This is a genomic window from Halorubrum tropicale (assembly GCF_001280455.1).
GTDB classification, from domain to species: Archaea; Halobacteriota; Halobacteria; order Halobacteriales; family Haloferacaceae; genus Halorubrum; species Halorubrum tropicale.
This window is the reverse complement of the sequence record NZ_LIST01000004.1, coordinates 1-55,969: the sequence shown is the minus strand read 5'-3', so window position 1 is coordinate 55,969 and position 55,969 is coordinate 1. Positions and strand designations below refer to the sequence as shown.

The 55,969-nt window shown below is 62.7% G+C and carries 55 protein-coding genes, 2 tRNA genes and 2 pseudogenes; 29 read left to right on the top strand and 30 right to left on the bottom strand.

From position 1 onward, the window contains the following. The first annotated feature begins 201 nt into the window (after positions 1-201). The gene (locus AMR74_RS10505) at positions 202-1,203 is read left to right on the top strand and encodes a DUF7544 domain-containing protein (RefSeq protein ID WP_053772019.1); all 1,002 of its coding nucleotides are present in this window, start codon (positions 202-204) and stop codon (positions 1,201-1,203) included. A gap of 42 nt (positions 1,204-1,245) precedes the next feature. Here the strand turns inward: AMR74_RS10505 and aroC are convergent, their stop codons facing one another. Both aroC and AMR74_RS10495 read right to left on the bottom strand, forming a co-directional pair. After that, positions 1,246-2,433: a chorismate synthase gene (gene aroC / locus AMR74_RS10500; RefSeq protein ID WP_053772018.1), complete on the bottom strand. Its 1,188-nt coding sequence runs from the start codon at positions 2,431-2,433 to the stop codon at positions 1,246-1,248. A gap of 133 nt (positions 2,434-2,566) precedes the next feature. Next, the gene (locus tag AMR74_RS10495) at positions 2,567-3,688 is read right to left on the bottom strand and encodes a S1C family serine protease (RefSeq protein ID WP_053772017.1); all 1,122 of its coding nucleotides are present in this window, start codon (positions 3,686-3,688) and stop codon (positions 2,567-2,569) included. Positions 3,689-3,814: 126 nt separating this feature from the next. On the opposite strand from AMR74_RS10495, the gene AMR74_RS10490 reads away from it, so the two are divergent. The 4 genes from AMR74_RS10490 to AMR74_RS10475 all read left to right on the top strand — a co-directional run bounded on the left by AMR74_RS10490 (position 3,815) and on the right by AMR74_RS10475 (position 6,728). Beyond that, entirely contained in the window at positions 3,815-4,036 is a 222-nt protein-coding gene (locus tag AMR74_RS10490; protein WP_053772016.1) for a hypothetical protein, read from the top strand. A gap of 87 nt (positions 4,037-4,123) precedes the next feature. Next, positions 4,124-4,900 carry an enoyl-CoA hydratase/isomerase family protein gene (locus AMR74_RS10485; RefSeq protein WP_053772015.1) on the top strand — a complete coding sequence of 259 codons (777 nt, stop codon included), beginning with the start codon at positions 4,124-4,126 and terminating at the stop codon, positions 4,898-4,900. A gap of 150 nt (positions 4,901-5,050) precedes the next feature. Continuing rightward, positions 5,051-5,620, top strand: coding sequence for a hypoxanthine/guanine phosphoribosyltransferase (hpt, locus tag AMR74_RS10480; protein WP_049982181.1), 570 nt, complete (start codon positions 5,051-5,053; stop codon positions 5,618-5,620). Positions 5,621-6,050: 430 nt separating this feature from the next. Beyond that, entirely contained in the window at positions 6,051-6,728 is a 678-nt protein-coding gene (locus tag AMR74_RS10475) for a DJ-1/PfpI family protein (RefSeq protein ID WP_053772014.1), read from the top strand. 15 nt (positions 6,729-6,743) lie between these two features. On the opposite strand, the gene AMR74_RS10470 is transcribed toward AMR74_RS10475, so the two are convergent. After that, on the bottom strand, positions 6,744-7,043 hold the full coding sequence (locus AMR74_RS10470; protein WP_053772013.1) for a transcriptional regulator: 300 nt from the start codon (positions 7,041-7,043) through the stop codon (positions 6,744-6,746). Positions 7,044-7,195: 152 nt separating this feature from the next. Between AMR74_RS10470 and AMR74_RS10465 the strand changes: the two genes are divergently transcribed. Beyond that, positions 7,196-8,170 carry a sugar phosphate nucleotidyltransferase gene (locus tag AMR74_RS10465; protein WP_053772012.1) on the top strand — a complete coding sequence of 325 codons (975 nt, stop codon included), beginning with the start codon at positions 7,196-7,198 and terminating at the stop codon, positions 8,168-8,170. Positions 8,171-8,280: 110 nt separating this feature from the next. Here the strand turns inward: AMR74_RS10465 and AMR74_RS10460 are convergent, their stop codons facing one another. After that, on the bottom strand, positions 8,281-8,490 hold the full coding sequence (locus AMR74_RS10460) for a hypothetical protein (protein ID WP_053772011.1): 210 nt from the start codon (positions 8,488-8,490) through the stop codon (positions 8,281-8,283). A gap of 83 nt (positions 8,491-8,573) precedes the next feature. Further along, positions 8,574-10,040 (bottom strand): DHH family phosphoesterase, encoded by a 1,467-nt coding sequence (locus tag AMR74_RS10455; protein WP_053772010.1) that lies wholly within the window; start codon positions 10,038-10,040, stop codon positions 8,574-8,576. Between the two features lie 253 nt (positions 10,041-10,293). On the opposite strand from AMR74_RS10455, the gene AMR74_RS10450 reads away from it, so the two are divergent. The 3 genes and pseudogenes from AMR74_RS10450 (at position 10,294) to AMR74_RS10440 (ending at position 12,041) form a co-directional block, all read left to right on the top strand. Beyond that, positions 10,294-10,367: transfer RNA gene (locus tag AMR74_RS10450), tRNA-Lys, on the top strand. A gap of 94 nt (positions 10,368-10,461) precedes the next feature. Beyond that, a pseudogene (locus AMR74_RS10445) lies at positions 10,462-10,677 on the top strand (SDR family oxidoreductase); the annotation flags it as partial. 65 nt (positions 10,678-10,742) lie between these two features. After that, a complete protein-coding gene (locus AMR74_RS10440) occupies positions 10,743-12,041 on the top strand; it encodes an MFS transporter (protein WP_053772008.1) in 1,299 nt (432 codons plus the stop codon). A gap of 36 nt (positions 12,042-12,077) precedes the next feature. Here the strand turns inward: AMR74_RS10440 and AMR74_RS10435 are convergent, their stop codons facing one another. Next, positions 12,078-12,797: a class I SAM-dependent methyltransferase gene (locus tag AMR74_RS10435; RefSeq protein WP_053772007.1), complete on the bottom strand. Its 720-nt coding sequence runs from the start codon at positions 12,795-12,797 to the stop codon at positions 12,078-12,080. 157 nt (positions 12,798-12,954) lie between these two features. Beyond that, entirely contained in the window at positions 12,955-14,127 is a 1,173-nt protein-coding gene (locus tag AMR74_RS10430) for a pyridoxal-phosphate-dependent aminotransferase family protein (protein ID WP_053772006.1), read from the bottom strand. Between the two features lie 174 nt (positions 14,128-14,301). Between AMR74_RS10430 and AMR74_RS10425 the strand changes: the two genes are divergently transcribed. Continuing rightward, positions 14,302-15,837, top strand: coding sequence for a PAS domain-containing sensor histidine kinase (locus AMR74_RS10425; protein ID WP_053772005.1), 1,536 nt, complete (start codon positions 14,302-14,304; stop codon positions 15,835-15,837). A 63-nt stretch (positions 15,838-15,900) separates the two neighbouring features. Here the strand turns inward: AMR74_RS10425 and thrS are convergent, their stop codons facing one another. Next, positions 15,901-17,850 (bottom strand): threonine--tRNA ligase, encoded by a 1,950-nt coding sequence (gene thrS / locus AMR74_RS10420; protein ID WP_053772004.1) that lies wholly within the window; start codon positions 17,848-17,850, stop codon positions 15,901-15,903. A gap of 192 nt (positions 17,851-18,042) precedes the next feature. Between thrS and AMR74_RS10415 the strand changes: the two genes are divergently transcribed. Then, entirely contained in the window at positions 18,043-19,023 is a 981-nt protein-coding gene (locus tag AMR74_RS10415) for a PLP-dependent cysteine synthase family protein (RefSeq protein ID WP_053772003.1), read from the top strand. A gap of 60 nt (positions 19,024-19,083) precedes the next feature. On the opposite strand, the gene AMR74_RS10410 is transcribed toward AMR74_RS10415, so the two are convergent. Both AMR74_RS10410 and AMR74_RS10405 read right to left on the bottom strand, forming a co-directional pair. Continuing rightward, positions 19,084-19,506: a CoA-binding protein gene (locus AMR74_RS10410; RefSeq protein WP_053772002.1), complete on the bottom strand. Its 423-nt coding sequence runs from the start codon at positions 19,504-19,506 to the stop codon at positions 19,084-19,086. 84 nt (positions 19,507-19,590) lie between these two features. After that, positions 19,591-20,190 (bottom strand): RAD55 family ATPase, encoded by a 600-nt coding sequence (locus AMR74_RS10405; protein ID WP_053772001.1) that lies wholly within the window; start codon positions 20,188-20,190, stop codon positions 19,591-19,593. Between the two features lie 334 nt (positions 20,191-20,524). Between AMR74_RS10405 and AMR74_RS10400 the strand changes: the two genes are divergently transcribed. The 8 genes from AMR74_RS10400 to AMR74_RS17260 all read left to right on the top strand — a co-directional run bounded on the left by AMR74_RS10400 (position 20,525) and on the right by AMR74_RS17260 (position 28,578). Then, positions 20,525-20,599: transfer RNA gene (locus tag AMR74_RS10400), tRNA-Arg, on the top strand. 180 nt (positions 20,600-20,779) lie between these two features. After that, positions 20,780-21,022: a DUF7563 family protein gene (locus AMR74_RS10395; protein ID WP_053772360.1), complete on the top strand. Its 243-nt coding sequence runs from the start codon at positions 20,780-20,782 to the stop codon at positions 21,020-21,022. A gap of 112 nt (positions 21,023-21,134) precedes the next feature. Further along, positions 21,135-21,446, top strand: coding sequence for a hypothetical protein (locus AMR74_RS10390; protein WP_053772000.1), 312 nt, complete (start codon positions 21,135-21,137; stop codon positions 21,444-21,446). Positions 21,447-21,552: 106 nt separating this feature from the next. Continuing rightward, a complete protein-coding gene (locus tag AMR74_RS10385; RefSeq protein WP_053771999.1) occupies positions 21,553-23,169 on the top strand; it encodes a DUF7845 domain-containing protein in 1,617 nt (538 codons plus the stop codon). 291 nt (positions 23,170-23,460) lie between these two features. Next, positions 23,461-23,676, top strand: coding sequence for a hypothetical protein (locus tag AMR74_RS18510; RefSeq protein WP_139042996.1), 216 nt, complete (start codon positions 23,461-23,463; stop codon positions 23,674-23,676). 405 nt (positions 23,677-24,081) lie between these two features. Further along, on the top strand, positions 24,082-25,248 hold the full coding sequence (locus AMR74_RS10380) for an ISH3 family transposase (RefSeq protein WP_053771998.1): 1,167 nt from the start codon (positions 24,082-24,084) through the stop codon (positions 25,246-25,248). Positions 25,249-26,032: 784 nt separating this feature from the next. Beyond that, a complete protein-coding gene (locus AMR74_RS17265) occupies positions 26,033-26,833 on the top strand; it encodes a UbiA family prenyltransferase (protein ID WP_240471156.1) in 801 nt (266 codons plus the stop codon). An 83-nt stretch (positions 26,834-26,916) separates the two neighbouring features. Then, positions 26,917-28,578 (top strand): histidine kinase N-terminal 7TM domain-containing protein, encoded by a 1,662-nt coding sequence (locus tag AMR74_RS17260; protein WP_240471155.1) that lies wholly within the window; start codon positions 26,917-26,919, stop codon positions 28,576-28,578. Between the two features lie 52 nt (positions 28,579-28,630). On the opposite strand, the gene AMR74_RS10365 is transcribed toward AMR74_RS17260, so the two are convergent. Further along, positions 28,631-29,950: a methyl-accepting chemotaxis protein gene (locus AMR74_RS10365; RefSeq protein ID WP_053771996.1), complete on the bottom strand. Its 1,320-nt coding sequence runs from the start codon at positions 29,948-29,950 to the stop codon at positions 28,631-28,633. Between the two features lie 144 nt (positions 29,951-30,094). Further along, a complete protein-coding gene (locus AMR74_RS17255) occupies positions 30,095-30,292 on the bottom strand; it encodes a hypothetical protein (RefSeq protein ID WP_077152297.1) in 198 nt (65 codons plus the stop codon). 228 nt (positions 30,293-30,520) lie between these two features. Between AMR74_RS17255 and AMR74_RS17250 the strand changes: the two genes are divergently transcribed. Next, positions 30,521-30,952, top strand: coding sequence for a TRAM domain-containing protein (locus AMR74_RS17250; protein ID WP_077152296.1), 432 nt, complete (start codon positions 30,521-30,523; stop codon positions 30,950-30,952). Positions 30,953-30,990: 38 nt separating this feature from the next. Here AMR74_RS17250 and AMR74_RS17245 read toward each other — a convergent pair whose 3' ends face one another. The 16 genes and pseudogenes from AMR74_RS17245 to AMR74_RS17220 form a co-directional block, all read right to left on the bottom strand. Beyond that, positions 30,991-31,365, bottom strand: a complete 375-nt coding sequence (locus AMR74_RS17245) for a DUF6788 family protein (protein ID WP_077152295.1) — start codon at positions 31,363-31,365, stop codon at positions 30,991-30,993. Between the two features lie 87 nt (positions 31,366-31,452). Next, positions 31,453-31,731: pseudogene (locus AMR74_RS20045) on the bottom strand (DUF7837 family putative zinc-binding protein); the annotation flags it as partial. Positions 31,732-31,827: 96 nt separating this feature from the next. Continuing rightward, a complete protein-coding gene (locus tag AMR74_RS10355) occupies positions 31,828-33,009 on the bottom strand; it encodes an ABC transporter ATP-binding protein (RefSeq protein WP_053771994.1) in 1,182 nt (393 codons plus the stop codon). A gap of 2 nt (positions 33,010-33,011) precedes the next feature. Beyond that, entirely contained in the window at positions 33,012-33,896 is an 885-nt protein-coding gene (locus AMR74_RS10350; protein ID WP_053771993.1) for a carbohydrate ABC transporter permease, read from the bottom strand. 1 nt (position 33,897) lies between these two features. Then, the gene (locus AMR74_RS10345; protein WP_053771992.1) at positions 33,898-34,782 is read right to left on the bottom strand and encodes a carbohydrate ABC transporter permease; all 885 of its coding nucleotides are present in this window, start codon (positions 34,780-34,782) and stop codon (positions 33,898-33,900) included. Positions 34,783-34,856: 74 nt separating this feature from the next. Beyond that, on the bottom strand, positions 34,857-36,044 hold the full coding sequence (locus AMR74_RS10340) for an ABC transporter substrate-binding protein (protein WP_053772358.1): 1,188 nt from the start codon (positions 36,042-36,044) through the stop codon (positions 34,857-34,859). 322 nt (positions 36,045-36,366) lie between these two features. Next, on the bottom strand, positions 36,367-37,455 hold the full coding sequence (locus tag AMR74_RS10335) for a glycerophosphodiester phosphodiesterase (RefSeq protein WP_240471153.1): 1,089 nt from the start codon (positions 37,453-37,455) through the stop codon (positions 36,367-36,369). 233 nt (positions 37,456-37,688) lie between these two features. Continuing rightward, positions 37,689-38,033 (bottom strand): DUF7521 family protein, encoded by a 345-nt coding sequence (locus AMR74_RS20040; protein WP_077152293.1) that lies wholly within the window; start codon positions 38,031-38,033, stop codon positions 37,689-37,691. Then, positions 38,033-38,380 carry a winged helix-turn-helix domain-containing protein gene (locus tag AMR74_RS17230; RefSeq protein WP_077152292.1) on the bottom strand — a complete coding sequence of 116 codons (348 nt, stop codon included), beginning with the start codon at positions 38,378-38,380 and terminating at the stop codon, positions 38,033-38,035. The genes AMR74_RS20040 and AMR74_RS17230 overlap by 1 nt, the downstream gene beginning before the upstream one ends. Positions 38,381-38,502: 122 nt before the next feature. Beyond that, positions 38,503-38,898, bottom strand: coding sequence for a hypothetical protein (locus tag AMR74_RS17225; protein ID WP_077152291.1), 396 nt, complete (start codon positions 38,896-38,898; stop codon positions 38,503-38,505). A gap of 119 nt (positions 38,899-39,017) precedes the next feature. After that, complete coding sequence (gene rdfA / locus AMR74_RS18500) at positions 39,018-39,614, bottom strand: rod-determining factor RdfA (protein WP_137704831.1); 597 nt, start codon at positions 39,612-39,614, stop codon at positions 39,018-39,020. A gap of 162 nt (positions 39,615-39,776) precedes the next feature. Continuing rightward, positions 39,777-42,716: a plasmid replication protein RepH gene (locus tag AMR74_RS19570; RefSeq protein ID WP_240471152.1), complete on the bottom strand. Its 2,940-nt coding sequence runs from the start codon at positions 42,714-42,716 to the stop codon at positions 39,777-39,779. Beyond that, positions 42,716-42,895 (bottom strand): hypothetical protein, encoded by a 180-nt coding sequence (locus AMR74_RS10315; protein WP_053771988.1) that lies wholly within the window; start codon positions 42,893-42,895, stop codon positions 42,716-42,718. The genes AMR74_RS19570 and AMR74_RS10315 overlap by 1 nt, the downstream gene beginning before the upstream one ends. A gap of 161 nt (positions 42,896-43,056) precedes the next feature. After that, positions 43,057-43,560, bottom strand: coding sequence for a hypothetical protein (locus AMR74_RS10310; protein WP_053771987.1), 504 nt, complete (start codon positions 43,558-43,560; stop codon positions 43,057-43,059). A gap of 219 nt (positions 43,561-43,779) precedes the next feature. Continuing rightward, entirely contained in the window at positions 43,780-44,085 is a 306-nt protein-coding gene (locus AMR74_RS10305) for a helix-turn-helix transcriptional regulator (protein ID WP_053771986.1), read from the bottom strand. Beyond that, positions 44,082-44,423, bottom strand: coding sequence for a hypothetical protein (locus AMR74_RS17220; RefSeq protein ID WP_077152290.1), 342 nt, complete (start codon positions 44,421-44,423; stop codon positions 44,082-44,084). The genes AMR74_RS10305 and AMR74_RS17220 overlap by 4 nt, the downstream gene beginning before the upstream one ends. A gap of 234 nt (positions 44,424-44,657) precedes the next feature. On the opposite strand from AMR74_RS17220, the gene AMR74_RS17215 reads away from it, so the two are divergent. The 4 genes from AMR74_RS17215 (at position 44,658) to AMR74_RS10290 (ending at position 49,267) form a co-directional block, all read left to right on the top strand. Then, positions 44,658-44,915, top strand: a complete 258-nt coding sequence (locus tag AMR74_RS17215; protein ID WP_077152289.1) for a winged helix-turn-helix domain-containing protein — start codon at positions 44,658-44,660, stop codon at positions 44,913-44,915. Positions 44,916-45,557: 642 nt separating this feature from the next. Further along, positions 45,558-46,601, top strand: a complete 1,044-nt coding sequence (gene tcmP, locus AMR74_RS10300; RefSeq protein WP_053771985.1) for a three-Cys-motif partner protein TcmP — start codon at positions 45,558-45,560, stop codon at positions 46,599-46,601. An 83-nt stretch (positions 46,602-46,684) separates the two neighbouring features. Then, positions 46,685-47,896 (top strand): SPL family radical SAM protein, encoded by a 1,212-nt coding sequence (locus tag AMR74_RS10295; RefSeq protein WP_240471151.1) that lies wholly within the window; start codon positions 46,685-46,687, stop codon positions 47,894-47,896. 81 nt (positions 47,897-47,977) lie between these two features. Continuing rightward, positions 47,978-49,267 (top strand): SPL family radical SAM protein, encoded by a 1,290-nt coding sequence (locus tag AMR74_RS10290; RefSeq protein ID WP_053771984.1) that lies wholly within the window; start codon positions 47,978-47,980, stop codon positions 49,265-49,267. Positions 49,268-49,413: 146 nt separating this feature from the next. Here the strand turns inward: AMR74_RS10290 and AMR74_RS17210 are convergent, their stop codons facing one another. Both AMR74_RS17210 and AMR74_RS18495 read right to left on the bottom strand, forming a co-directional pair. Next, a complete protein-coding gene (locus AMR74_RS17210; RefSeq protein ID WP_077152288.1) occupies positions 49,414-50,298 on the bottom strand; it encodes an IS1595 family transposase in 885 nt (294 codons plus the stop codon). Positions 50,299-50,375: 77 nt separating this feature from the next. Further along, entirely contained in the window at positions 50,376-51,260 is an 885-nt protein-coding gene (locus AMR74_RS18495; RefSeq protein ID WP_139042994.1) for a hypothetical protein, read from the bottom strand. 160 nt (positions 51,261-51,420) lie between these two features. Here AMR74_RS18495 and AMR74_RS10280 point away from each other — a divergent pair, with 160 nt between their 5' ends. From AMR74_RS10280 to AMR74_RS10260, 5 genes are all read left to right on the top strand, one after another. Next, positions 51,421-51,690, top strand: coding sequence for a hypothetical protein (locus tag AMR74_RS10280; RefSeq protein WP_240471150.1), 270 nt, complete (start codon positions 51,421-51,423; stop codon positions 51,688-51,690). Positions 51,691-52,120: 430 nt separating this feature from the next. Beyond that, the gene (locus AMR74_RS10275; protein WP_053771983.1) at positions 52,121-52,819 is read left to right on the top strand and encodes a hypothetical protein; all 699 of its coding nucleotides are present in this window, start codon (positions 52,121-52,123) and stop codon (positions 52,817-52,819) included. Next, positions 52,819-53,076 (top strand): hypothetical protein, encoded by a 258-nt coding sequence (locus AMR74_RS10270; protein ID WP_053771982.1) that lies wholly within the window; start codon positions 52,819-52,821, stop codon positions 53,074-53,076. Before AMR74_RS10275 ends, AMR74_RS10270 begins: the two co-directional genes overlap by 1 nt. Position 53,077: 1 nt before the next feature. Then, the gene (locus AMR74_RS10265; protein ID WP_053771981.1) at positions 53,078-55,264 is read left to right on the top strand and encodes a type B DNA-directed DNA polymerase; all 2,187 of its coding nucleotides are present in this window, start codon (positions 53,078-53,080) and stop codon (positions 55,262-55,264) included. A gap of 381 nt (positions 55,265-55,645) precedes the next feature. Then, positions 55,646-55,969: IS110 family transposase (locus tag AMR74_RS10260; RefSeq protein ID WP_139042993.1), on the top strand; the 324-nt coding region annotated here is incomplete at its 3' end.

Below are 55,969 nucleotides of genomic sequence, written 5' to 3'. Positions count from 1 at the left end.
CATCGGTCTCGACCGCGGTCGCGTTCCGCGTGGTAGAGCGCGCGTCGAGGCGGGTTTCCCGCAAGGATTAATCGACTCGACCGCGTCGAGGGGCGCGATGACACGAACCCGGTTCCCGCCCTCAGCCTCCGACGGCGACCGCCCCCGACCGAACCGGCGCGGACGTACTCGCGGACCGGGCGAGGCGTGCGAGGGGGGACGGTGACGCTGTACGCCGTCGATGCGATCGACGATGCGATCGACGCGACGCGGTCGCTGCTCTGGCCGTTCGACGTGGGACGGTGGCTCCGGCTGATGCTCGTCGTCTTTTTCGTCGGCGGCGCCGGGGGCTCCACGACGTCGCAGTTCGGGGGGAGCGCCTCCACCGGCTCCGGCCCCCAGCCGGGGTCGCTCCCACAGCCGTACCCACCGGAAACGGTCCTCCCCGGCGGCGCCGAGCTACTCGTGATCGGGGCCGTCCTGGCGGCCGTCGCCGCGGTCGTCCTCGGACTCCTGTTCGTCGGGTCGGTGATGGAGTTCGTCTTCGTCGAGTCGCTCCGCCGAGAGGCGGTCTCGATCCGGCGGTACTGGCGCGACCGCTGGCGGGCCGGCGTGCGGCTCTTCGGCTTCCGACTCCTCCTCGGCGCCATCACGCTGACGCTCGCCGGCGCGGTGCTCACGCCAGCGCTGTTGCCGGCGCTCTCCGGCGAGGGGTCCGTCGCCGTCGGACTGCTGCTTCTCGCGGCACCGGTGTTGCTCGGACTCACCGTCGTCAGCGGCCTCGTTGGGGGGTTCACGACGAACTTCGTCGTGCCCGTGATGCTGGTCGAGGAGCGGTCGGTGGTATCCGCGTGGCGCCGGTTCTGGCCCGTGCTGACCGGGCAGTGGAAGCAGTACGCCGCGTACGTCGCCCTCGCGTTCGTGCTCCGGACCGCGGCCGGAGTCCTTTCGGCCGTCGCGGTCGTTTTCGGCGTGATCGCGGCCGCAATCCCGTTCGGAATCACCGGGGCCGTTGGGCTCGCGCTCCTCTCGGTCGCCACCCCGGTCGGCGCGGCCCTGATCGCCGTCTCGGTCGTGCTGTTCGTGCTCGCGGTCGTCGCCGTCGCCCTGTTCGTTTCGGTGCCCGTACAGACGTACCTCCGGTACTACGCGCTGTTCGTGTTGGGGGACACCGACGCCGAGTTCGACCTCATCGCCGAGCGGCGACGCGCGGTCAGGGAGTGATTCCGCGAAGTCCCTGGCCCGGAGACCGGCCGGTGGCTCCGACTACTCGTTCTCCGGGCTGCTCGGATGGTAGTCGGTGTCGTACTGTCCCGGGTTCCCGTCCACGCGGTCGGGGTTGATCCGACCGCCGAGCAGCATGAAGTCGAGGACGGTACAGTACAGCATCGCCTCGACGACGGGGACCGCCCGCGGCGGGAGGACCGGGTCGTGGCGGCCGACGACCTGGATCTCCTTCTCCTCGCCCGTCTCCCAGTCGGCGGAGCGCTGCTTCTTCGGGATCGAGGTGGGCGCGTGCCACGTCGCCTCGCCGTAGATCGGCTCGCCGGTCGTGATCCCGCCCTGGAGGCCGCCGTGGTCGTTCCCCTCGGGGACGGGGTCGCCCTCGTCGCTCTCGACGTGATCGAACGACTCGCCGTCGTCGAACGTCCAGTCCTCGTTGCGCTCGCTGCCGGCGACGTGGTTCGCGTCCTTCCCGAGCCCGTACTCGACGCCGGTCGTGGCGGGAATGGAGAACATCGCCTGCCCGAGCCGCGCGGGGAAGCTGTCGAACCGCGGGGCGCCGAGCCCGCGCGGGACGCCGCGACACTCGAAGTAGATCGACCCGCCGATCGAGTCGCCCTGCTCTTGGTACTCCTCGATCAGCTCCTGCATCTCGGCGGCCGCCTCGGGGTCGGCACAGCGCACGTCGTTCTCCTCGCTGCGTTCGAGCAGCTGTTCGAAGCTCACCGGGTCGGCCTCCACGTCGCCGATGCGGTTGACGTGGGCCTTGATCTCCACGTCGTGCTCCGAGGCGTCGAGGACCTGCTCCGCGACGGCGCCGGCCGCGACCCAGTTCACCGTCTCCCGGGCCGAGGAACGCCCGCCGCCGCCCCAGTTGCGCGTGCCGAACTTCGCCGAGTAGGTGTAGTCGCCGTGCGAGGGCCGGGGGGCCGTGACGTACGGCTCGTACTTCCCCGAGCGCGCGTCCTTGTTCTGGATCACCATGCCGATCGGCGTGCCGGTCGTGTACCCGTCCTGAACGCCGGAGTTGACGACGACCTCGTCGGGCTCGCCGCGCGAGGTGGTGATCATCGACTGACCCGGCTTGCGCCGGTCGAGCTGCGCCTGGATGGCCTCCTCGTCGAGTTCGACGCCCGCCGGCACGCCGGAGACGGTGACGCCCATCGCGTCGCCGTGGCTCTCGCCGTAGGTCGTCAGCTGGAAGAGTCGACCGAACCGGTTCCCGTTCATACCGGTACGTGTGGCCGGGGGCATATAGGGGTTGCAATCCGCGCAACGGGTGACGACCGGGCGCACGCACCCAAATTCAGCTTTCCGCTGAGGTTGCTCGCCGAGCGTCACGGCTCGGGCCGCTCGCCGAGCGTCACGGCTCGGGCCGCTCGCCGAGCGTCACGTCGAGGGTCTCCTCGCTACCGTCGCGCACCACGGTGACGGCGACCGTGTCGCCGGGGTCCGTCTCCAGGGCGAGGTACCGCGAGAGGTCGGGGTTGTCCGCGATCTCGGTCCCGTCGAGCGCGACGATCACGTCGCCGCCGGTCGGCACCGTCGCGCCGTCGACAGTCGCCTCCCCGTCCGTGCCGCGGAGGACGCCGTCGGCGGGGCCGTCGTCGACGACGCCGGCGACGTAGACGCCGCTGGCGTCCGGGAGGTCGTTGCCGGCCGCGAGCAGCGGATCGACCCGAACGACGCTCACGCCCATGAACGAGTGGTCGTAGCTCCCGGTCTCGATGAGCGCCGGGACCACCTCGTTCACGAGCCGCGCGGAGACGCCGAAGCCGATGTTGTCGCCCCGCGTCGCGGTCGCGACGCCGACGACCGTGCCGTCGAGGGTGACGATCGGCCCCCCGCTGTTGCCGGGGTTCAGCGCCGCGTCGGTCTGGATCGCGTCCGCGATCGAGAAGCGGCCGGGCGCCGTCGACGCCGGAATCGTCCGGTTACGCCCGCTGACGATTCCCTGGGTCGCCGACCCCGACAGGCCGAGCGGCGCGCCGACGACGAGGACCCGGGTGCCGACCGGCGGGAGGTCGGTCGCGACCGGGAGCGGGTCCCCGGGGAGCCCCGCGTCGAGTTCGACGACCGCGAGGTCGCTGTACGGGTCGCGACCGACGACGGTCGCGTTCACCCACGTCTCGTCGGTCGCCTGAACGCGGATCGTGTCGGGATCGCCGATCACGTGGTCGTTCGTCACCAGGTGCGTCTCGTCGTAGAGAAACCCGGAGCCCTGTCCCGCGGCGCCGCCCTCCCCCGGCCCGAAGACGGTCTCCCGGCTCTCGACGTACGTCTGGACGCGCGCGACCGACGGGACGACGGCCTCGTACACGTCGACGTAGTCGGGGTCGTCGGCGGTCACCGGCGGCTCGATCTGCTGTTTCCCTCGCGGAGCGTCGTCGTCGGTCGCCCCGCCGATCGCGCCGAGACAGCCGGCGGTCGACGCGCCGGCGATCGCCGCCCCGACCCCGAGGACCTCGCGTCGGGTTCGTTTCATACCATCCGATAGGAGCCGCGCTCGATTAAGCGATCGGCCGCCGAGGCCTCGACGCCGCGACCGAGTCCCCCCGCGGTCCGGTCCGGGACCGATGGGGGTATGTAACGGGATCCCGTTGGTGAAAGCGTGCGCGACCGCCTCACCTCCGACCTCGGCGTGTACGCCCTCTCCGGGCTGTTCTCGCTCGTCGTCTTCGTGCTCGCGCTCGGCGTCCTCTCGCGGACGCTCCCCGGCGGGCTCGCGAGCCGCCAGCTCGGCGGCCTGATCCTCGGTTACCTCCTGTTCGTCGGCGTGTACACGACGGCGTGGTTCATCTACACCGGGATCGACAGCCGCGAAGAGGTCTAACGGGGGGTCGTCGCTCGCAAACGCCGGTTCCGGAACCGCGGATCCGGCTGCCGAACCGTTTTCACGCCGCCCCGCGACGGGGGCCGTATGAGCCGGGACACCATCTCCTTCGACGTCGACGACCGCGGGGTCGCGACGGTCACCGTCGACCGACCGGAACAGCTCAACGCGCTCACCGTCGAGACGCTCGAAGCGATCGAGGACGCGCTGGACGAGGCGGCCGACCGCGACGCGCGCGCCCTCGTGATCGCCGGCGCGGGCGACGAGGCGTTCGTCGCGGGCGCCGACATCTCCTACATGGTCGAGATGTCGACGCCGGAGGCGCAGGCGTACGCCGAGCTCGGCCACCGCGTCGCGGACGCGATCGAGTCGTTCCCGGCGCCGACGGTCGCCGCGGTCGACGGATACGCCTTCGGCGGCGGCTGCGAGCTCGCGCTTGCCTGCGACCTCCGGGTCGCGGCCGAGAGCGCGGTCCTCGGGCAGACGGAGATCGACCTCGGGATCATCCCGGGCTGGGGCGGCACGCAGCGCCTCCCGGCCCTCGTCGGCGACGAGGTCGCGCGGCGGCTGATCTTCCTCGGCGAGCGCATCGACGCGGCCGAGGCGGCCGAGGTCGGCTTCGTCGGCGAGGTCGTCGCCGACGAGGACTTCGACGACCGGATCGACGAGCTGACCGGCGAGCTGGCGGCGAAGCCCGCGACCGCGCTGCGCGCCGCGAAGGAGGCGCTGAACGCGGCCGGGGACGGCGCCGCGGCGACCGGCCACGCCCTCGAACGCCGGGCGTGGGCCGGCCTGTTCGGCACCCACGACCAGCGCGAGGGGATGCGGGCGTTCTTAGAGAAACGGGAGCCGGAGTTCGAGTAGACAGTTCCGGCGGACGCGAGTCTGTTGCGGCGACGTTCATGTCGATCGACAGTTCGCGTACGAACGTTCGGGCGCCGCACTCCGTGCCATCGTCTCCCACCGCGATCCCGTAACCGCCACGCTTTATTAATCCGCCCGAGTACCCGCGACATGGACCAGTTGCGGCAGTCGCTCCTCGACGCGCCGATCATCGAGAAAGGCGAGTACCAGTACTTCGTCCACCCGATCAGCGACGGCGTCCCGATGCTCGAACCGGAGCTGCTCCGGGAGATCGTCATCCGGATCATCCGGAAGGCTGAGCTCGAGAACGTCGACAAGATCGTCACCCCCGCGGCGATGGGGATCCACATCTCGACCGCGCTCTCGCTGATGACCGACATCCCCCTCGTGGTCATCCGGAAGCGCCAGTACGGCCTCGACGGCGAGGTCCCGCTGTTCCAGGAGACCGGCTACTCCGAGTCGGAGATGTACATCAACGACGTCGAGGAGGGCGACCGCGTGCTCGTGCTCGACGACGTGCTCTCGACGGGCGGCACGATGAAGGCCATCCTCGACGCGCTCACCGACGAGGTCGGCGCCGACGTCGTCGACGTGGTCGCCGTGATCAAGAAGGCCGGCGAGAACGAACTCGACGACACCGACTACAACGTGAAGACGCTGATCAACGTGACCGTCGAGGACGGCGAGGTCGTGATCGTCGACGCGCAGGGCGACGAATAGGCCGTCCGCAGCGGAACCGCGGTGAAACCCGCGAATTTTCTGGTTAGCCGCTTATAGGTAGTCGACTACGCAGCGGCGACGAACTCCTCTAAAGCCCCAGCCGTGAGGACTCGCGCGGCTCGTTGCGCGCCTCGCTCGGTCGCTCGCGTTGCTCGCTCCGTCGCTGCGGTGCTTACTGCGCCGTGCTTCGTCCTCACGGCTGCCCCTTTGAGTCCCGCCCCGTACCGCACCCTCACGCCTCCCCAGCCTCGCGGCTCCCGTCGCTTCGCTCCGGTCGCCGCGTCCCTCGCACGCGCACCTCGCGCCCTGCCGGGCGCTCGGCGGCGCGCGCCGACCGCATCGCTGAGTCAATTTATAAACCCGGCGCCGTCCTTCATCGCTGCCGGCCGCGGGCGCCTTTTGTGTCGGGGGCGTGAATGGGGGCGTACACATGACCAGCGCGCTGTTCGTCGTGAGCGAAGAAGGGTACTGGGCCGAGGAGTGTATCGAACCGCTGACCACGCTCGAAAGCGAGGGCGTCGACGTGACGGTCGCGACGCCGTCCGGATCGCCGCCGGTCGTCGACGAGCGGTCGCTCGACCCGGAGGCCGCTGGCGGCGAGGAACGCGTCGCGGAGCTTCGCGAGGTCGACGAGAGCCACCCCGAACTCAACGATCCGGAGCCGATCGCGACGGTCGAGGCCGACGGCTACGACGCGGTCGTCTTCCCCGGCGGGCACGGCACCGTCTGGGACGTGAACCAGGACCGCCACGCCCGCCAGCTCCTGCTCGACGCGGTCGCGGGCGACGACGGCGTCGCCCTCGTCGTCTGTCACGCGGTCGGCATCCTCGGGTTCACCCGCGAGGCCGACGGGACGCCGCTCGTCGAGGGGCGCTCGGTGACCGGCTTCCCGAACGCGTGGGAGGAGGACATCGTCGACGAGGCCGACGTGCTGCCGGACGGCCGGAAGCTCCCGTACTGGGTCGAAGACGAGGTCGTCCTCGCCGGCGCCGACTGGGACGCCGAACTCGACGCCGACGCGAGCGTCACGGTCGACGGCGACCTGATCACCGCGCGCGGCCCGGGCTCCTCGGCCGACGCGGCGACGACGCTGCTGGACGAGCTGTAAGCCGCGCGAGCCTCCCTACCGGATCACGAACGCCGGTTCCTCGATCCGCTCGCTCCTACACTCGGGACACCGCGACGGCTCGTTCACCGGGTCGTCGAAGCCGTCGAACCCGCACTCGCTACAGGTCGGCGGCGCGACGAGGAACTCCTCGTCCGCGTCGCCCCCGCCGGCGTTCCCCTCTCGGACCGACCGCGAGACGTGGTCGAGGTGTTCGTACACGGTCGGCGTCGGCAGCGACAGCGTCTCGGCGAGGTCGCTCGCCGTCCGCGGCTCCTCCCGGAGCGCGTCGGCGATCCGCTGGCGGGTCGTCTCCATGGGCGAACGTCGAGGGCGACGCGCAAAACGGTCCGGGATCGGAGCGCGAGCGCTCGGAGGCGAGTCAGCGGGCGCACGGCGTCGACACCCCCGGGCGAATCGGAGACGACTCGGGCACAAGAGGTATGTCACCGGGGTGAGACGGAGCGGGTATGAAAGCCGTCGTACTCGCGGGTGGCTACGCGACCAGGCTCTGGCCGATCACCGAACACCGGCCGAAGATGTTCCTGCCGGTGGGCGAGAACACCGTCATCGACGAGATATTCGAGGACTTGGAGGCCGACGATAGGGTCGACGAGGTGTTTGTCTCGACCAACGAGCGCTTCGCCGACACCTTCGCCGAGTACCTCGCCGACAGCCCGTTCGAGAAGCCGACGCTGTCGGTCGAAGAGACCGTCGAGGAGGACGAGAAGTTCGGCGTGGTGGGGGCGCTCGAACAGCTCGTCGACCGCGAGGGCGTCGACGACGACCTGATCGTCGTCGCCGGCGACAACATGATCAGCTTCGACATCGCCGACTTCGCCGACTTCTTCGAGGACAAGGGGACGCCGACGCTCGCGGCCTACGACGTGGGCGACCGCGAGCGCGCGAAGTCGTACGGGCTCGTCCAGCTGGACGGCGACGAGGTGGTCGACTTCCAGGAGAAGCCAGCGGACCCGCAGTCGACGCTGGTCTCCATCGCCTGCTACGCGTTCCCCGCGGAGACGCTCCCGAAGCTCACCACCTACCTCGACGACGACAACAACCCGGACGAGCCGGGGTGGTTCCTCCAGTGGCTCCAGCGGCGCGGCGCGGTCCACGCGTTCACCTTCGACGGCGCGTGGTTCGACATCGGCACCGCCGACTCCTACCTCGACGCGGTCGAGTACGCGCTCGACGGCGGAACGCTCGTCGCCGACGACGCGACCGTCGAGGGGAGCGACCTCGGCGGCGTGGTCCACGTCATGTCGGGCGCGACGGTGACCGACTCGACGCTCGACCGCGCGGTCGTCTTCGAGGACGCGACGATCGCCGACTCCGAGGTCCGCAACTCCGTGATCGACACGGGCGCCACCCTGGAGGGCGTCGCCCTCTCGGGCGCGCTGATCGGTTCATACACCTCGATCACCGAAGGCGACGACTTCTGAGCGCGTCGCGACCGCCGGGGCGCCCTGCGCCCTCGCGGTCAGTCGCCGTCAGCCGGTGTCAGCCGCCGTTTGTTCCCCTCTCAGCTAGCCACCGCCCTGCTCACTCGCGGTCAATCGCCGTCCGTCCCGGCCTGCGCGTGCGTGTGGTGATAGCAGTCGAACGCGGGCTCGTCGCCGTCGGTCGCGGGGTAGAAACAAACCCGCTGGTAGCGCTCGTTGTCGAGCAGGTTCGCCACGAACCCGCCGGTGTGACGGGAGACCGAGTCGTACTGATCGCCGCAGGCGGGACAGTCCGGCGGCGGGTCCTCGGGAACGTACATGCGGCGTAGCGTTCGTAGGTACGGGGCCGAGCCGGAAAACGACCCCGCCGAGGCGCGGGTGCGATCCGCCCCGAGTCGGCAGGTCAGGACCCGTTCGAGCCGTCGCCGCTGCCGCCCTCGACGCCGAGCGCGTCGAACAGCTTCCGGCGGACCGCCTCCTCGGTGAGGTGGAGGAGCGTGTCGCGGTTCTCGCCGCTCGCCTCGATGCCGGTGAAGATGCCGAGCGGGATCTCTAACGAGCCCTGCGTCGAGTGGCCCGCTGCGTCGCCCATCTCCGAGAACGCCTCGTCGAGGACGTTGCCGATGTTCAGCCGGATGTCCTTCGAGCGGGCCGCGAGGTAGATCTTCTCGTCGGCGATGCCCAGCACGGCCGTCGTCGTGATCCCCTCCAAGTTGAGGAGGTGCTGGGCCGCCTGCGCGAGCGCCTCGCGGTCGCGGATGAACCCGGCCGTCGAGAAGAGGTGGCTCCCCTGGACCTCGCGGTTCTGGATCGCCTCCGCGAGCACGTCCAGCGTCTCCGGGCTCATCGACGGCGACTCCACCTGTTCGAGGGTGTCGTGGTTCGCGAACGGGTGGAGGTACGCGGCCGCGGTCAGGTCGGCCGGCGTCGTGTCGCGCTTGAAGTCGAGCGTCTCGGCGCGGATCCCGTACAGCAGCGCGGTCGCGACCGCCTCCGAGGGCGACTGGTCGAACTCCTGGAGGTACTTCGTGAGGATCGTCGACGTCGAGGAGACGTTGGTGCGCACGTCGACGAACCGCGCGTCGAACGGCACCTCCGACTCCAGGTGGTCGAGGTAGATGTCGACGGACACGTCGAGGTCGAGGTCCTCGGCCGCGGCCTTCGCGAGGTCGACGGCCGCGACGGTCGCGTACTCCGAGAGCGCCGGCGCCTCGCCGCGGGCGAGCAGGTCGATGCCGAGGAGGTTGACGAACGCGCGGTTCTCCTGGTGGCCCACGTCGCCGGAGTAGATGATGTCGGCGTCGACGCCGAACGCCTCGGCGACGGCTTGGAGCGCGGTGGCGGACGCGATCGAGTCCGGCTCGGGGTTGTCGTGGGTGAGGATCGCCATGCGGTCGCCCCCGTCCTCGATGATCTCCGCGAGCTGACGCGCCATGTACTCCAGCTCGCCGGTCTCCAGCGACTGGAGCGCGCTGTCGGCGATCACCGTCGAGGGGTTGATCACCACGTCCGCGCCGCGCTCGCGCAGCTCGTCCTCGCTGACGGGGTCCGACGCCCGGACGACGACGTAGTGGTCGCCGCCGGTCTCCCTGACCGCGGAGACCGCGGCCTTGTTCGCCTCCACGTCGCTCGCGAGGACCAGGACGATGTCCCGGTCGCCGAGCTCGTCGACGACGTCCGGCTCGACGATGTCTTGGACGCGCGCGTTGAGGTCCTGATCGCGGAGCGCCTCGACGCGGCTCTCGTCGCGGTCGAGGATGAGGACGTCCTTCCCGCGCTCGGTCAGTTCCTCAGCGACTGCGTGACCGACGCTTCCACAGCCGAGGATGGCGTATCGGGTCCGCGCGGATCCGGATGCCCCACTACTCATTGGAGGGATTTCCGCGGCACGACACTTAACGAGTGCGCTCTCACCGTCCGCGCGGGGTTCGTCTGTGCGCCCCGAACGTGTGACCGACCGGGCTCCCCGCGCCGTCGTCTCCGTCGAGTCGACCGCCCTCGGCATTCCGATCGGTCGGCCCGAGCGCACGCGGGTCGACGCCGCTCTCGCCTTCCGGATCCGAGCCGTCCGACCGTCGTCGAATGAAAAGGTCTTTTAACTCGACAGCGGTACAATTTGGTGAGGGCCGGTAGCTCAGTTAGGGAGAGCGACGGACTCTTAATCCGTCGGTCGCGTGTTCAAATCGCGCCCGGCCCGTATCCTGAACCGCAGAGCGACGGCGACGCGGTGACTCGCCTCGACGCGGCGTTGTATGTCCGCGCTCTCCGATCGCAGACCCATGACGGACCTTGACGGCGCGGCGGCGGTCTCGGTGGTCAACCCCTCCGCGGTGCGGACCGAGTTCGGCAGCGAGGAGGGCGAGCCGTTCGAAGAGCGCTTCGAGCCCGGCAGCGTCACCGAACCCGAGGAGGCCGCGGAGGCCATCGCGTTCGCGGCGTCGCGCCCGGGCTCGTCGGCCCACGAGATCGACCTCTACCGCCGGGACAAGTACGCCGACACGATGTGAGCGGGGCGGGTCGGCGCGGCGTTTCGAATCGTAACCCCTTTTGAACCGGTCGGCGCGGATCCGGTGTGAGCAACGCGGGCGCGACCGACGGGGCGAAGCGATCGCAGTTCTGGGCGCTCTACCTCACCCGGTTCGCCGAGGGGTTCGGGTTCATCACGCTGCTGACGCTGCTGCCGACGTACATCAACGCCCTGGACCCGCAGGCGACGACGGTGTTGGGGGTCACGCTCTCCGCCGGCTTCGTCATCGGGATGTACACCACCGGGTTCACGCTCGCGCAGACGGTCGCCGTGGTTCCGCTCGCGTGGGCGGGCGACCGGTTCGACAAGCGGCTCGTGCTGCTCGGCGTCCTCGGCGTCGGCGCGGGCGTGTACGCCCTCTTCCCGCTCGTCGACACCTCGGGCACGTTCATCCTCGTCCGCGCGCTCCAGGGGCTCGTCGTCACCGGCGCGGGGCTGATGACGCTCTCGCTCGTCGGCCAGATCGCCGGCGCCGGGACGCGGGCCGACAAGATCGGCAAGGCGAACGCCGCCTCGTTCGGGGCCTCGATACTGGGGTCGCTCGGTGCGGGCGCCGTCTACGACGCCGTCGGCTTCGGGCCGGTGTTCGCGATCATCGCGGCGCTGATGGTCGCCGCGTGGCTCGTCACGTGGGGGGTCCTCGACCCGGACCCCACGCGGGTCGGGGGGTTCCCGTTCAGCGACCTCGCGGTGAACCGGCGGATCCTGACCATCTCGACGTTCCGCGCGCAGTACGCCTTCGCCGTGACGATGGTGCGGACGTGGGTGCCGATCTACGCCGGGACCGAACTGGCTGCCGGGGGGCTCGCGGTCGGCGCGACCGCGGTCGCGGTGACGGTCACCGCCGAGAAGGCGACCAACATGGTCGGCCAGCTGTTCACCGGCCGGCTCTCCGACGCCTACGGGCGGTCGCTGTTCGTCTTCGCCGGCGGCGGGGCCTACGGCGCGGTCGCGGTCGCGATCCCCTTCTCCGCGGCCGTCGGGAGCGCGCTCGGCGCGGGCGTGACGGTGCCGATCCTCGGCGAGCTTCCGCCGGCGTACCTCCCGCTGGTCGCCTTCTCCGGGCTGCTCGGCGTCGCGGACTCCTTCCGCGAGCCCGCCAGCATGGCGCTGTTCGCCGACGAGGGGACCGACGACGGCGGCGTCGCCTCCAGCTTCGGCATCCGCGAACTGGTGTGGCGGCCGGGCTCCGTGGCCGGGCCGCTCATCGCCGGCTGGCTGATGGTCGAGGTGAGCATGGGGTCGGTCTTCTACGTCGGCGGCGCCTTCGCGATCACCGGCGTCGTAGCGTTCCTCGGGATCCTCGCCGCCGATCACGGCCGCGCGGCGTTGACCGCGTGGTAGCGGCCGCGCTCGCGAGGCGAGCGCGACGCCGGTCGACTACCGCTTCCGGAGCGCGGCGCGATAGCGGGGCCCCTCGCCCGATCCCGAGCGGTCGACCGCCTCGACCTTCCACCCGGTCCCGCTCGCCGCCTCGCGGAGTCGGTCCGGCGAGAAGAGGGTGAAGCGGAGCGTCGGGTCCCGCTCGCCGTCGTACGCGAACCACATGACGCGGCCCGCGAGCCCGGGCGTCGGGTCCTCGCGGTAGCCGAGGAGGTCGGCGGCGCCCGGGTGGTCGGGGTCGTAGCAGTCGACGACCGCGGTCGCGTCCGGCGTCGTCACGAACGCGAGGTCGCCGAGGAACGCGGAGAGCCCGCGCATCGACCCCGCCAGTCCGATCTGTGTCCCTATCGCGATCGCCGAGGCGAACCGGTCGCGCTCGAACGCCTCCCGGAGGGCGAACATGTCGGCCTCGCGGGCGTCGACGACGCCGCGCTCGCGCATCGTCTCGACGAGCGCCGGGCTGGACTCGACGGCGACGGTCTCGAACCGCTCCTGAAACCGCAGCGCGTGGCGGCCCGCCCCGGCGCCGAGGTCGACCAGCGGCCCGCTGAGCCGCGACGCGAGCCACGGCCCCGCGTCGCTCTCCCGGTCGAACCCGGTGAGGTAGAACGCCTCGATCGGGTGCTCGCGCGTCTCCTCGCCGTCTCCCTGCCGGAGCGGCTCAGTCCGCTCGCCTCGGTGGTGGTCCCGGATCGCGCGTCCGAAGGCGTCGGTCACGGCGGCACGGTCGGCTCCCCGGAAAAAAAAGCGAGCGGGAACGGCGGTATCGGTTCGCACGGGGGCGACCGGGTCCGTCTCGACTGGGTCGGCCGCTCGCCCAGATTCGTCCCGACGGGGTCGGCTGCGCGGCCGGGCCGCGCACCCGGACCGCGGTTCAGGCCTCGTGTCCCCGCGCCGCCAGCGCGTCCTCTAACGCGGCGAGGACGTACTCGACGTTCTTCGGGCGAGCGGAGTAGCCCATACAGCCGATCCGCCAGATGTCGCCCTCCAAGTCGCCGAGGCCCGAGGCGATCTCCAGGTCGTACTCGTCGAGGAGGTGGTCGATGACCGCACCGTCGTCGACGCCGTCCGGCACCCGCACCGCGTTGAGGCTCGGGAGCCAGTACTCCTCGGGGGCGTTCATCTCCAGGCCGAGGTCCTGGAGGCCCGCCTTCAGGTCGCCGGCGACCTCGCGGTGGCGGGCCCACCGCGACTCGATCCCCTCCTCGGCGACGAGGCGCAGCGCCTCGCGGAGCGCGTACACGTTCGTGATCGGCGCGGTGTGGTGGTACGAGCGGTCGTCGCCCCAGTACCCCTCCAGGAGGGAGAGGTCGAGGTACCACGAGCGAGGGCGCTCGTCGCGGTCGAGCACCTTGTCCATCGCGCGGTCGTTGAGCGTGAGCGGGCTCGCGCCGGGCGGACACGAGAGGCACTTCTGCGGCCCGGAGTAGGCCGCGTCGACGCCCCACTCGTCGACGCGCATCTCCACGCCGCCGAGCGACGTGACGCAGTCGGCGATCACCAGGGCGTCGTGGGCGTGCGCGATGTCGGTCAGCTCGGGGACGCTCGGCTGGAGGACGCCCGTCGAGGTCTCCGCGTGGACGAAGCCGAACACGTCCGGCTGGTGCTCGTCGAACGCGCGCTCGACGTCGACGGGGTCGAGCGGCTCGCCCCAGGGAGCCGACACCTCGACGACCTCGCCGCCCGCGCGCTCGGCCATCGACTTCATCCGGCCGCCGAAGTAGCCGTTGGTCGGGACGAGCATGGTGTCGCCCGGCTCGACGAGGTTGCCGACCGCGGCCTCCATCGACGCCGACCCCGTCCCCGAGACGGGGATCGTCCACTGGTTGTCCGTCCGGAACGTGTAGCGCAACAGCTCCTGGACCTCGTCCATTATCTCGACGAACGAGGGGTCGAGGTGGCCGACCAGCGGCGTGCTCATGGCGTTCAGAACGCGCGGGTGGACGTCGCTCGGTCCGGGCCCCATCAGCGTGCGGTCCGGCGGCGTCAGCTCTCCGACTTCGGGCGCTCGGTCGTCGACGCCGGGCTCGGCTTGCTGGTTCGACATACGTCACCTCCGGACGAGCGAACGCAAAAAGCCGACGGAAGGGGCGACCCCGTGCCTCGTCACACGCTCTGTGCGCCGCCGCGCGCCGCCGAGTCGACGGGTCGGAACGGCGCCCAGCCGCGTCCTGTCCGGAATCCACCCTAACTTAACCGTCCGCGACACGTGCGCCGTGACATGAGCGACGGCGCGGGCGAGTCGGCGTCGAACAAGGACCTCCGGACGGTCCTCGACCGGATGTCGGACGGGTTCTTCACCCTCGACGGCGACTGGCGGATCGTGTTCGCGAACGGCCGGGGCAGGGAGGTCCTCCGGTCCGCGATGAGCGACGACGCCGTCGGCCCGGACGGCTCCGTCGAGGGCGCGCACCTCTGGGACTCGATCCCCGAGTCGAGGGAGACCGTGTTCTACGACCAGTACCGCCGCGCCATGGAGACACAGGAGCCGGTCTCGTTCGACTCCTACTACGAGCCGCTCGACACGTGGTTCAACGCGCGTGCGTTCCCGTCGGACGAGGGGCTCTCCGTCTACCTCCACGACGTCACCGAGCGACGCGAACTGGAGCGGCGCCAGGAGGAGAGCCTCCGCGCGATGCAGCGGCTGTACGCGGTGTCCTCCGACCAGGACCGCACGTTCGAGGAGAAGGTCGCGGAGATACTGACGATCGGCCGCGAGTACCTCGACGTGCCGAACGGCTTTCTCACGCGTATCGAGGACGACACCCAGCACGTCGAAGTCTCGCACGCCACTCACCCCCTGTTACAGCCCGGCGAGACGTGTCCGCTCGACGAGGCGTACTGTAAGCGGACGCTCGAACGCGACCGGCTCCTGACGATCGTCGACGCCTCGGCGGAGGGATGGGCCGGCGACCCCGCGTACGAAACGTTCGGGCTGGAGACGTACGTCGGCGGCCGCGTCGAGGTCGAGAACGAGCGGTTCGGCACGCTCTGCTTCGCCGACACGAACGCGCGCGAAGAGCCGTTCACCGACTCCCAGCGGACGTTCGTGGAGCTGCTGACGCGGTGGGTGAGCTACGAGCTGGAGCGGCGGCGCGCGGCCGAGCGGCTGGCGAGCGAGCGCGACCGGCTCGACGAGTTCGCGAGCGTCGTGAGCCACGACCTGCGGAACCCGCTGACGACCGCCCGCGGGCGGATGGAGCTCCTCGCCGACGACTGCGAGAGCGAACACGTCGAGCCCGTTCGGCGCGCCCTCTCGCGGATGGACACGCTCATCGAGAACGTCCTCACCCTGTCGCGCGAGGGCGGCGGCGTCGACGAGCTGACCCGCGTGGACCTCGCCGCCCTCGCCGCGGACGCCTGGGAGACGGCCGACACCCGGGGCGGGACGCTCCGCGTCGCGAGCGACGGCTACGCCCTCCGCGCCGACGAGCAGCGGCTCAGGCAACTCCTCGAGAACCTGTTTCGGAACGCCGCGGAACACGGGGCCGCGGCGCGGGAGTCCGGCGCTGTCGCGGTCGAGGTCGGCCCCCTCTCCGACGGCGACGGGTTCTACGTGGCCGACGACGGCCCGGGGATCCCGGCGGGGGACCGGGACCGCGTGTTCGAGTCCGGATACACGACGACGAGCGACGGCACCGGGTTCGGGCTCGACATCGTCTCGCAGATCGCGGACGGACACGGCTGGACGGTCAGCGTGACCGAGTCGGCCGACGGCGGGGCGCGGTTCGAGTTCGCCGGCGTCGACCTGATCTGACGGTCGGCGCGCCGCGAGGGGCGCGCGGCGTCGCCCGTCACCGACCGACGCTCGGCTCCGCCGTCACTCGTCGTCGACGAAGTCGGGTTCCGTCCGCTTCTCGTCGCGCTCGGCGACGAGGTGGTCGACGAAGTCGTCGAGGTCGACGTCGCCGCGCTGATTCTCGAAGCGGTCGCGCACCGACACCGTCCCCGCCTCTCGCTCGTCGTCGCCGACGATGACCATGTACGGGAGCCGGTCGTCGTGGCCCGCGCGGATCTTCCGGCCGACCGTCCAGTCGCGGTCCTCGACCTCGACGCGGAAGCCGGCGTCCTCCAGCTCGTTCTTCACGCGGTGGGCGTAGCCGAGCGTCTCGTCGGAGACGGGGAGGATCCGGACCTGCTCGGGCGCCAGCCACAGCGGGAAGTTCCCGTCGAAGTGCTCGATGAGGACCATGAAGAAGCGCTCGTAGCTGCCGTACAGCGCGCGGTGGATCATCACGGGCTGGTGGTCCTCGTTGTCTTCGCCCGTGTAGGTGAGGTCGAAGCGGTCGGGCATGTTGAAGTCGAGCTGGACGGTCGGGCCGTCCCAGACGCGGCCAAGGGCGTCCTCGAAGCCGAAGTCGATCTTCGGGCCGTAGAAGGCGCCGTCGCCGGGCTCGACGTCGTAGTCGTACCCGCCCGATTCGAGCACGTCGCGGAGCTGCTCCTCGGCGGACTCCCAGATATCGTCGCCGCCGACCGACTTGTCGGGGCGGGTCGCCAGCGCGACCTCGACCTCCAGGTCGAGCGTCTCGACGACCTCGAAGATCATCTCGATCACCGACTCGATCTCCCCCCGGATCTGGTCCGGCCGGACGAACAGGTGGCCGTCGTCGATGGTGAACGACCAGACCCGCGAGAGCCCCGACAGCTCGCCGCGCTGCTCTTTCCGATACACCTTCCCGTTCTCGAAGTAGCGCTGCGGGAGGTCGCGGTACGACCAGTTCTGCTGGTCGAAGATGGTCGCGTGGCCCGGGCAGTTCATCGGCTTCAGGCCGTACTCCTCGTCGTTGACGTCGAGGAGGAACATGTCGTCCTTGTAGTTCTCGTAGTGGCCCGACTGCTTCCACAGCTCCGTCCGGAACACGTGCGGGGTCTCGACCTCCTCGTAGCCGTGGTCGCGGTTGAGCTCGTTCGCGAAGTCCGACAGCTCGCGGAGCACGGTCTTCCCCGGCGGGTGGTACAGCGGGAGGCCCGGCCCGGTCACCGTCGGGATCGAGAAGAGGTTCATCTCCTGGCCGATCTTCCGGTGGTCGCGCTCCTGAGCCTGCTCGCGGAGCTCGAGGTACTCCTCGAGGTCGGACTCGCTCGCGAAGGCGGTGCCGTACACGCGCGTGAGCGAGTCGTTCTCCTCGTCGCCGCGCCAGTAGGCCGCCGACACCTCCAACAGCGTCGCGGCGCCGATCTCGCCGGTCGACTCGACGTGGGGGCCCTGACAGAGGTCCTCCCAGTCGTCCTGGACGTAGAAGGTGACCTCCTCGCCGTCGGCCTCCTCGTCTAAGATCTGTCGCTTGTACTCGTTGTCGGCGTAGGTCTCCTTCGCCGCCTCGCGCGACCGGACCTCGCGTTCGATGTCGTAGTCCGCCGCGATTATCTCCTCCATCTCCTCTTCGATGGCGGCCAGGTCGTCCTCGTCGACGTCGACGTCGGTCACGTCGTAGTAGAAGCCGTCGTCGGTCGGCGGGCCGATCGTCAGCGTCGCCTCCGGGTGGAGCCGCTGGAGCGCCTGCGCGAACACGTGGGCCGCGGAGTGGCGCAACACCGTGAGGTACTCGTCCGACTGGTCGGTGACGATCTCGATCCGCGCGCCGTCGTGGACCTCCGCGTACTTTTCGACGAGTTCGCCGTCGATCTTCCCCGCGACGGTGTCGCGACCGAGCCCGGGGCCGATCTCGAAGGCGACGTCCTCGACTGTCGACCCCGCCGGAACGGTCAGCTCTGATCCGTCCGGCAGGACGACCGTCACCTCGGCCTCCGCATCGGTCTCGCTCATACAGGTCGGAGCCGGACGACCGGCATAAGTGTGTTCGATCCGCGGCGGGGCGTCGCACGGTCGCGGGCCGCGACGCGCGAACCCGTTCGGTCGCGCCGCGCCGCTCTCGGCAAAGACTGCCCTCGCCGCGGAGCCCCGGAACCGGACGGACCGATGGCAACACACAAATCCCGCGGCAACGTTTGCCGGGCTATGACGGACCATCGGGAGCCCCTGTCGTCGGTGCTGGAGACGATCGGGGAGACGCCGCTCGTCGACGTCCAGGACGCGCCGGACGCGGTGCCGGTGTACGCCAAGCTGGAGTCGTTCAACCCCGGCGCGAGCGTCAAGGACCGCATCGGGAAGTACATGCTCGAACGCATGCTGGAGCGCGGCGACGTGGGCGAGGGCGGCACCGTCGTCGAGCCGACCGCCGGCAACACCGGCATCGGGCTCGCCGTCGCGGCCGGACAGCTCGACCTGAACGCCGTCTTCGTCGTCCCCGAGCGCTTCTCGGTCGAGAAGCAGCAGCTCATGCGCGCGCTCGGCGCCGAGGTCGTGAACACGCCGAGCGAGGAGGGCATGGGCCTGGCGATCGACCGCGCCCACCAGATCGCCGAGGAGCTCGACGACGCCGTCGTCCCCCAGCAGTTCTCGAACCCGCTCAACGTCGAGGCCCACTACGAGACGACCGCGCCGGAGATCGACGCGGCGCTCGACGGCGAGGTCGGCGCCGTCGTCGCCGGCTGCGGCACCGGCGGGACGCTGATGGGCCTCGCCGAGTACTTCCGCGAGCGCGACCCGGACACCTACGTCGTCGCCGTCGAGCCCGCCGGGTCCGCCTACCGCGAGTTCCTCGGCGAAGACGTGGAACACGAGGAGTACAAGACCGAGGGGATCGGCACCCACGACATCGACCGCAACGAGCTGTTCGACCCGGAGATCGTCGACGACATCGTCGCGGTCCCCGACCGCGAGGTCCACGAGGAGATGGCCCGGCTCGCGGCCGAGGAGGGACAGCTCGTCGCCTCGTCGGCCGCCGCGAACGCGATCGCGGCGAAGCGGGTCGCCCGCGACATCCGCGACGGCGCGATCGACGCCCCGCACGACGCGGTCGCCACGATATTCTGCGACTCCTCCGAACGCTACCTCTCGAAGGGCGTCTACCGGTCGTTCGAGGAGTGGGAGGGGTGAGCGGCGCGGCGCCGCCCGCGCGACGCGCTCCGGAGGCAGAGGCTATCCGCGCAGGCGCCCCTATCCGCGCAGGCGGCCGTGTTCGACCTTGAGACACCGGTCCTGGACCACGTCGATCCCGTCCGACTCGGCGGCCGCGGCCGCTTCGTCGTGGCTGATCCCGAGTTGGAGCCACAGCGCGCCGGCGTCGCCGCGGCCCGCGTGGCGTTCGCGGACGGCCTCGACGATGTCCGGCACCTCCTCGCTCGGGCGGAACACGTCCACGAGGTCGATCGACTCCTCGACCTCGCCGACCGCGTCGTACGCGCGCTCGCCGAGCACCTCGTCGGCGAACGGGTTCACTGGGATCACCTCGTACCCCTGCCGCTGGAGGTACGCCGGCACGTCGTGGGCTGCCTTCCCGGGCGTCGTCGAGCAGCCGACGACCGCTATCGTCTCGGCGTCGAGCAGGCGGTCGAGTCCCGCGTCGTCGGTGATGGGCATGGCTCGCCGTTGGGTCGCAACGCGATTAAGCGGATCCCTCGGTCGGCGCGTCGGGGCGGGGGAGGCGGCCGGCGCCGACCCCGCTCAGGGCAGCCGGATGTCGGGCTCGCCGTCCTCGGGGACGGTGATGATCCCGTCGAACAGCTGTTTGAGCGTGTTCATCGCCTGGTCGTCGTGGGCCGTCGAGTCGATGCTGAACAGCCCGAACCCGTCGACGCTCTGGACCCGCCCCGTGAACACGTGGAGGAAGCGGAACACCGTCTGGAGGTCGGAGTACATCAGCAGCGTCGACAGCGAGTGGACCATCACGCGGTTCCGCTCGATGCCGCGGTCGCCGAACGCCTGGAGGAACTCGGAGAGCTTGATCCCGATCCCGGTCATGTCCACCGGTGAGGAGGCGTACTTGATCCGGTCGGACTCGCGGGTCTCGCCGCCCTGCTGGCGGGTGACGCAGTCGACGACCGCGACCGGCTTCCCCTCGTAGGGCGTCCGCTTCTCGTAGTCGCGGAGCACGCGGTCGGCGCCGTCCTTCGTGGTGACGACGATCGCGCCCTCGTCGCGGTCGGTCCCCGCGGCGAGAATGTCCATCATTATCGACCGCTTCCCGCTGAGCGGCGGGCCGGTCAACAGGATGTTGGTCCCGGGCTCGACCTCGGCGTCGAAATGCGGCGTCAGCTCATACATGGACGCACCTCGGAGGCGACGTCGACGGCGCGAGCCACTCGTTCGGCCGGGAGGCCGTACGACCAGGACACATCTACTACCGAAACATGCCCGCTCCGAATAATATTCTTTTTGATCGCCCCTTGCCAGGCGCCGCCCGACTTCGACGCCGCGGTACACCCCGTTCGATCGCGGAATTCGCGGCCGAGCGCGGATCCGCACGCGGCCGGATCGCGGGAACGTATCACGGAGCCGAATCGATTTCTCGGTCGGCGAGACCCGCGGACCGACCGACTGCGCGGCGGCGCGTTCGGATCGCGGGACTTAACACGCTCTCGGCGGTAACTCGGAATGAGGGCGCTTAGCTCAGTTTGGACAGAGTGCTTGGCTTCGGACCAAGTTGCCACGGGTTCAAATCCTGTAGCGCCCACTTCTTCACCGACCGTTTCGCGACTAATGCCAATTCCACCGTAGCGGCTCGCTACGCTACGGAATCGGCCGAAGCGGTTCCTTCCGAACCCGTCGCCGAAATCGGGTTGAATACGTCACCGATCGCGACCCCGTCACGTCGTGCGATCGACCCGACCAACGTCGGGGTGATCTCCGGATGATGGTGCTCCGGGTCGAGCCCGACGAGTCCGGAGTCTGCCTGGAGTGCGGGTCGCACCTCCCGCCGCGGTTCGGTCGGGTTCACGGCGACGACGACGATCGCGCGCACCGCTGTCCCGAGTGCGACTCGTGGGTGCGGATCTGCGAGGGGAGCGCGGCCGGGAAAGACGTTGACACCCCGGACCCGCAGCACCACCCCGCCCGCAACGGTGGCAAGCCGTGGAACGGAGGACTATCGGGATGACGCCGTTCGTCCGCGCAAGCCGTCTCTACGATCCCGCACAGGGTCCGCGGCCGCACGTCCGCGACGCCGCCCGGCTCCGCTGGGAACGCGACGCCCAACAGGGGCGATCGGCGTGAGTTCTGACCGCTCCCGAGCGGGGGAGACTGCGGCGATCTTCACGTCGCACGGCGTCCTCGACGCGGCGACGACGATCCTCGCGGCCCGGACGGTCGGTCCGAGCGCTGAGGCGAACCCGATCGTCCGCGAGTTGCTCGGGATGGGCGAGCTGCCCGCGGCGGTCGCGATGCTCGCGGCCGTCGGCTTGTGTTGCGGTGCGTGGCCGGTCGCAGCCGACGCCCTGGAGACGCCCGAGTGGGTCGGACTCGGCATCGCGACGATCGGCGCCGCGGTCGCGGCGGTGAACTTGGTGGTGGTGTTCGCGTGAGACGCCGCTGCGAGACGTGCGGCTGCGAGCGCCCGTCAGTCCGTGTCCGGATCGACAGCCGGACCGAGTGCGCCGGCTGCTACCTCAACCGGACGGGGCGGTCGCGATGAAGGCCGTCGAGACGGCCCCGCACGAGTACATGGCGAACTACGTGTACTCGGGGCTCGGGGCCTGGTTCGGTGCGGCGCGGCTCGTCGACGCGACCGGAAGCCGCCGCGGAAGCTTCACGCTCGACGGCGAGAAGTGGCGGGTGACTCTCTCCTATCAGGAGTCCGGGCTCGCTCCGCCGGACGGCGGGGAGACGCCGGACGGGACGCGCGTCGACTTTGACACGCTCCGGGAGTTCCGACTGAACGCGGTCGCCGACGACGACGTCGGCGAGCGGAAAGTGAAGGCACTGATTCAGCCGCGGTGGCGCGGGCTCGAATCCACCGAGGGGAAATCGGTCGCGCGGCCGATGTGGGACCTCGGCGACGCGGTGAACGTCCGGGTGAACGCGTCGAACGTCGAGTTCGATCAGGTGGAGTCGGTCATCCAGCGCGCGGCGGGTGCGGTGACGCTCGATCCGATGTACTTCAAGAGCCGGAACGACGAGTACAGCGTCGTGATCGACGCGGCGCGGTACGTCCGGATCGACCGAGACGTGTGCGGGGCGATCCACTCCCGCGAGGGTCCGCTCGCGCGGATGGGCCACCTGCTCGAAAGCGACCGGTCCGGGTACCGGAAGCTCGTTCAGGACGACACCGAGCGCGCAGGGTACTACCACACGGTGACGCTCGGGCCGAAGCGGATCCGCGAGGCGTTTCCGGACCACCGGATCCCGAAGGAGTTCAAGCACTACTACGCGCGGAACGCCGAGTCGCTCCCCGACGATCACCCCCTCGCGCACCCGAAGGTCGAGGCGTCGTATCAGTCGAGCCGGTGGAACGAGACGCTCCGGCCGGTCGACCACGCGGAGATCGCGGACGAACTCGAAGAGGCGATCCTCGCGACGCTCAACGAGGCGGGGCTTCCCACGCAACCGCTCGACGACGACGGTCCGGGCGGCGGTCGCACGTTCGTCGAAGACGCGTACTTCGAGGCGGAGACCGTCGACCGCTCGCGCGTGCTCCCGTTGAACCTCGAACGCGTCGAGAGCGACCAGCGGAACGTGGTCGTGCGCCAGCTCGCGGACGGACTCTCGCCGGTCGAGTGGGACTCGTTGAAGACGCTCGTCGCGGACGGCGGGGACGTGTCGCCGGCGGAGATCGCGGACGAACACGACTGGCACCCGGATAGCGTCCGGCGGGGACTCCGCCGGATCGAGGAGATGGTCGTTCGCGAGCAGGGGTCGGTGGCGTTGCGGTCGCACCACGTCGCGGAGCAGGTCGTGGAGGCGCTCGACGCGGCGCGTGAGGGCGTCCGGAACGCGATGAGTACCGCGGCGAACGCGGTGCAAAACGCCGAGCGCGCGTCCCTCGACGAGCGCACGGACGAACTGATAGCGTTCTGCCAAGCGAACGGGATCCACATCGATGAGCGCGAGGCGCACCTTCGAGTGCGGATGGGGAACCTTGCGGACGAGTCCTGGTCGGAGCTGGTGACGCGGCTCAAGCGGTACTGGGTCGGTGCGGGTCGCGATCCGGAGCGGCTGAAAGAAGCGGTGTCGCACTATCGGGACGCGTCGGGGCCGAAGATCCGGCCGGTGCGTAGCGCGTGGGGGAAGGGTCAGACGCTCCGGTAGCGCGGCCCCTCGTGAGTGGCAACACTATCCAGATCCTCTTTTCGCGGCGGTTTTCGCTACGATCGACCTTCTCGACCGGGAGGTTCGCGACGATCTCGACCGCAACACAAGCGCGGATCCGGACTCGACGAGCTGCTCGTCGGCGCCGAACCGACACCGGGGGTCGGTTGGCGGTTAGCGGTGTGGCTAAGGCCACAGATTCTAAGGTACCCCACCGTCCCCGCGAATTCAGTGCTCTCATTAAGAAGGGGTGCGCGAAATTCTTTTCATCCATGTATAACTATCATACGTATGTACAATCAAGCGAAGCAGATCGGGGGAAGTGCTGTAATCACACTTACAGTCATAGTCGCACTTTCGCTGGTCTACGATATTCAGGCTCAACTCGGGATGTATGGTCCGTTTGATCCGGTATTAGAGCTACTCAGTACGGTACCACTCACAGTATTCGGTCTCTTAGGAATTGCCTCATTGCTTGCCGTGTATGAACACGTAACTGGTTTTTAGAGTCACTAGATACTATTTAAATGGTCGACGTATTACGTGCTGGAGCCAAAGCTGGTGAAGCCGTTCTAGCGGGGATGGCTGGCGGCGCAATATTCTCGACGGCTCAAGAACCGTTAACTCCCCAAAGACTAGCAATAATATCTTTCTTCATTGTGATTGCTATGGCGGGGTACATATTGATTCGAGCGTACTACGAATGGCGACGTGGAGAACGGCTAGATTAGCATATGGTCTCACAGAATGCCTGAATCACCTTGGCAGGACAAAGATCGATTGTACAAGTTGTATGTAGAAGATGGTCTTTCAGCTGCTGCCATCGGTGAGGAATTGGGTTGCTCTGATGTTACCGTCCTAGACTCAGTACTTCACAAAGCCGCTTAGTTAGAACGTCTGCTTGCTGAAGGTGTGTCTACGACCCAGCAAGCAGACGGTGAGATCCATGAGGACCAGCTTCTTAACTTTCTCGTCAACCGCCTTGACGAGGAAGTTCCGCTCTCCTTAGCGAATAATGCTCAAATCACTTCTGAGGACATCTACGAGGTCCTCGTCGGCGCTTGCGCCGACGGGACCTCTGTCTCTACGCTCTGTGCTTCGAGCCAGAACACACCCGCTGCGAACACGATCCTCTACCACCTCCGGACGAAGTTCGAGCCGGATCGGCTCGAACGAGTCGCTAACACGCTCCTGCGAAAGAACCTTGATGAACTGCTCCCCGAGCAGGTGGAGGTCTGCGCAGACCTCCACCTGCGGCCCTACTACGGTGACGAAGACGACACAGACGGCCTCTATCATTCGGTCGCAAAGCGTGGAACCACCGCGTTCCACGCCTACGCCACACTCTACGCGCGTGTGAAGAACAAGCGTTACACGCTGGCGGTACGCCGTCTCGAAGACGGCGATACCGCCAGCAGCGTCCTCGCTGAGTTCCTCGGTGTGCTCGACGGCCTTGACGCCGAGGTCAAGGCCGTCTACCTTGATCGTGGATTCTACGACAGCAAGTGCCTCACGCTGCTTCAAGCGCACGATTACGCGTACGTGATCCCGATCATCCGGTGGGGTGAGACGATTCAGAAAGAACTCTCGAAGGGATGGAGCCGCGTCATTCAGCACGACCTGACAGGGAAACTCGACGGTCATAGCTGGACCGTCGAGTTTCCCGTCTACATCGACTGTACGTACCTAAACGGGAAGTACGACGAGAACGGCGTGGCGCGTCACGGCTACGCCGCTGACGCGCCGTTCATCGGCTCCCCCCGCGCCGCCCGATACCACTACAGCAAGCGGTTCGGTATCGAGTCGAGCTATCGCTTGTTTGAGCAAGCGATAGCGACAACAACAACACGAGATCCAACGGTACGGCTGCTGTACGTCGTGGTGAGCCTGCTCTTACAGAACGTCTGGCGGTACCTCCACTACGAATATGTGGCGACGCCCCGCCGAGGCGAGCGTCGCCTCTGGTGGTGGCCGTACAAGGAGTTCGTCAATATGATTCGACGTGCTGCGTGGACGGCCCTCGCGGTGCGTCGGGCCGTCCCCGCGAATCGGCCACCTGACGACCGATTTCACCGCTAACCACCGACCGAGCAAGCCAGCGGAGTGAGTGGCGACGCTGTCGCGTCGGCGGCTAACCGCCGCCGACAGCGACAGCTCTCCATCGATCCGTCTGTGATTCTCTCGTCGAGACCGTCAGTACAACCGCTTCGACACAGAACTCAGACCGCAGAAACAGCTATGCGAGGATGCTTTGTGAGGTACTGATACTTGTAGGCGTAGTACATGGCGCTACTTGCGCTCCTCGATGAGTTCGTCCAACTGCTCTCGGACGAATGATGAGAGGTTGAGGTGTTGGTCCTCAATCCACTCGTCTTGGTCCTCCCGAATCGTGATTGTCTTTCGTTTCACCGTAATGCACACTATACACGCTACACGCATAACAGCTTCGGTAGACGTGGGCCTGTGGGCCTGCAACAGAACAGTGTACGAACAGATGATGACGGCGCTGTATCCCCGCCCTACTGCGCTACTCGGGCTACGCCCTGCGTTGCTCGTTGAGGACGGGGGCTTAGCGCCTACATTCAGCTAATGGTATCATTTGAGAAACCCACAGACAGCCTGTTCATATGCCGAACGGTCTCTGTCTATCTTTATTGTCAGTTGGGAGTAATTTACAGCTGGCACCCAGGGAAACAACAGCGGGTTTTCTTGTGGTGTCCCTAACAGAATGTCAAACAAAAAACCAGAACAGATGGATTCCGGTAGACAACCTACCGGAACCAGTAGCGGTTTTCGTCCATCAGTGAAACTGTGGCATCGAATACGAAGAGTCTGTATTTTTCTCCAACTTGATATCGTAGGCATGGGGATCGCTGGAACGCTTGTCACGATGGTGATCCTGTCGCTCGAGCCATCCTTAGCACCCGTCGTCGTTGGATTGGTCGCTTACGGTGTCTACGTCGGCGATAGAATCAGCGATGTGCGATACGACCCACAAGCGACGTCCGAGCGAAGTGCGTTTATCGGGCGACACAGGCGTCTGCTTTCGATCACGTCTGCTGGAGCATACGGACTTGCAATTACTCTCTCGGCGCTTGGTGGCCCACTCGCGCTTGCGGTCACTCTCGTGCCAGGCGTAACGTGGATCTTGTATGTAGTAGATTTGTCTGAACGATCGCTTGTGCCGCTCAAGCGCCTGAAGACCATCTTTGTGCTTAATTCTACGCTTGTGGCACTGGCGTGGGCGACAGCAATGGTAATCCTGCCAATTGTGTTTGCCGACGCCGCAATCACGCCACTTGCCATTGTGTTGGCGGTTTACTTTTTTGCCGATATTTTCGTCAACACTGAAATTCCGAACGTCCGCGACATCGAAGATGATGTCAAAAATAATGTCTCAACGTTCCCGACTGTCGTCGGCGTCAAGCGGACACGGCATCTATTGTACATCATCAACATGCTCTCAATTCTCGTCGTCATTGGCGCGTTTCTTAGCGGATTCCTCCCAGCACTTTTTGCGTTGGTCCTTCTTGCTGGACGAGTGCTGGCGGTTTTCCTTAATAGTCGAATTGGGCGTAGTAACGACTACCGTCGCCTGGAGTTGCTCGGTGAGATGAACTACGTGTTCGTGGCGTGCGGACTGTTCATCGCTATCATCGGGTAATCCACGCCACTCTTTTTTATCAAGCGGGGATGGTTTGATTTCTCTGACATAAAGTTAGTATACATAGATGTCCTTGTGAGACTATGTCGACTACTACCTTTCTGCTGTCTGTGCTACACATCTCCGTCGTTCTTGGCTCAGCTTCGGCTATTTTAGCGTGGAGGGAGGGGCAATCTCCGGGGGCGAGACCTCTCGTACTGTTGCTGGCCGGGCAGGTGTTCTGGTCGCTTATGCTTATTTTTCGACTCCGAGCACCTGGCGTGGAGGCAAAGCTATTCTGGATGTACCTGATGTGGATAGGCGTCGTTGCAATCCCACTCGGCTGGATGCTGTTTGCGTTATCATACACCGGTCACGATCGCTTTTTGAAGTGGAGATATGTATCGGCACTTACGGTCGTTCCGGTGGTGACCGTGATTTTAGCCATTCTCGGGCCGGCTCAGGGACTGCTACAGATCAGTATCGCACAAACACCAGATCTCAGCGTTGTCCAGAACGACAGCGGAGGCGTCTGGTATTGGATTGTCGCCGGTTATACGTATCTACTGGGTGGCGTGGGTAGTGCTCTGTTAGTCCGGTTGGCCCTGAGCCAGATGGCTGCGTTTCGGAAGCAGGCGTATACGCTGATTGGAGCGTTGATCATTCCCTGGGGTATAAACCTATGCTACCTCACAGACGTGCTTAGCACGCCTATTGACCCGACACCAGTCGCATTTTCAGTTTCTGGCGTCATCTACCTGACCGCCATTCGACGGTACAGTTTACTGCGAACGAATCCGGCCCCGAACACTACCGCTCGAAGACTCGTATTTGATAGTACCCAAGAAGGGATACTTGTTCTTGATTTGAATGACAACGTGATTAACGTCAATGGTCCAGCACTGGAGATGCTTAATGTACAAAAAGACGAACTGCTCGGATCATCTGCGCCAGAGACGATTCCTAAGTACGAGGTATTTCCAGATTCTGGAGTATTTGAGGACTTCCTCACGATACAAACCCACTCAGGTAAGCGGGACTTCAAGATCAAAACTGTCGAGATTACTACCCAGCGAGGGCAGGTCATCGGGAGCATGGTGACGTTACAGGACGTGACTGAGTTCTTGCGCCAAGAACAGCGTCTACAGGTTCTCAATCGCGTGCTTCGCCACAACATCAAGACAGAAACTAACCTGATACTTGGGTATAGCGAGGACCTACCGACGAAAGCAGCCGAGCGCGTAAAACAAAGCGCCCTTCAAATTGATGAGCTAGGACAGAAAGGTCGCGAGGCAATCCGGCTTTTCAGTCGCGCTCGAGAAGAATCCGACGTCAGATCGATAGAGATGATACTTGAAGAGCGGCTGAGAGAGGTTAGCTCACGCTTTTCCGACGTTACATTCGAACTTCAGTGTCCTGACCAGGAGGTACCCGTCGATGTGCTTGTTCGTCCAGTGCTTTCGAACGCTATCGAAAACGCTGCTGAACACAATACCAGTGACAGTCCACATGTTGAGATTGTCGCCAGCGTAGGCGAGCAGGTACAGATCGAAATCCGCGATAACGGGCCGGGGATACCCGAGCACGAACTATCCGTACTTTCTGAAGGAACCGAATCTGTGCTTCACCATGGAAGTGGGCTCGGGCTCTGGATCATCAAGTGGGGAACCGATCTCCTCGGCGGTCGTGTCCAGTTTGGCGAAAATGAGGTGACCGGAACTGTCGTCAGCATCTCACTCCCACGGAAGGAACCGTCAACGAACTAGAGCGGAAACGTGGGATGAGACTGTTCGTCTGTCCCATCACGGGATGTCTACCTTAGACAGACGTGTTCATGACCTCAGCGAGTTCGCGGTCAATTTGTTCGACCTGCCGGGTTAGCCCCGCGACCATCTCTGTCTGATTGTCGTTTTCGTCCGCAATCTGTGTAATTTCTTCACTCACGAGGGTAGCCCGTTCAGAGACGTCGTCAACAGCACTCGATATCCCTTCAGCCACGCTCGCCTGCTCATCTGTTGCGTCTGCGATCTCGGTGATCCCGCTTTCGGTCTGCTCAACCGCAGTAAGGATTTGTTTCTGGTTTTCAAGGAGGCCTTGGATGTCGTCTCTCGCGGACTGGATCTCGGCGTTTCCTGCTCTTACCTCGGTAGTTGCCGTAGCAGCCTTCTCTTTGATCCTTGCGACGATTTCTTCGATCTCGTCAGCTTGATCTTGTGAACGATTAGCGAGATTCTTCACCTCGTCGGCGACGACCGCGAACCCATCACTGTCGCTGCGTGCCGCTTCGATGTTGGCGTTCAACGCGAGCATGTTTGTCTGTTCGGCAATATCGTTGATCACGCCAACAAGCTCCTCAACTTGCTCGATCTCGTCTTTCAACTCAGCGACATCGTCTGCGACGGTGTCCGACTTCTCGGCCGTATCGTCTACTTGATCGATAACGTCGGCTGCGGTCTCAACGGACTCCTCAGCGAGTTCCCTCGATTCCGCACTTTGATTGCTGACTTCTTCAGCGCTGGACGCAATCTCTTCGATAGTGGCGCTGAATCCGGAGATCTCACCTTGGGTACTCTTGAGCTCGGCTGCTTGCTCGTCGACGAGCGTGCTGATCTCATTCGATCGGTTCGCGACTTCGGTTGTCGACTCGCTTAGCTGCTCCATCGATGTCTCGACATTGTCCGAGAGCTCTTCTTGGAGGTCGGCGAGCGTCTCCCGCTGTTCGACGACGGTGGTGACATCGAAGAGCAACTCGACAGCACCAACGACCTCGCCGGTTGGTGTCTGAATTGGGGTTCCAATCGCGCGCGCATGTGCTTTCGTTCCATCTGGTCGTTCGGCGGATCGGAACTCGTTTTCACGTATGGGTGTTCCAGTGCGGACGACTTCTTCGGCGAGGGTCTCGTTTTTGCCCTCGGTGCCAAACACGTCGTATGCGTTCATCCCGACAGCTTTGCGCGCTGGGAGGCCAAGCAGATCGGCTGTAGCGGTGTTCCACTGCGTGATGTCTCCATCGGCGTCGACGACGAATGCTGGTTCAGGGAGGTCTGCGATGAACTGCTCGAACGAGTGCCGCCAGAAATCTCCGCCAGATCCGGAACCACTCTGTTGAAGCTGGTCGTTGTCTGTGGCCGTGGCCATATCGGGAGACACTTGGAAGGGGTGATTTGATTTTCGGTGAAATTATCGCCACTGATAGAGTCGTAAGCTGAAGGCTCTGTTAGAGCCCTCTTCTTCAGATATATTCTCACCTGAAACAGCCGGACGATGAGAGCTGCGTGTATATCACTCGTCGGACTGCGCGGAGCGGTCGTACAGCCACCACGGAATATCAAGCACCATTGCCAGTACGACTGCCGCTCCAAGTCCCATCAGGAACCCGTCAGTAACTCGAATTGCGAGGAAAACCGCAGCACCGCTCACGGCAGCTCTCGTCACTCGGTTCAGGTTCCAGTTGAGAAGGACAGACCGAAGTGTTGACATATCCGTTACTCATACAACTGTGAATGTATATCTATGGGAGGGCTGAGGATGCGACGAGAGCCAACTGACAGACCCACGCTCTGTTCTGACCAATCTGGCCTGCTAGCTTTTCGAGGAGTTTTTGTTCGGGATCTGCATGTTCTCTTCAGCATACACTAGATTACCATCTCCGCGTAGCGCAAAACGTGAGAGTTAGATACGTTGACTAGCTACAATCCGCGATAGCTGATGGTCGAAATTTCTGATTCGCTTCGCTCTGTGTTTAGTGCTCAAATCGAAGAACGTGACGGGTCATATATTGTGGATGTCCCCGCGAGTGAGGTTGAACACGACGCGCTTGCCGCCGACGAAACGTATCGCGTCGCGATCTTGAAATCAGAATCCTCGGCAAGCCAGAGGACTCAGGAAGAGCAACCTCAATCGGCTGGGCAAGAACCAACTCCGACGTCGGACGGTCCTCCCGTAGACGAAGGTGAAGTCCGCGACGTGACGATCGAGACGACTGGTGATCAAGGTGACGGCATTGCGAAGGTTGAACGCGGCTACGTCGTGATCGTTCCCGGCGGACAACCAGGTGATGAGCCAACAGTCGAGATCGAGCAAGTCAAAGAGAATGTCGCGTTTGCCAGCATCATCGAACCCGACTCACGGGCGCTGTAACGTCGTTTTACTGGAACCTATCAATTTGACTGGGATCGTTAGAACCCTGACTGTCCTGATCCACCCTCCTCGCTTCCTGGCTTCCCGATGTACTCCGATTTCATCGTCCCGTTTTCACGATAGTAACGATAGAGATACGGGCCGTGCATATCCGCGGGGTCTCCGCTGGCGCACTTACAGCTATCGTCGCCACAGGTGACTTTCTCTTTGACGACGGTCCCGCTTCCTGCGCCATCGGGATCGTCGATGGGCTCGGCAGCCTCGGGAAGCTCGTCAGTGTCGACCGACTGGTCGCGATACTCAATGAGCGCCTCAATATAGTTCTGTACCTCCTGGAGTGTCTCTGTATCCTGTTTGGGGAGCCCCTCAGCGAGATACTTTGGGAGCGGGGTGGGTGGTGACGGCTGCTCCATGCCTTATGTAACAATTGGTACTATGTTAGCGTTCAGGTGCTACATAAGGAAGTGAATTTTCTCTGCCGACCGTGAGCACCTCAGTAATTACTCAAGATCGTAGGCCGCAATCTCGTGAGAGCCACACTGTGGACATTCATCGACATCTTTCTCCACGCTGTACCCACAGTGACGGCACTCATAGTGTGTTGTCGATGGCAGCTTGAACCTCACCATCTGCTGGATGAACTGTTTACTGAGCATTATTGGGGTCAAGATTTCGCCACAGTTGGGGCATTCAGCCCACACGCCTGTGCCGCCGCCAGCGGTCTCATAGTGGGTGATTGCATGCCGACCCGTGACTGTTTCGCCGCAAAACGAGCAGTCGCCACGGACTGTCTCTGGGCCATTAGCACGGTTTCGATCATCATGCGGTCCTCACATCGAGGTGAGAGCTTGAGGTCGCCTGCCGCGACAAGTCGTCTACCGGGACTGCCATCCGTGATCCGCCGCTACAGCCGCGCCCTCGCTCGAAGTGTGCGACTCGGAGTGATAGAACGCGTCACCCGACTCCGGATCGAACAGGTGTAGTCGAGCCGGGTCGTACGCGATCGAAACCGTGTCGTCGGGGCGAATCTCGGACCGCGCCTTCGCTTGGATCTTACAGGGCGTCTCCCCAATCGAGCAGTGCAACAGCAGGCTATCGCCGAGCGGCTCGGTCACGTTCACGGTCGCGTTGAGCGTCTCGTCGCCCGCGTTGGGACGTTCACTCGCCAAGTACAAGTCCTCCGGACGCACGCCGAGCACGGCCCGCTGTCCGTCGCGAGTTGACGCGTCACCGCCCCCCTTCACTCCGTTCCGAACACCCCCGTCGGCGTTCGGAAGCTGGATTGTGAACGCGTCGTGGACGGCGGTCCCATTTTCGACGTCAATGGGGAGCATGTTCATCGCCGGGTCGCCAATAAACTCCGCGACGAACCGGTTTGCTGGGAAGTCGTACAGCGTCTGAGGCTCGTCGACCTGCATGATACGCCCGTCGTTCATCACGACGACACGCTCACCGAGCGTCATCGCCTCCGTCTGGTCGTGGGTCACGTACACGGTCGTCGTCCCGAGCGAGGTATGTAGCTGTGCGAGCTCTGCGCGCATCTGGATGCGAAGCTTCGCGTCGAGGTTCGAGAGCGGCTCGTCCATCAGGAACGCGTCGGGATCGCGAACGATGGCCCGCCCGAGGGCCACTCGCTGGCGTTCCCCGCCAGACATCGCCTGTGGCTTCCGGTCGAGCAGGTCGGCAATATCGAGCGTCTCCGCGGCCTCCTCGACGCGCCGGTCGATCTCCTCGTCAGTGAAGTCGCCGCTCGATTTCATGCCGAAGGTGATGTTTCGCCGCCCGGTCATGTGCGGGTACAGCGCGTAGTTTTGGAATACCATCGCGACGTTCCGGTCCTTCGGTTCGACAGCGGTGACGTCTCGACCGTCCATGACGATCTCGCCGTCGGTCGCGTCTTCGAGGCCGGCGAGCAGCCGGAGCGTCGTGCTCTTGCCGCAGCCGCTCGGGCCAACGATGACGAGGAACTCCCCGTCGACGATTTCGAGGTCGATCCCGTTGACTGCGACGACGTCGTCGAACTCCTTCCGGAGGTTGTGTAGTGTTATGGTTGTCATTGTCACTTCTGTTGGATACTGAACGTCTCTAACAGCGGCTTTCGGAACACAATCATCAGGAGCAGCGGGGGTAAAAGCGTCAGCGTGGAGCCGGCCATCACGAGCGACCACGAGAGCTGTCCGCCCTGTACGTCGCCCTGTAACAGCTGGAGGCCGACCTGCGCGACCTGGTTCGCCTCGGAGTCGATGATGATCAGCGGCCAGAGATACTGGTTCCACGCGTAGACGAACATGATGATCGAGACGCCAACGAGGACCCCCTTCGACATCGGTAGCAACACGAACAGCATGAACTTCAGCGGGCCGACACCGTCCAGCTTCGCCGTCTCGACGATAGACGTCGGGATCGACAGGAAGTGCTGGCGGAGAATGAAGACCGTCGTCGCGCTTGCGAGGTATGGGACCGTGATTGCGAGGATCGTGTTGCTCCACCCGAGGTCGTTCATCAGCTGGAACAGTGGGATGAACCGGACGGGAACCGGCAGAAGCAGTGTGAACAAGATAAACAGGAACACGAGGTCTTTGTACGGGACCCGGTAGTAGACGATCGCCATCGCTGCGAACACCGAGATGATGAGTTTCCCGACGACAATCACGACCGACATCGCCAATGAGTTCCACATGAAGCGGCCGAATTGATATTCCACGAGCACTTCGCGGTAGTTCTCAACGGCGTAACCTCCGGGAAGGAGGTCGACAACGCTGGTGACGACCCCGGACTGTTTCGTGCTGACGGCCAGCGCGACGGCAATTGGGAACACCACCGCCACGACGAGGAGCAGGAGCTGGAAGTGGGTACCGAGATCGTCTTCGTTGATCCGCTGTGTCTCGTAGTTGCCTCTCAGCGCGTCGACCCGCCGTTTCGCGTATTGGAGTACTCCGACCATCTTAGCCACCGTAATATGAGTATTTGTCCGTGATCTGGAACTGGACGAACATCAGCACGCCAACAATGACGAACAACACGACCGACTTCGCGGAGGCGATGCCGAAGTTGAAAAAGGAAAATCCTTCTTGGTACAGGTTGAATATCAGGATGTTAGTCGCGTTCGATGGTCCGCCGCTCGTGAGGAGGTCGACAAACGCGAACGTGCCGAAGAAGGCGTAGATAGTGTTGATGATGACGAGGAAGAATATCGTCGGCGTCATGATTGGGATGTACACAGACACGAGCCGGCGCAGCCCGCCGACTCCGTCCAGTTTGGCGGTCTCCGTGAGCGTGTCCGGCACGTTGTTCATCGCGGCAATCATGAAGATCACATTGTAGCCGATCTGTTTCCAAATGGCCGCCAACGCCACCACGATGAACGCCTGCGACCCGTTGTTGAACCAGTCGACCTCAACGCCGAGCGATTCGATGGGTCCCGTCAGCACGCCGAGCGTCGGGTGAGTGATAAAGAGGAACACGAGCGCGCCGACCGCCGGCGGAAGCGCGTATGGCCAGATCACGGAAATCAGGTAGAGCCCCTGGCCCGTGTCAACCTCATGGATGAGGAAGGTCAGATACAGCGACACGCCGACGACGCCGACGACGACGACGGCCGCGAAGACGACCGAGATGATAATGCTCTGATGGTACCCCGAACTGGTCAATAGCCCGGCGTAGTTTTCGAGCCCAACGAACACCTCGGCCCGTCCAAAGCTCGAGTCGAAAAAGCTGGTCCGAAACGCCATCGCCGTCGGGTAATAGAGGAATACCACTGTGACGAGGAGCGTCGGCAGCAACAGCAACCCCGACTCGATCCGACTGTCGAATATTTCGCGTGTGGACATTCGTGTGAGATAACGTTGTGTGAGTTGGATAGGGCGTGGGTTCGAATTGTTTACAGCTGGCGTCGTCGGCCTCGTCAGTTGTAGTAGCTGTCCAGCACGTCTTCGACCTCTGTTTTGAGCGCCTGAACCTCGGCGTCCATGTCGTCGGCGTTCAGGATGTCGACGGACTTGTCCTGGATCACCGTCTGAACGTTCCGCGCCGGCCCGAGGAGCGCGCGCTTCGTTGCCGGGTCGCTCGCATCCCCGCTCTGGAGCTGATCGAGGGCGACGCCGTACATCGGGTTCTCTTCGAACCAGCCCTCCTCACGAAGCGAGTCGACCGACGGTTGCGTGATCGGATAGTACCCCGACCCCTTGTGCCACTGCGTCTGGACCTCCGGTTCGGACATGTACTGTAAGAGCTGGCCGATGTCCTCGTACCGCGATTCGGGGAGCCCGTCAGGTACGTAAAACGAGGCACCACCAATCACGGGACCGACGCGCGTGTCGCTGATGCTCGGATACGGGGCAGCGCCGACCTCGAAACCGTCCGAGTTGGCGATGAGGCCGGCGACCGATGCAGTACTCGTCAGCAGCATTGCCGACTCCTGTTCAGTGAAGAGCGACGTGGCCTCACCCCACGCCTCAATCCCCGGATTCGTGTAAAGATCGTCTTCGGCCATCCCCCTCCACCACTCGAACATGTCGTAGGCCGCGTCCGGCGTTCGGAACTCGGAGGGCTCGCCGGCGTGGCCGTTCTCGGCGTCCGTCATCAGTTCGCCTTCGAACCCGTACCACGTCTCAACGAACCACACGTGGTTCGGCCAGGTGATCCCGAACTGCGTCACGCCTTCATCGACGAGCTGCTCCGATGCGCTCCTGACCTCAGCCAGTGTCTGCGGTGGGTCGTCGGGGTTGAGCCCGGCCTCTTCGAAGGCATCCCGGTTGATGTACATGATAGCGTTGGAGTTGTTGAACGGGAGCGAGGCGAGTTCGCCGTCAACGGTGAAGAAATCCGCGACGTTGTCGAGAAAAACGCCCGAATCGAAGTCGTCGGGGAGAATCTCCTCGACGGGACGGACTTGGTCCGTGTCCAGCACCTGCTGTGCGAACAGACTGTCGACTTGAAGCATGTCCGAAACGTTCCCAGAGTCGAACGCGGACAATGTGTTCGTCAAGACGTTCTCGTAGCTGTCCTGGAACTCCATGTTAACCGGTTTCCCTGTCTCGTCTTCGAAGTCAGCCCCGATCTGGTCAAGCGTCTCCCCGTTCGTCCCGCCCATAGCGTGCCAGACGGTGAGTTCCTCGGCGATCGGAGAGAACTCCGCTTCGCCGCTGCCGCTGCTGCCTCCGAGGCAACCGGCAAGGCCTGTCGCCGCGGCGAGCGCGACACCGGTGGTCGCGAGGGTGTTTCTCCGTGAGATGCTATGTGAACGCCCGTGAGTTGGTGCCATACGCCTCACTGATCCTGAACGAAGTGTATAACTGTTGATAATAGATCTCCTGTGGGGTACGGTTCAAGATATGTTAACATGTATTAATCAATAGGAATACATACTACCTCGTATTGTTCCAGCACACAGCCGATGGGTCGGCGGCCGACGCTCACGCCGACAGCAGCGTCGAATAGTCGGCGATGAGCCCGTCGACGCCGGCCTCGATGAGGCGTTCCGCCTGATACCACGTCTCGACCGTCCAAACGTTGACCGCGCGGCCGTCCGACCGAGCGGCTTCGACGATGTCGGTGCCGCTGAACCGCGAGTCGTCGAAGAAGGGAGTCCGTTGGACCATCTCCGCAGGCGGGTGAACCGCCGCAGTGTCGTACCGCTCGGCGATGGAAATCCCGTCCTCAACCGAGTCCCATAGGATCGGCGCGACCGGATATGTTGACCGCTCGGCCGCGACCGCGACCGCCGCCTCGTAGAATGACGAGAGCAAGACCTCGTGATCGGTCGCGTCCAACGCCGCGAGAACGCGGTCGACGAAGGGGCTCCAGATCGATTTCTGCGCTTCAAGATCTCCCTCGGAGAGCTTCTCCCCGAACCGGAGCGACCCGTTACCCGGGTTCTTCAACTCGACGTTGACGCCGACGTCCGTCGGGATCGCAGCGAGCATCTCGTTGAGCCGGGGCACTGTCTCTTCAGTCCCGAGCACCGCCGCGCTCGTGACCGTCTCCGTGTCCGTCTCCCACACGACGCCGTCGACATCCGTGACCCCCGACCCGTCCCCGTCGCGACCCGCGAGCTCGTCGTCGTGGAACACCACGACATCGCCCTCACTGGTGGCGACGACATCGAACTCGACAAAATCGGCGCGGCCGCCGGGTCCCTTCTCACGCGTTGCCGCCCGCGCGGCTGTGAGCGTGTTTTCAGGGTTTTCCCCCGCGAACCCCCGATGCGCGATGAGCGTCGGGTTGTCCGTTGGCTTGGGAGGTGGGTCGTCGGTCACCGCCTGAGTGTCCCCATCAGTCCCGCCATCAGTCAGTCGACGTGTGCCACGCGCGACGGCGAGGCCGCCGATCCCTGTCGCGCCTGCCGTCCCGACTAATACTGCTCGACGACGGTGAGAATTGGCATCCGCGCAGGCGTCTCCGCCGACGCTTTTCACGTCAGCCCCGGCGGCGACGCCTTCCTCTATCTCCTCGAAGCGAGACCGAGACGAGACCTCACACGCTGGACACGCAAAATGATCCATAAGTTGGTGACGAGATTACGGTAATTAACGGCTGCTATGAGTGGTATTGACCGATACGTAATCGGCGAGCGAACTTCCCGTCGACTCCCGGCCGGCCCACACTTCTCCCAGAACGGCCCCGTTTCCGCCTCTATCTTCACGGACCTCTCCCCGGCATGGCTCGGTTGAAATCCTCTTCTTCAGACATATCGCCTCTCGAAACAGCTGTTCGGTGATGGCTGCGTACTGAACACTCACTGAGATTTGCTAGGCGTGATAAGCAAGGAGTAGAGCAGAGTACAAATCCCAGTTATTTCGCTCACTCGTATCACTAATGGAAGATAAAATGTATACACGCGAGGAGCAAGCTCAATCATCTGCCCAAGTGAGTTAACCCCGATTGAGAGCGTCATAGGGACGGCAGTGATGAGACCGAGGCCACAGGCTAGGTACAGCATCCGGATGCTGCTGTTCCGCTGATATCCCCTATAGGCGTGGAACACAATGAACAGCGCTAATCCGAGGGCGATAAGCGATACAGATAGCAGTAAAAAATAATCTGACGGCAGTTGTGTATCGGCCGCTTGGACCACGGACATCATAACCCCTCCCACATATCAGTAAAGCGGTCAGCGAGATCACCAGTCGCCTTCTCTGAGACCGTTATCTCAAATCCATCGTCAGTGAGACGGACGGTAAGTTCATCTAACCGTGCTTCGTACAGACTATAGTGAGTTCCATCGGGTTGTGCGACGCGTCGTTCAGCGAGAAGTCCGCATTCGATCAGTCGTTCTGTCCGCCGGTAGACCGTTGAAATTGAGATATCACATGTCTCGCTAATCTCTTTGGCTGACATCACATTGTTCCGTGTCTGTTGGAGGATTACCTGCGCGTACTGATCGTCAAGGAGATCGAGTATTTCATCTACGTCCGCTTCATCGGTCACGCCTGTACTCTCCTTGGCTGTGATAACGCAAGTTTCCTTGTGTTGAGACGGCCAATTGGCTGCTGTGTGAAAAATCATTCTGTTCCTCTGACGCAATTCATCCATTAGTTACTATCTTTCACTTACGTATGCTGTCGGACTCGCATGAACAACGCTGCGATCCCATACTGAATTAGCACGGTTAGGACAAACGCAATTCCACCGGTGTACTCGCCGGGAACCACACTGAAAGCGAGTTGATATGTGCCGATGAACAAACCTGTCGTGATCAGCGCAGCTGAGATAGTCCACACAGCTGCTGCGCTTCTTGAATATGCGACAGGCCAGTAACGCTCGTATGCGTAAGGAATGAACACCCCGATATTGAGTGCAAGAAGTAATCCTCCCGTAGTTGGATCGCCTATCTGAGCGAACACAAACAAGGCTACGACAGCAAGGATCACGGAAACAACACTGACCGAGAGATTGCTTGTCAGATCCTCTTTGAGACGCGCCCTAAGCGACTGGTTGTCAGACATGTATCCACGTAGATGGCTGGATAATAAGGCGTTTACCCGCATTCGCTGACTCAGCGAATCAGCACTCTTCCGTGGATCCTGTTACAACCCATCTGCCGCCGAAACAGCCGGTCGACAGCTTATGTTGACCGGCTACAGGCAGGACAGCCGCCGTTTCGCAGATACACCGACATCTCGGTGTTGCTCCCGCATGTGTTACAGATACAATCCATCGTGACCTCTACTTCAGGCTCCACTCCGTGTACCTGATCGTGTGTCACAGAGTGTGAGATAATCCCAGTAGCAATCGTTTCTGCCTTTGTCTCGATCTGTTGTAAACTCGCAACTCGTGAGCGGATATCATCGACCTCACGCTCATACGTAATATCACGATACTCTGTCAGATACGTATATATCGATTGATACGACACCATGTCCCCACCGACTTCGTCGGTGTCTACTCCCCTGCGATCGAGATCATATCCTGTCATCGATTTAGTATCGTCTTTGATGATCGCGGCACACTCCTCCACAAGTGATCTCTCCCAGATGATACCCGCTTCGCGGAGTGCTGCATCGAGCACACGGATGTTGAAGAATTCCGCGAGTTCACGACAAGAGCGGCGGGTACTCTCGGGCTTTGTCCATTCGGTAACCATTTCGTCGCCAATGTCGTCGAGGTCGTACTTGTCGATTACTCGAACAACCTTCGGTCGCGTACTTGTGGCGTTACGCATCGTTAGTGGACACAGTGAGATACAGGCGCTGATTCTGCTGTTCGACGCTACACGTGAGTTGGGATGCGGCCTCTTCACAGCGGGCGACGCGGATGTGTGTCCCCTCTTCGGTGAACTGGCGCTCGCAGATGGCGTCGGTTGGACGATCGCTTCCTGAGTGTTTCATCGGGACACACCCCGTGGTAAGAGGAGACGTCGGTGGTCGAGAAGCGATGCGGTCGGTGCGTAGTATTGTGGTGTCATGCGTGGTTCATCGGTGATGGTTTCGAGCGCTGCGGCTGGTCGGTGGCTGTGATGAGTTGGTGCGTCGGTGATTGCGGTACAGTCCTCCCGGCGCGGTCCCCACTGGTTCACCGGAAGGGCGGTGTCAACGGCAGTGCCAGTCAGGGCGTGTTGATCCCACATGTGGATGCGATGTGGGTGTCGCCAGTCGACTCCGAGTGGAATCCACAGAGTGGGGGCGAGACGGACTGAATGTGTTCGTGAGCGATGCGTCAACAGCGGGAGCCAGGAATGAGGCTGATCAAGGTACGGCGACGGCTGCGGTGACGGGTGACTGGGTTCGTCGGTGGTGACCCAGCGTCGGTGGCCATCTATCTGGACGGCCTGTACTCGGTCAAGCGCTTGGACAGTGCCAATCCGGCGATCATAGCTACTAGCCGCAATGTCGGCCCGCTCGAGTAACGCTGAGCGGCCGAGCGGCTCGTCGGCTCGAAGCAGGGTCGCATACAGCGCCGTCGCCGTTGGCACGAGATCGGGGCGGAACCGCGCGACAGAGAGCGTCGCCGCCGCGCGTTCAACCGCAGCCACGGTCGGAGCGTGAGACTCGTTCAGCGCACGCAGCAGGCTCACCACGACGTCGTACGGACACGCACGGCGAGTGGTGTCCGCCGGGCCGAACGAGCGCAGACAGCGCCGCACGAGCCGCTGTCGCTCGCGGGGTGTCCACTGGGCGTCGTGGGTCATCGCAATCTCGTCGATCACCCGCCGGATGGCGGGGTAGGTCGTCCCGTCGACGACCGGGATCGAGAGCGTGGGGGCAGTTTCGGTGCCCTCCGCGATCGCCTCTCGGACGGCGGTGAGCTCTGTGGTGAGCGCCTCTTCGATCGCATCGCGGAGATCGGTGATCGTCGGGCCCGCAAGCACCCACGACATCGTCAGATCCATCGTCGCGTCGGGCTCGACGTCGTAGGGGAGCCGCCGTCGCAGTTTGGGCGGGCGCTCTTCGAACAACATGCGGTAGCCCGAGTGAACACCGTAGACGGATTGTTTGGGTACCGTCTTCGCGAGGAACGTACAGAGCTGCCGGCGTTGCGTCGAGTTTCGCGCGAGCGCCTCGGTGTCCGGAAACCTCATTGTGGTCGTCAGATCGACGCCGATTGCGTGATACAGGTGAGTGGCCGAAGCGACCAACCCGTGGAGGGCTTCGAAGAGTTCGCTCCGGGCGGCACTATTGGTACTGCTCGTGTGTTCGCCGATCTTAGCGAGCAGTATATCGCGGACGGTCGTGATGCGTTCACGCCACGCCGCATACGTGTGCTCGTCCTCACTGTACCAGCCAACTTGGTGGCCCCGACACAGCACTCGTGGGGCGTCTTGTTCGAGATCACCGCGATGGATTGCCTCGAATGTGCGGCCGAACCGCGACGGCGTCAAGATCTTCGAGAGCGCCTTATCGCTGAGTAAGACAGCCGCGAGACGTCCCAGAGTGGCTAAGGGCCCACCCCACTGGAGGACGACCTGCGCCTCGCCAGAGGTGTGGCTCAGATACCCAACTCGGCCGTCATCGAACGGCGTTGGGGTGTCATCAACGAGTGTGACGCTATCGTCTTGGGCAGGGGTCCGAAATCGCTGGTGGAGGTGGGTTTCATCGACGGTGTCGGGCCCCCTGAGCCACTGGATGAACTCCCCGTCGGCGTCGGGGTCACCCGTCGCCGCCAGCCACTCCTCGAGTGAGGGTGGGGTGTCACCTGTGGAGCCCTCCGGGCGGGGCGACACTGTACTTGTGACATCGTGAGTGGTCGCAGTAAGATCGTCAGTCAGTCGGCGTTGTTCGGGGTGGACGAGGTCGCCGGCAGCGTCGAGATACCCAGCCACGGCCGTCTGACCGCGTTCAGAGAGGGTGACGCTGTGGTGGGTGCCCCGACGGTCGACGTCGACGAGCCCACGCGTCTCGAGATCAAGGACGTACCGGCTGACCGTCCCTGCCTCAATGTCGATCGCATGATCATGTTCGAGATCTTGGTAGGTTCGCCCGGTGGTGGCGTCGAGATTGGTGAGGAGACGTCGTTTCCCCGGTGTGCGTTCGAGCCCATCGAGCGCTTCCCAAGCGGGGTGGCACTCGTCGGTGGTCGGCTCGTGAGACTGAACGCGGTGGGGATGCGGGTGGGACCGATCCCGACTTTGCGTAAGATCGAGGTGGATTTCACACCACTGTGGGTACCGCCGGGTGAGGTGGCGTTTGAGCGCCGGAGAGACGACAACGCGAACGTCGAACCCGGCTGCGAGCACGGCGATGGCCGCGAGTGCGCGGACGCCAGTTCGGCGGTCGGTGAGATCGGTCCACGCCGACCCATCGAGTGCGAGGGTGATCGCTCGGGGGGTATGGTCGAACTCGCGGTGGAGCGCGACCGGTCCCTTAGCGAGCGCGCCAAGCCCGGCGTTGACTGCACCGCGCCCGGTGCCGACTGTATGAACGGTGTCGCGTAATTCGTTGTGGCGTTGTGTGTGATATGACGACTCGGTGTCGCCGTCGACGAGCGCCAACTCGGTAATCGACTGCGTGTAGGCGACGGCCTCGGCGGTCGCATCGTCCCACGTGTTCTCGAGGGAGTTCCACTCCGGGAGCGTGGTATCGAGGAGTGAGGTACTCGCCCGCCACGGGTCGGTGTGGGGTGTCTGGGTTCGGACTGTTTCTGTGGTCGCCTCACGAAGTTGGTCGAGGAGCTCGGGTATCCACTCGGTCAGCCGCGGCGAGACGCTTCCACAGTGGATGCCGGCGGCGCCATGCTGTGTAGTTGGACCCACAAGATGGACGCCACGCTCGTGGCCCTGGCCGACGGGCTGTGCGGGCCCGCGGCTGGCCTGCTTGTTTGCTGGCATCACTTGGGTGGCTCCCAGCAGTTGACCATCGCGACGAGCCGGCGGAGCAGCTCTCGGATATACTGGCGGACCGTTCGCGAGACAGGATCGACACTGCGGGCGATCCGGATCGCGGCCGCGATGTCTGGATGGTGTGTCTCGTCGACAGTCCGGGTCGCTCGGAAGAGCGCCGCCTTCACGCCGGCCACATCACTGGCAGTACTCGCGGTAAGCGCCCGCCGAAGGTGGGCGATCGTCGCGCGGGTGATGTCCGGATCGGCTGCTGGCTGTGTGGATGGGCGCGTTGGTTGGTGACCGGACCTCTTCGGTTGCGGAGGTTCGGTGCGGGGCGACGACCACATCAGTCATCACCCTCCGTCATCAGTGGGTCACCGACCGTCACCTGCGCCCGAGCGTCGCGCCGTCGCTGCCGGTGGGTCGCGTTCGGGACGACCTGCTCGGCGAGTGGCGTCTCCGGTGGCAACCAGCGGATCGTCGTCGTCGCTGGTTCGCTCACACCGAGTGGGACCGGGTCGACGAGAATCGGCCAGGTGGATTGGGTCGCAGCGTCTGAGGCGATTCCGATGCGCCCGACGACCAGCAGTTCGTGGACGCCGAGCGTGAACACCTCCTGCTGGCGGTGTTCGTTGTGCGCGCAGACGCAATGGCCAACTTCGTGGGTTTGCTGGTCTGCCGGTTTGAAGACGTACGCGACGACGTCGTCGCCCTCGGTAAACGAGCGCCCACAATGTTGACACGCACCCGACGTGGACGCAAGCGACAGCTGATCGAGACGCGTGGTGAGCTCGCTCGCGGGATGGACTGGCGGCGTCGAGCCGGTGGTGGAGTGTTGCTCCCGACTCATGGTCCCTTGTTCACGTGTGCGAGAGACCGGCCACAGTACCAGCCACACTGAGGGCAGATCCAGCCGTTGACAAACCGATTAACGAGCCGGTCACACTGACGGCAGCGCCACAGCTTCGTCATTGTGTGTAGGCCTCCACTGCCTGCTGGACGGTGATGTCGTCGTAGTCGCCGGTAAGGCGTTCGCGGGCGTCAAACCGGATGTGTGGACGGGTAAAGTTCACGCGGTCTCACCCCGGATCCACGCGTCGCGCTTTGCGAGTGCTGTCTGTGCCGCGTCAGTCAGGCTGTAGCTGTTGGTGCGGCCGTCGCGCTGGCGTTTGTTGATGAGTCCGTGTCTGACGAGTTCGTCAAGGTTCTGGTACAGCCGACTGTGGTTAATCGCTTCACCGTAGTAGGTGGTAAGATCCGTTTTCAGTGAGAGCCCACTCTGCTCGTCGGTTTTCGCGAGTGTGCGGAGGAGGTCCCGCTGGAAGGCGGTGAGGGTGGCTAGTGTCTGGCAGTCCGTAGCGCACTCTGGACTCATGAGCTGACCTCCAAGAAGGTGAAGTAGGTTGGTATGCCGTTCCGAGTGTTCGTGCCTTCGGTCAGTAGTGGCTGAAAAGCGCGTCCGCCAGCACCACCCTTGTGAGAGTCAACTATTGCCTTGTAGTTGGCCTCCTCACTATTGCTGATGGCGCCTCGAACTGCTTGTTTCAGCAACTCGTCTTCTCCACGGAACTCGCGGAGCGTGGTCTGGGCGACGTCGTGGCTCGCGCGGTCGGCGCGGACGAGCGTCGCGAGCGCTGCCGGGTACTCGTCAGTCAGAGTCGATGCCGCGTCTCGGACGGGAGTTTCAAGCCCCCGCGTGGTTTCGGCGTACATGGGTTTCGTGGCTGGTTCACGGAACCCCACACGGGCCGGCTGTTGGCGCAGCGCGGCCCGCGTCCTCCTCAGGCACGGCGTGTTACCGAAGATAGCCGTGTGGGTCCGTGATCGTAAAGTGTGGGTTCGAGGGTATTAAAATCTTCTACTAATAAGTTACATTAATGCTACTTATAAGTGCCTGGAGAATGTCGTACCAACACGACTATGAGACTGTTCTGAGGAACGTGGGCCATGCGAAAGCCGGCGGACTGGATGCAAATGCCAACTGACGATCGCATCCTCGAAGCTCTCGAAGGTGGACTTAGGCTCACGCCGGCAGTGATCGCCGAAAACATCGAGAAATCGCGGACTCACGTCAGTAGACGACTTTCTGATCTTACTGACTATGGATTCGTAAAAAAGCCTAAACGCGGCTACTACGAGATTACGGAACTTGGCCGGGGATATCTTGCGGGCAATGTTGATGCCACAAATTTGGAAAATGAATAAGTCTTGGTCCAACGTTTGAGACGGGAATACGATGATGTGAGTGTACGATTTAATTGAATAGAAGAGAGAGTCAAGACTGAAATCTCAGATGGCTTACTCCTTAGCAGAATCAGTTCTAATCCCACCTATATCAGCGGTTATCGGGCTTTGTGTCCACGAAATAACCCACTATTTTGTCGCAAGAAGGTGGACGGATGATGTGGCTATTGAATTCTCAATTATTTTCCCGACTATGGTGAAACTAGGTGACCCCCGAGATCTTTCGCCCACCCAGACGCGGGTATTCTGTGTCGCACCCACAGCTACGTGGGGTAGTGTCCTTACAACAGTCTTAGCCGTTCGAAGCCCTGGATTCTCCGTTTATTTGGTCGGATTTGTGTTTATACTTCTAGCTGCGGCACTTCCAAGCCCTGCTGATATATTTGGGTCCCTCTATCCACGTTCATTCACCAATGAGGCTCTAAAGAATGATTTCAGCAATATAGAGGCGCTAAGGTTCGTGCTTACAGAGACATATAATCGATTACGGGCCTCTCTTAAATAGCACTAGACAAACTTCCTGAGCAAGATCAGACTCAATTAATTTTGAATATGTGGCATTTTACTGAAGGTTTATGAGTCTCTACTAACATCTTGAATTCAATGGGAGTTGACGTTCGCGATTATATCCAGACCCGGATTGAGGGCCTGACTGAGGACTCCCAAGAGTTCTATTCACGGGTGCCGAGACAGACAAACGATTTTGACACGTGGTCTGCGCTGAAACTGATTCTACACTCTGCTACGGTCAACATGTACACGACCGTTCTTGCTCAAAACGACTATTTCAATGATCTCTACTATATCGATGCTCTGGCCGGATCTGGTGTTTCACAGTATGATGAAGAAAATCGGTGCTTCCTCGGATCTCCTCTTATCGCTGCGAAGGACGCTACGGTACCGTTCAAGAAAATGTTCTTCGTGGAGAAAGATCCTGATCACGCTGAAGCTCTTGAGCGTCGGTTGGAATACGCGTTCAATGAGAAGGGGGACAAGTACACCGAACCAGAGCAGTGGGAGGTGATGTGTCGTGACGCGAATAAGGCGATTCCAGACATTATCACTGGTATGTGGAGAAGTTTCCAAGACGATAATGGGCTGAATTACCTCTGTTTCATAGATAATCAGGGGATGGATGTCAAGTGGCCCGCAATTGAGAAATTAACGCCCACCCCGTATGGTGACCTTCTCATTAATCTACCAACTTCACAGGCAATCGGGCGGAACGTAGATACCTATCCAGAGACCGTTGGTGAGTTCTATGGATGTGATCTAGACACAGTTGAGATTCCGGATGTGGGAATGCGTGAGTTCATGCGAGACTTATACCTAGACCGATTGGCGGACCGAGAACGACCCGTTCAGGTCAACACGAGGGTGGAGGCCGATGTGGGGAGCTATTACTACGATATGATCTACGCCACTCGTGACATCGAGCACGGTAACGGTTACGAGGAGACGATCAAGTACGTCCGTGACTTCATTGAACAGGTTCACTCTGGAGATGTCGATAGAATTCTGGATGTCTTAGACGGCTCACAGTCTTCTCTCACCTCCTATTTGCCTGAAGATGACGAGGGAATCTCGGAGGAGCTATCCGAGGAGTCGGATGATGATCCGGGCCAGACTGCCCTAGGTGAGTTCTAATGATGAAAAAACAACCGTCATCAGATGAACTAGCGATACAAAAGGATCACAGAGGGTTTTGGGTCCGGCATCAAGGTAGATATGTGGACCTACTAAGCGACGATCCGACCCTGGACGAATTGAGGGAAGCGAGCCGACAGAACGGCAGCCCTCTTGATCGGATCAACATCCTCTCCGCGAACATTCAGTGTTCCCTCTGCGACTCTGATATCGAGGATAGGTACGGGTCTACCTCTTCTGGCGACATCATCTGTTGGGACTGTGTTGAGCAACAACAGATGGAAAGTGACTCACGAGGCGTTTCACATACCACAGATCCGACGAAGGCTGTAATTTCGTCTTCTGCGCTCCATCACAAGAATCTCTGTAACTACGTAATCAACGTTGCTACCGGGTGTACACACGGGTGTAAGTTCTGTTACGTTCCCAGCACACCGAACATCAAGGCCAGGGGAGACATGCTCAAAGAGCAAGTAGGTGTCAATAGCGGCCAGCAGGAGTGGGGGAGTTACCTGCTTTACCGAGACGATCTCCCAGACCGCCTCACACAGAAACTCGATCGAAAGCGAACGTGGGACTCCACTCCAGACGGGCGCGGCGTCGTCATGATTTCCAGCGGCACGGACTGCTACCAAGACCGCCGCGCCGCACAGATCACTCGTGGCTGCGTCATCGAGCTCGTGAAACACGAAAAGCCGGTCCGAATCCTCACCCGCAGTCCCGCCGTCGTCCGTGACATCGACGTGTTCAAAGCCGCAAACGGACTCGTCACCGTTGGCTCCTCGATTCCCTGCCTCGACGACGAGAAGGTTCGTTCCATTGAACCCGGCGCACCGGCTCCCTCCGCCCGACTCGACGCCCTCGAAGAGATCAGCAACGCCGGTGTCCCAGTCTACGTCTCCATGTCACCCACATATCCGACGCAGGACCGCGAGGACCTCCGCGAACTCCTCACCAAGTTCAAGGAACGCCTAGACCCTGACGTCGTCTTCCACGAGCCTATCAACCCTCGTGGCGGCAACTTCCAGATGACGGTCGAGGCCGCACGCGAGGCCGGACAGGAGGAACTTGCCGACGAGCTCGACAAGCTCCGCGACCGCGACCACTGGGTCGAGTACTCGAAGAAGCAACTGACCGCGGTGCGCGACATCGGTGACGACCTCGATCTCCCGATTCACCTCTGGCCCGACAAGGAATTCGTCAAACACGCTGGCGACGATGCGGAGTTCTTCCGCCAGGAACGCGAGAAGATGGAGTCGCCCGAAGACTATCCGAAGCTGCCCTCATCCGCGTAATCTCTTTTACTTCCACTTTCGCCGTGGTATCACCTCGATTTTATACTATTTGTAAAACGAGGTTACACTAGAGAGTCACCTATGCACCTTGACACCGAACGCGATCCGGACGGTGGGTGGTACGATAGATTCGTCCACCTCGTCGACGAGGACGGTCGCGTCGTCGAGGAGCTGGGCAAACATCCGACGCTCGACGAACTGCGCGAAGCCGAGCGTCAATACGGCGATCGGCTCAACCTCTGGCAGCAAGGACTCGTCTGTAAGGAGTGCGGCAACCAGATTACCGACCGATTCAGCGCGCGTCCTGACGGACACCTCCTCTGTTGGGACTGCGCGTCGTCGGAGGATGGCGAGGAGAAGGGTGGACTGACGGTCAATGTTGACCCGACGAAGACGGTCCTCAGCGAGTCGAAGCTCAATGAGAAGAGCCTCTGCGATTACGTGATCAACGTCGCCACGGGCTGCCGACACGGCTGTAAGTTCTGCTACGTCCCGTCGACGCCGGCGATCGACAGTCGCGACGAGATGCTCGGAGAGAAGGCTGGGGTAGAGGACCCTCAACGCGACTGGGGCGACTACCTGCTCTACCGTGATGACCTCCCTGAGCGTGTTCACGAGGGACTTCAGAATACGGACTTCGAGAAGGAGTGGAAGGTTACGCGGCGGGGGCGCGGCGTCGTGATGCTTTCGAGCGGGACTGACTGCTACCAAGATCGACGAGCGGCGCAAATCACTCGGGGATGCGTTCGTGAGCTCGTCGAGGCAGATATTCCCGTCCGAATCCTCTCGCGAAGTCCGAACCTGACTCGTGATATCGATTTGTTCCAGGAGGCTGACGGGCTCGTGGCTGTTGGAACTTCGATACCGTCGTTTGATGCTTCACTCGTCGACGCACTCGAACCGAATGCGCCGCCTCCGATGGCGAGGTGGGAAGCGCTTGATGAGCTATTCCGGGCGGGAGTTCCGCGGTTCGTTTCGTTCTCGCCGACCTATCCGACGATGGATCGAGACGAGATTCGGGAGGCGCTCTCGTGGTTCGCCGCGGTCGATCCGGACGTGGTGTTTCACGAACCGATGAACCCTCGTGGTGCGAACTTCGACATGTGTCTTAAAGCGACTCGTGAGGCCGGTTACAACGATGTCGCGGAGGAGCTAGAACGCATCCACGACCATGGTGAGTGGACAAGGTACGCGATCGAGCATATCGAACTTGTGCGAGAGATTGCTAAAGAACAGTTTAGTGGTCTCCATATTCACTCATGGCCCGATCGAAAGCTGATCGATGCGGCGTCCAGAAACAAAGAGCAGCGTCTCAATCGACTAAGACAGGAGGCCTCACCGGAGCCGTTTACTCAGGCAGGACAGTTTTAGACCAGTCCACATGGATTGATCAGCATCCGAATCGTCCAACTAATATCCGGACATACTGACTTGCCCCGGCAAAACGTTCCATAATATCTCTATCTGATCGTCATAATCCTCTTTGATCGACGCTCTTCTGTAGCACATTGTTGATTTCAGAGAGTGGCTTTGACGGCGTGTTTGAGCGCTTTTCGTCCGGGTTTGCGGTAGAGTTCTCGTCTAAGTTGGAACGCTCGGAGATACTGTGTGAGGCGATCTTTTGAGATGCCTCGATGCGGCGAGAGCCACCGTCGCGCCAGCGACGCGTGGCTCTCGCAGGTGTTCACGTGGACCTCCTCGTCGGCGTACTCACCGTCTCCGTGAACGACGTATTCGCGGTCGAATTTCTCGTCTTCAATAAGCGGATCGTACGCACGAAATCCGTCGGTATAGACAGTGAGAGGCTCCTGCTGGCGGTCAGCCAGCAGGAGCCGGATCGTCGATTCGTCTGCGGATTTCGCCGGCACAACGTACCGTTGCTCGGTGCCGCGATCCACGAGGACGAACACGGGTGGTTTGTCTTGGTCATACGTTCCGCGTCCACGTCGTGAGAGGCCGCGAGAGCGCGACCAGCGGTCGCGCTCGCGGCCTTTCAAGCCGGCAGAGACGTAGAACTCGTCAATTTCAACCGGGCCACGGMGATCGAGTGACGGCGCGTCGAGCGCTTCGGTGAAGCGCTCGACACGCCTGTGGATCGTTTTGTAGGTGACATCGATTTCGCACTGTAGTTGCCTGAGACTGGTGTTAAACCGCAAAAACGCGTAGATCGAGAACAACCATCTGCGGAGTGCGATCTTCGAGTGAGCGAAGATTGTGCCGGTCTTATCGTTGAACGTGCGGTCGCAATCCTTACAGAGATACCGCTGAAAGTGCCCGTAGCTGCCGTTTCTGACCGTTCGGTCAGAACGGCAGCGAGGACAGGAAACGCCGTCACGCCAGCGAACCTGCTGTAACAGGTCCGCTGCGACCGATTCCGACCCAAACGCATCTAGCGGAATCATCCGTGTCGGACACCGCTGACGCGGTGTCCTTGTCCTCTTCGACACGACAGCGACAGCTCGCCAGTATCAACAATCTCCTACAGAAGAGCGTTGATCGAAATATGGTACAGAGCTAGTGTGACTCCCGTAATAATGGCAAATATCAACGACATATGACGACTGATATACGAAATTATGCTTTCTACTCGCTTAGTTAGCTTTGTGCCGTCTATCTCGACATCTATATTTTTCTCGTTAATATTGAGTGCGTCATCAAAGTTGAGATTATAATTGGCATGAGCGAAACCATTCCGAATATCGGAGGCCATCGGTGTCTCGTCAAAATCACTATCATTAAGTGACTCCTCAAAGCTCTTGCCTAACCCATTTTGCGTAGCATATGAACTATGTTGATCGATTAGAATTAGCGCTTTTGTGAGGAAATCTAGTCCCCTGTTCAATTCCTCATACTCTGATATACCATGGATTGATTGGGATGATTGTATACAGGTATTCAGTACATTTCCGAAATATTGACGCTCTCCGCCATCATATAACCGATTCCTCCAGTCACCATCAGATCCGGAAAACTCATCGAGTAGATCATTCAGTACTGCTGCGTGGTATCTCATTGGTCCTTCCAGCTCCTGAGCATAGATTGGCGCAAAGATGTGGACCCCCGCTCGCTTTGTGGTATATGGTTTATTTTGGTCCTCACTGGCCCAATCTAACCAGTCATTGAGAAAAGAGTGGTACACTCTTGAACGCTCATAGAATGTCGCAATGTAGTTAACTAATTCTTCAGAATTGAACGAATTGCTTCCGCTGCTATCCAAATTCTTTCCTAAATATAGCGGTACGAGGGCTGAATTAATATAGAGTTCTCTCTCCCATTCGTTGTCATAGTCAATATCAAAGATTGGCTGTAATGGCTTCTTGTCAATAATAGGCTCAACAAACTCATAATCCTCTGGCTCAACCATACCATTCACCTCATTTGGATATTAATAAATCCTTATCCAAAATCGACTTTTTCCATCTGTGGTTCTCAAGAAATCCTGATATGGCCTAATCTGGCGCCATGGTTAGATAAATAATTGATAATCCAACCGTTTCAAGAGACCACTCTCACAAGATTTGTTTATGAGCGAAGTGGTCTACGCGATTCGGATTTCTCACCTCGAATACTCCGGGCTCAAAGTCATGGACGTCAAGATCGGCAAGTCCGCCGACACCGAGAACACCCTCCGCCAGTACAGCCGGGGCAACCGCGATATCGAACTACTCGACATGTGGACGTCGAACCCCGACAAGACCCTCTCTACCGCCGAGCGCGGCGCCCAAGCGGTCGTCAAGCAGTACGCTTGCGACAAACAGAGCGAGAAGTTCGTCTTCCTCCAAGGCGCGTGCTAGAAGTTCGTGAGGAGCGTCGAAGGCTGCTTCAGCCTCGTCGTCGGGTCCCCGGTCGGCAATGCGCCCGTCGAGGCAGTAGCCGGAGAAGAGGATTTAATTCCGGCAGGGACCGCTTGCGATCGTCGCTCACCTCGTCGCATATCAAGCTTACACGTCAGCGCGATTAAACAGGTGATAGAGAAACTCACAGATTTCGAAGGATTGCGAGCCGAGTCCGAACTTCTCAGGTAGCGACTAGCACTGGCTTTTGTTTCGCGCCGCCATCGGCACCGGGCGCAGCGCTGAACGCCGGGACAGTGTTCTGATTTCAACGCTCTCAACGGATCGGTGCCCGAGAATTTGGCGCGACGGCTTCGATGCCGTCGGCACTTCCACTTTCACTGCACATCCATGGCTCACTCCTTTTAGTTAACTCCCCATCCACGCTACCATGCAAACCCATTCCCGACGACCGACCGCCGATCTCCCGGAGCTCGCGCCGGGCGTCACGCTCGTCGACGTCGACGACGAACTCGGAGTCACGCCCGTCCAAGCACTCCTGCTCGACCGAGTACTCAGTAGGGACGCCCCCGCGTTCTGGGTCGACGGCGCGAACAAGGCCAACACGACCCGCCTCCGCGAACTCGCGCCCGCCGATCGCGTCCTCGACCGGATCGAGGTGGCTCGCGGGTTCACGGCCCACCAACACACCGCGCTGCTCGACCGATTGGCTGGCCGGCTCGCCGCCCGCGAGTCGCCCTCAGTCGTCGTCGCAACCGGACTCGACGGCATGTACCGCGCCACCGACGTTGACAGCGAACTCGCCGAGCAGCTGTTCGTCCACGCGATCGCGTCGGTCGCTCGCGTCGCCCGCGTCCACGACACACCGGTCCTCGTGACGCGGTGCCGCGACGATGAGTTCTCGACGCCGCTCCGCCGGGCCGCGACGACGCACCTCCAGTGTGAAAAGACCCCCTTCGGGCCGCGCTTCGAGGACGCCGCCGGCGACACGGAGACGCTCGTCTACCACACCGACGACGGCTGGTTCCAAACGACGCTCGCGTACTGGCAGGAGGTGCTCGAACACCGCGCCCGGCTGTACGAGGGAGCGACCGTCGACCGCGCCGCAGCCGCACCAAGCATCCAGTAATGGGCCGGACGAACCCGACGTACCGGGACCAGTTGAGCGCGATCGAAGACGACTGGCGCGCGTTTCGACGCGTCCTCCGCCGGCAAGACAAGCCCCGATTCGACCGGCTTTTCGTGTACGCTCGCGACCACGCCGACGCCGCGGGGAACCTCAACCCCGCCGACCCACTGGCGCCGGTGTGGATGGCGATCGCGCTCGAACAGGAACGCCGGATCGCCGAACTGGAAGACGAAGTCGAGTCGCTCACCGACACATAACGTGACGCTCACGCTGGAGTACCTCGGTGACGGCCGCGTCGCCCGATGGACGCTCACCCCGGACGGCGCCGCTCGCGAGGTTCACGAGGCCCATCACCCGACGCTCTTCGTCGGTGACTCGGTGGACGATCTCTACGGGCGATCGGGTGGTCCGGATCCGGCGCCGCCGTCTCGGGACGGACTCTCGGACGCGCTCCGCGAACTCTGGTCGTTCCTCGATGGACAGGAGGCTATCGAGCGGCTCAGCGTCGAATCACACCGGCAGACGTTCCGGACTGCCGCCCGCCCCTTGCTCCGCGTCGACGCTGCCTCGATCGAGGCGGTCCGGATGGTCGCAAACCGTGTCCGACAGTTTGGACAGCCCGACACCTACACGTGTTACAACGTCGATTTTACCCGGCAACTGCGGTTTTGCCTCGAAACAGACACCCGAGCCGCGCCGGACCGATCGGCTCGTGACCTGCGGACGCTCCATCTCAACTTCCCACGCCACGAATCGGACATCGAGTCGCTACCGCAACTCGCTGTCGAGGGTGATTGCGTCGGGTCCTCGCCGGGCGAAACGATCAGTGGCGTTCAAGCGGCGCTCGACGACCACGATCCCGATGTCCTGGTCGTCTCGACGGCAGCGCTCGTGCCGCTCCTGTTCGAAGCAGCCGACGTCTACGGCGTCGACCTCAAACTCGGTCGACGTGACGGCTACACAACACTCGCCGGCGAGTCGACGTACACGTCGTACGGCACCGTCGGACACTCGCCGGCCCGATACACGGTCCCCGGCCGGGTCATCGTCGACGAGGCCAACTCGTTCTTCTACCACGAGTCCGGGCTGGAGGGCTGTCTTGATCTCGTTGAGCGCTCCGGGCTTCCCCTACAGGAACTCGGGTGGGCCTCAATCGGGCGAGTGCTAACAGCAATGCAGATCCGAGAAGCCAGGGATTGCGATGTACTCGTGCCGTGGCGCGCGTGGCGCCCGGAGCTGTTCAAGCGGGCGTCGACGCTTGACGACGCCGATCGGGGCGGCACGACGTTCGCCCCCGATGTCGGTCTCCACGAGGATGTCCACGAACTCGACTTCGCCTCACTGTATCCCAACATCATCCGAACTCGGAACATCTCCCCGGAGACCGTCCGCTGTGGGTGTTGTGACACCGACGACGTGCCGGGGTTGGACTACTCCGTCTGCGATCGGGACGGCTACCTACCGGAGGTCCTCGGACCATTGATTGACGCCCGGAGTGAGATCAAAGAAGAGATACCCGACGTCGCCGGCGACGAACGCGAGCGACTGGAAGCGGCCTCTTCAGCGATCAAGTGGATCCTCGTGTCTTGCTTCGGGTATCAGGGCTTCTCAAACGCCAAGTTTGGGCGGATCGAGTGCCATGAGGCGATCAACGCCTACGCTCGTGAGCTCCTCCTTGACGCCAAAAGCACGTTGGAGGAAGCGGGCTGGCGGGTGGTGCATGGCATCGTCGACTCCATCTGGGTAACACCCGCCGACGATCGCGAGCAGCGCCCCTTAGAGGTGGTCGCCGCCGAAATCAGCGCGGAAGCGGGTATCGAGTTAGAGTACGAATGCGCGTTCGAGTGGGTCGCGTTCTGCCCAACGCGAAACGGTGAGTCGGGAGCGCTCACTCGGTACTTCGGGAAGCGCCGTGGTGAGGCGTATCCTGAGGCGGGACTCGGCGATGCACTCAAGACGCGAGGCATTGAGGGGCGGCAGCGATCCACGCCAGCGTGGGTCGAAGAGGTCCAAAGCGAGGCGTTGCGCGTGTTCGACGAGACGCGCTCGCCAGAGGCGGTGTGTGATGTCCTCCGGCGGCACCTCCGCGAACTTCGGGAGGGAGGAGTGGATCCCAGTGCGCTCGTCGTCGACAATCGCGTCTCGAAGGATGTGGATCAGTACTCAATGGAGACGCTTACCGTCGCTGCCCTCAAGCGGGCACAAATCGAAGGGTCGGGATTGGCTCCTGGACAAACTGTCCGGTATGTCGTTGTTGATGCGGACGCACGAGGTGCATCGCGGGTCAGGTTGGAGTTCGAAGCCGTACCACGGTACGACACCGGGTGGTACGAGGACATCGCTGTACGCGCCGTTGAGAGCGTGCTGGCGCCGGTCGGCTGGCGGGAAAAAGAGATCAGACAGTACCTCAGTGAGACGAAAGACGAGACGCTAGCGAGTTTCTGAGAACAGCAGGCTGCGCTTTGTGCCGTTCCTTCTAATGCCAGTCAGAATTGGTCGCGCGCCGCCTCCGTTGCGAGCCAGTGTGCGCCGATCAGTCTGGTCTTCACCTACGTCGCCCTCTGGTTCAGTCGGGTAGTATATCCGAAAATTCTGCTGTGTTGACTCGATGGAAACGCTGCTACCCTAGGAGAGCGTGAAACAAGATATGGGGCGCAAGAGACCGACCGCTATTCCGTGCCTCAGAGCACGTCGTGTTGACTGGTCCGTGTGCGAAAGGAGCCGAGTCATGGGCGCTACAGCCCGGATGCCGCGCCCCGCGGCATCCGGGAAAGCCCGAATAGGTGAATCTCTGCTTCACGCACTGGCGTCCCGGGTGAACAAGCTATGTACCTCGGAATCGACGTCCACAAACGGTACGCACAGGTGGCAGTGATGGATGAGGCTGGGAAGATCGTCGAAGAGGTTCGCGTTGAGAACGCGAACCTCGACGAGCTCGCCCAGCGGTACGCCGGCGCACAAGCCGTGCTTGAGGCGACTTCCAACTACTACCACATCCACGACACGCTGTCGGAGCACTTGGATGTGACCGTTGCTCATCCCAAAAAGATCAACCAGATCGCAGACACCGACAAGAAAACAGACCGCGTGGACGCAAAAGAACTCGCGCGGATGCTCCGGTTAAACTCGGTGCCTGAAAGCTACGTTCCA

What these genes read in the sequence shown, in the direction of transcription:
- hpt (WP_049982181.1), top strand. Translation starts at nt 5,051, where the DNA reads ATGGACCAGTTGCGGCAGTCGCTCCTCGACGCGCCGATCATCGAGAAA.
- AMR74_RS10350 (WP_053771993.1), bottom strand. Translation starts at nt 33,896, where the DNA reads ATGGTCGGAGTACTCCAATACGCGAAACGGCGGGTCGACGCGCTGAGA.
- AMR74_RS10305 (WP_053771986.1), bottom strand. Translation starts at nt 44,085, where the DNA reads ATGAGTCCAGAGTGCGCTACGGACTGCCAGACACTAGCCACCCTCACC.
- AMR74_RS10395 (WP_053772360.1), top strand. Translation starts at nt 20,780, where the DNA reads ATGGTGCTCCGGGTCGAGCCCGACGAGTCCGGAGTCTGCCTGGAGTGC.
- thrS (WP_053772004.1), bottom strand. Translation starts at nt 17,850, where the DNA reads ATGAGCGAGACCGATGCGGAGGCCGAGGTGACGGTCGTCCTGCCGGAC.
- AMR74_RS17220 (WP_077152290.1), bottom strand. Translation starts at nt 44,423, where the DNA reads ATGTACGCCGAAACCACGCGGGGGCTTGAAACTCCCGTCCGAGACGCG.
- rdfA (WP_137704831.1), bottom strand. Translation starts at nt 39,614, where the DNA reads ATGCGTAACGCCACAAGTACGCGACCGAAGGTTGTTCGAGTAATCGAC.
- AMR74_RS10460 (WP_053772011.1), bottom strand. Translation starts at nt 8,490, where the DNA reads ATGTACGTTCCCGAGGACCCGCCGCCGGACTGTCCCGCCTGCGGCGAT.
- AMR74_RS10455 (WP_053772010.1), bottom strand. Translation starts at nt 10,040, where the DNA reads ATGAGTAGTGGGGCATCCGGATCCGCGCGGACCCGATACGCCATCCTC.
- AMR74_RS10485 (WP_053772015.1), top strand. Translation starts at nt 4,124, where the DNA reads ATGAGCCGGGACACCATCTCCTTCGACGTCGACGACCGCGGGGTCGCG.
- AMR74_RS17250 (WP_077152296.1), top strand. Translation starts at nt 30,521, where the DNA reads ATGGTCGAAATTTCTGATTCGCTTCGCTCTGTGTTTAGTGCTCAAATC.
- tcmP (WP_053771985.1), top strand. Translation starts at nt 45,558, where the DNA reads ATGGGAGTTGACGTTCGCGATTATATCCAGACCCGGATTGAGGGCCTG.
- AMR74_RS10405 (WP_053772001.1), bottom strand. Translation starts at nt 20,190, where the DNA reads ATGTATGAGCTGACGCCGCATTTCGACGCCGAGGTCGAGCCCGGGACC.
- AMR74_RS10430 (WP_053772006.1), bottom strand. Translation starts at nt 14,127, where the DNA reads ATGTCGAACCAGCAAGCCGAGCCCGGCGTCGACGACCGAGCGCCCGAA.
- AMR74_RS10465 (WP_053772012.1), top strand. Translation starts at nt 7,196, where the DNA reads ATGAAAGCCGTCGTACTCGCGGGTGGCTACGCGACCAGGCTCTGGCCG.
- AMR74_RS10270 (WP_053771982.1), top strand. Translation starts at nt 52,819, where the DNA reads ATGGGCCGGACGAACCCGACGTACCGGGACCAGTTGAGCGCGATCGAA.
- AMR74_RS10275 (WP_053771983.1), top strand. Translation starts at nt 52,121, where the DNA reads ATGCAAACCCATTCCCGACGACCGACCGCCGATCTCCCGGAGCTCGCG.
- AMR74_RS10475 (WP_053772014.1), top strand. Translation starts at nt 6,051, where the DNA reads ATGACCAGCGCGCTGTTCGTCGTGAGCGAAGAAGGGTACTGGGCCGAG.
- AMR74_RS10385 (WP_053771999.1), top strand. Translation starts at nt 21,553, where the DNA reads ATGAAGGCCGTCGAGACGGCCCCGCACGAGTACATGGCGAACTACGTG.
- aroC (WP_053772018.1), bottom strand. Translation starts at nt 2,433, where the DNA reads ATGAACGGGAACCGGTTCGGTCGACTCTTCCAGCTGACGACCTACGGC.
- AMR74_RS20040 (WP_077152293.1), bottom strand. Translation starts at nt 38,033, where the DNA reads ATGTCCGTGGTCCAAGCGGCCGATACACAACTGCCGTCAGATTATTTT.
- AMR74_RS17215 (WP_077152289.1), top strand. Translation starts at nt 44,658, where the DNA reads ATGCGAAAGCCGGCGGACTGGATGCAAATGCCAACTGACGATCGCATC.
- AMR74_RS10415 (WP_053772003.1), top strand. Translation starts at nt 18,043, where the DNA reads ATGACGGACCATCGGGAGCCCCTGTCGTCGGTGCTGGAGACGATCGGG.
- AMR74_RS10495 (WP_053772017.1), bottom strand. Translation starts at nt 3,688, where the DNA reads ATGAAACGAACCCGACGCGAGGTCCTCGGGGTCGGGGCGGCGATCGCC.
- AMR74_RS10310 (WP_053771987.1), bottom strand. Translation starts at nt 43,560, where the DNA reads ATGAGTCGGGAGCAACACTCCACCACCGGCTCGACGCCGCCAGTCCAT.
- AMR74_RS10340 (WP_053772358.1), bottom strand. Translation starts at nt 36,044, where the DNA reads ATGGGCGGGACGAACGGGGAGACGCTTGACCAGATCGGGGCTGACTTC.
- AMR74_RS17255 (WP_077152297.1), bottom strand. Translation starts at nt 30,292, where the DNA reads ATGTCAACACTTCGGTCTGTCCTTCTCAACTGGAACCTGAACCGAGTG.
- AMR74_RS10425 (WP_053772005.1), top strand. Translation starts at nt 14,302, where the DNA reads ATGAGCGACGGCGCGGGCGAGTCGGCGTCGAACAAGGACCTCCGGACG.
- AMR74_RS10355 (WP_053771994.1), bottom strand. Translation starts at nt 33,009, where the DNA reads ATGACAACCATAACACTACACAACCTCCGGAAGGAGTTCGACGACGTC.
- AMR74_RS10335 (WP_240471153.1), bottom strand. Translation starts at nt 37,455, where the DNA reads ATGGATCATTTTGCGTGTCCAGCGTGTGAGGTCTCGTCTCGGTCTCGC.
- AMR74_RS18495 (WP_139042994.1), bottom strand. Translation starts at nt 51,260, where the DNA reads ATGGTTGAGCCAGAGGATTATGAGTTTGTTGAGCCTATTATTGACAAG.
- AMR74_RS10280 (WP_240471150.1), top strand. Translation starts at nt 51,421, where the DNA reads ATGAGCGAAGTGGTCTACGCGATTCGGATTTCTCACCTCGAATACTCC.
- AMR74_RS10345 (WP_053771992.1), bottom strand. Translation starts at nt 34,782, where the DNA reads ATGTCCACACGCGAAATATTCGACAGTCGGATCGAGTCGGGGTTGCTG.
- AMR74_RS10365 (WP_053771996.1), bottom strand. Translation starts at nt 29,950, where the DNA reads ATGGCCACGGCCACAGACAACGACCAGCTTCAACAGAGTGGTTCCGGA.
- AMR74_RS17245 (WP_077152295.1), bottom strand. Translation starts at nt 31,365, where the DNA reads ATGGAGCAGCCGTCACCACCCACCCCGCTCCCAAAGTATCTCGCTGAG.
- AMR74_RS17260 (WP_240471155.1), top strand. Translation starts at nt 26,917, where the DNA reads ATGTCGACTACTACCTTTCTGCTGTCTGTGCTACACATCTCCGTCGTT.
- AMR74_RS17265 (WP_240471156.1), top strand. Translation starts at nt 26,033, where the DNA reads ATGGGGATCGCTGGAACGCTTGTCACGATGGTGATCCTGTCGCTCGAG.
- AMR74_RS18510 (WP_139042996.1), top strand. Translation starts at nt 23,461, where the DNA reads ATGTACAATCAAGCGAAGCAGATCGGGGGAAGTGCTGTAATCACACTT.
- AMR74_RS10470 (WP_053772013.1), bottom strand. Translation starts at nt 7,043, where the DNA reads ATGGAGACGACCCGCCAGCGGATCGCCGACGCGCTCCGGGAGGAGCCG.
- AMR74_RS17225 (WP_077152291.1), bottom strand. Translation starts at nt 38,898, where the DNA reads ATGTCTGACAACCAGTCGCTTAGGGCGCGTCTCAAAGAGGATCTGACA.
- AMR74_RS10410 (WP_053772002.1), bottom strand. Translation starts at nt 19,506, where the DNA reads ATGCCCATCACCGACGACGCGGGACTCGACCGCCTGCTCGACGCCGAG.
- AMR74_RS19570 (WP_240471152.1), bottom strand. Translation starts at nt 42,716, where the DNA reads ATGCCAGCAAACAAGCAGGCCAGCCGCGGGCCCGCACAGCCCGTCGGC.
- AMR74_RS10290 (WP_053771984.1), top strand. Translation starts at nt 47,978, where the DNA reads ATGCACCTTGACACCGAACGCGATCCGGACGGTGGGTGGTACGATAGA.